This is a genomic window from Ruegeria sp. CDSA021 (genome assembly GCF_059612325.1).
Map to the genome: position 1 here is coordinate 56,848 of NZ_JBXWQJ010000017.1, position 42,055 is coordinate 98,902.

Below are 42,055 nucleotides of genomic sequence, written 5' to 3' on the forward strand. Positions count from 1 at the left end.
TGTTGGGCAACGTCCGAACAGGGGGCCTGTCCCTCCAGCATGGCAATGACCTTGGCCAGATGCCCATGGGCACGTTTCAGCCGGGCTGTGATTTGTGGATGTGACTCGTGGAGTTGATTTGACATAGCCTATCCTTATCCCCCCCATGGGGATACGGTCAAGTGCCCGGCGCTGATTTGCCCGCGACTTTCGGACAGCGTTGAGTTTAGGGACTAAACCACCTATCTCGGGGGCGATATCGCACAAAGGAATAGTCGCGTGGCGAACCATTTGTACAAAAACGACCTGCCGGACGGGCTGAATCTGGGCCCCGTCGTGGCCATTGACTGTGAAACCATGGGGCTGAACCCACATCGCGACCGTCTGTGCTTGATCCAGATGTCGGGCGGCGACGGCGACAGCCACATCGTTCAGGTGGAAAAGGGTCAGACCGAGGCACCCAACCTGTGTGCCATGCTGGAAAACCCTGACGTCCTTAAGTTGTTCCATTTTGGACGTTTTGACATCGCCGCGATGTACCACACGTTCGGTGCGCTGGCTGCGCCAGTCTATTGCACCAAAATCACCAGCCGGTTGGTGCGCACCTACACCGATCGTCATGGCTTGAAAAACCTGTGTCAGGAACTGATTGGCGTCGATATCTCGAAACAGCAGCAGATGAGCGATTGGGGTGCTGAAGCCCTGACGGAGGCTCAGCTGGACTATGCGGCTTCGGACGTTCTGTACCTGCACCGCCTGCGGGACGAACTGAACAAGCGGCTGGCCCGCGAGGATCGGACTGAGATGGCGCAGGCTTGTTTTGACTTCCTGCCGATGCGTGCGAAGCTGGACCTCGCCGGTTGGCCCGAAACGGATATCTTTGCGCACTCATGACCGATACCGAAGCCTTTCTGAGAACCGCCCGTCAGGTCATCACAGACGAAGCCCGTGCGCTGGACGTGCTGGCCGATAGCCTGGATGAACACTTTGCCGAGGCCGTGCAACTGATCCTGCAAGCAACGGGTCGCATCATCGTCAGCGGGATCGGCAAGTCCGGCCATATCGGTCACAAGATTGCGGCTACGCTGGCGAGTACTGGGACGCCTGCGTATTTCGTACATCCGGCCGAAGCCAGCCATGGCGACCTGGGTATGGTGTCCAAGGGCGACGTGGTCTTGGCGATCTCAAACTCGGGCGAGGCACCGGAACTGGCCAACCTGCTGGCTTTTACGCGCCGCTTTGGCATCCCGCTGATTGGCCTGTCCAGCAAGCCCGAGAGCACGCTAATGAAACAGGCGGATGTGCATCTGCTGATCCCGTCGATGGGTGAGGCATGTGGCTTTGGCATGGTACCGTCGATCTCGACCACGCTGACTCTGGCGATGGGCGATGCGCTGGCGATTGCGCTGATGAAATATCGCGACTTCCGCCCCGAGGACTTCCGCGCCTTCCATCCCGGTGGCAAACTGGGTGCGCTGTTGAGTACAGTGCAGGACCTCATGCATTCCGGCGCGGCATTACCTCTGGTGGCAGCCGATACGCCCATGGGGGATACGCTGATCGTCATCAGCCAGAAAGGCTTTGGTGTGGCCGGTGTTGCCGACGCCTCGGGCGCGTTGGCCGGGATCATCACTGACGGCGACCTGCGGCGGCATCTGGACGGTCTTATGGGCAAGTCAGCCGCACAGGTGATGACCTCGAACCCGACAACCATTGCCCCCGGTGCGTTGGCTCAAGAGGCCGTCGCCATCATGAATGATCGCAAGATCACGTCGTTGTTCGTGGTCGAGCCCGAAGGCACCGGGCGAGCGCTGGGCTTGCTGCACATTCACGACTGCCTGCGCGTCGGTCTGGGTTGAGGGAGGGCGACGTGGACAGATATTCCCGCATGGTGCAGTTCCTGAAGGTGCTGTTGCCGCTTGCGGCTATCGTGATGCTGTCCACTGTTTTCCTGCTGTCCCGCAGTATCGAAACAAACGTGTCCGTGCCATTTGCGGAAAAAGACATTGATGAACGGTTGGCGCAGCAGGTGGTAACGCAGCCCAATTATCAGGGGACGACCCGCAAGGGTGAAAATGTGCATATCGAGGCTATTCAAGCCGCCCAGGGCAGCGAGGACACGACCCCGACGGCGTCCGAATTCCGGGGCCGGTTCGGTCTGCTGAGCGGTGGAACGATCACGCTGGATTCAAACTCCGGTTTGATCCGTCCTGACGAAGGCACGGCAACTTTTGTCGGCGACGTGGTGATCACCACTGCTGACGGGCTTCAGGTTACAACGGATCTGCTCAACACGTCCCTGGACGAAATCCGGGGCGACACTCCGGGGCAGGTGAATGGAACCGGGCCTATCGGTGACTTTTCCGCCGGTCGCATGACGTTTGGGACTGAAAAAAAGGATGGTCCGGTCCATATTGTTTTTACAGACGGTGTGAAGCTGGTATACGAGCCTGAAAAAGCAGAAAGATAACGTGTGTTCGATTTTCGTTTTGTTCCCTTGTGCCTCGCTTTGATCGCGGGTGCCGCGACGGCTCAGGAGGCGCAGGTGGCCTTTGGCTCTGCGAATGCCGATCCCAGCCTTCCGGTCGAAGTGACTTCGGAAACGCTGAACGTCAATCAGGACGACGGGTCTGCCGAATTCCTCGGAAATGTCATTGTCGTGCAGGGCGAAATGCGACTGACGGCTGAACGGGTGCTGGTGATTTACAATCAGGAACGCTCGGCCATCGAACGGATGGAAGCGACCGAAAACGTGGTTCTGGTCAGCCCGCCGGATGCGGCTGAAGGTGATTGGGCGGAATACACAATCGATTCCGGCGAGATCGTGATGAAGGGCAATGTCCTTCTGACGCAGGGGCCCAGTATCATCAGCGGCGATCAGATGAACGCAAACCTGACGACGGGCACTGCGACGATGACCGGGCGTGTCAAAACGATCCTGCAGCAGGGCAACAACTGATGGCGCGCCCCAGCCTGACTTTGGCCGAAGGCAGTTCAGGTCTTCGCATCGAGAAGCTGCGTAAATCCTACCGGAAGAAAACGGTCATTCGCGACGTGTCGATGACATTGGACCGGTCCGAGGTCGTGGCGCTGTTGGGGCCGAACGGGTCAGGTAAAACCACAACTTTCTATTCCGTGGCCGGCCTTGTGTTCCCCGAGGCGGGCAAGGTGACAATCGACGGGCAAAACGTCACGACTTTGCCGATGTATCGGCGCGCTCGAATGGGGATTGGGTATCTGCCGCAGGAAATGTCGATTTTCCGCGGTATGAGCGTCGAAGACAACATCGCCGCTGTTCTGGATATCACGGTCGCACATGCCCATAGGCGCAAAGAGCGGTTGGAGGAACTCTTGTCGGATTTCTCCATCGAGCATCTGCGCCGTGCCCCGGCCTTGGCGCTTTCGGGCGGTGAACGCCGCCGTGTCGAGATCGCGCGCTGTTTGGCTGCAGATCCGAAATACCTGTTGCTGGACGAACCCTTTGCAGGCGTCGACCCGATCAGTGTCGGGGACATCCGGCATCTGGTGGCCGACCTCAAAAAACGAGGAATCGGTGTGCTGATCACGGATCACAACGTCCGGGAAACGCTGGAAATTGTGGATCGCGCTTATATCCTGCATGACGGTCAGGTTCTGATGTCCGGCACACCCGATGAGGTTGTCGAAAACGAGAACGTGCGTCGGGTATATTTGGGCGAAAACTTCCGTATTTCATAGGTTTGCGCCGGTTTGCGTCGGGTGCATGGCGGAAATCGCGTATATACACGCCTGTTTTGATTGACTCTTCCTTCGTCTCTTGCCTCAATTGGTCCATGGCATTTACTCGGTTCCAGTCTGGATCTCGATGTCCCTTCATTGAAGGGCAGGAATTGAGGCAACCGCAGAAAATGTCGCGACCCCCCACCCGATAAAAACAAGTTCGTCGCGGCCTGCGACGTCAGAATGGGTGTGAATTGTGAAGGAGATCACATGCGTTACCAAATCAGCGGAAAACAGATCGACATCGGCGCGGCCCTGCAGACACATGTGCAGACCGAGCTGGGCGAGGTTGTGGGCAAGTATGCTCAGCGGCCAACAGATGCCAACGTCGTCTTTTCCCGTTCAGCGCATGAATATGTATGCGAAACAACTGTGCACCTGTCCACGGGCCTTACGGCACAGGCCAAGGCGCACGCGACCGAGATCTACGCAGCGTTTGAGGCATGCTGCGATAAGATGGAAACCCAACTGCGCCGCTATAAGCGCCGCCTGAAGGACCACCACAAGGACCGGGCAGAGCCGGTTGAACTCTTTGGTGCGTCCTCTTATATCCTCGCTTCTGACGAATCGGATACGGCGGATGAGCCCGAATCGCTGCAGCCCATGATTGTGGCTGAGATGGAGACGAAGATTCCATCGCTGAGCGTTGGGGAAGCCGTGATGCAAATGGAACTTGCCGGTGCTCCGGTACTGGTGTTCCGGAACGAGAACAAGGATGGATTGAACGTTGTTTACCGTCGTGATGACGGTAACATCGGCTGGATTGATCCATAACAGGCAAGAAAACGGGACCGCACCCGCATAGGCGGGTGCCGTACCATGGAGCGTGATCATGGAGCTTTCGAGCATACTGAAGCCCGAGGCAGTGCGCGTACTTTCTGCTGCTTCCAGCAAGAAGCGGTTGTTTCAGGAAATCGGCGACGTGGCCGCCGCAACCCGGGGCCTTGATGCCCAGGCCGTGGTCGATTCCCTGCTGGAGCGCGAAAGCCTAGGACCAACAGGCGTTGGGCATGGTGTGGCGCTGCCGCACGCGCGCCTGTCCGAACTCGAGTCGGTTTCGGGTGTATTCGTCATGCTGGAAAAACCTATCGATTTCGGATCGGTTGATCGCCAGCCCGTGGACATTGCCTTTGCGTTGTTTGCGCCGGAAGAGGCGGGTGTGGATCACCTAAAAGCGCTGGCTCTGGTGTCGCGTACGTTGCGGGATACCTCGGTCTGTACCAAGCTTCGGGCAAATCCCGACCCGGTCAAACTTTATGCGATCCTGACCGAAGCCCAATCCGTGCAAGCTGCATGATGGAATAAAAAAAGCCCCCGAAATCCGGGGGCTTTTTTGTGTAAACCGTGATCGGGATCAGCCGCCTGTTCCCATTTCCAGCGTCCACCAGATTTTCCCGCCGCCTTCCTGATGCCAGGCGAATCCCATCTGAGTTGCCTTTGGATCCAAGATGACCGCCCGCGGTCCGGGTTCTTGCATCCAGGCGGCCAGGGTTTCGGTCTCGGTCTCGTAGGTTTCAGAAATGGTCTCGCCCAGGAATGTGCCGAAGTAACCCACCCGTGCGGCCCGATCGATCGGGGATGACCCATCTGATCCAAAGTGCCAGGGACGGTTCTGCCGGGCCATATCTTTAGAATGAGTAGCCGCGGCAGCGTTCAGCTGAGAGTTCAGTTGCACAGACTGGAGGCCCTGAGCCTGACGCAGCGCATTGACCGAATCAAGCATTCGGAATTGCAGCTTTTCCGGGTTGCCCCGGATTTTGTAGACCGACGGCAGGGGGCGGCCATCTGCGCCAAGGGCTGTCGTGCGGGTGTCAGTACATGCCGCAAGCGCGACAAAGCAAATCAACAGTAAAGAAACGATACGCGTCATGATCGACCTGATAATTGTGTTGTCACCCGGCATAGCGTGCCTGACGGCGCTGAGCAAACGTACAATCGTCTATACTTGCGTGATTCTGCCGGTTTGGTTTGCGACTGAAGCATTCTCGCAATAGAATAGGTCAGATTTCAAAGCTCTCTAGAACACAGGACCCATTGTCATGGTCAAAAAGCGTTTTCTGTCGCCCACACGCCGGGGGTTCCTGGCCGGGGCCACCGCATCGATGGCGTCACCGGCGTTGGCGCAATACACTCCCGGTGATCCGCTGCGCCCCGCGCCCGAACCCGAGCCGTCTGTGCGTCGCAACGTGTCCGGGTTCCGGGCTTTGGACTGGCAGCCGTATTTTTCAAACACCAGAAACGGCGCCATTCTGGTCGACACCGTGTCACGCGCGCTGCATTATTGGTCAGATGATCAAGCAATATACAAACTCTACCCATCCTCGGTGCCTTTGACCGAAGAAATGACCCGCCGCGGACGCACAAGCGTGATCCGCAAAGTTGAAGGTCCCAGCTGGTCGCCGACACCGTCGATGAAGAAAAGAAACCCGGAATGGCCCGACCATATTCCACCGGGTCCGGATAACCCGCTGGGAACACATGCTTTATATCTGGGTTGGAAGTATTATCGCATTCACGGCACACACGATACACGCAAAATCGGGCGACGCTCATCAAATGGCTGTATCGGGCTCTTCAATGACGATATCGCCGAGCTCTTTTCTATGACGAAGGTCGGCACGCAAGTGTTGCTAATATGACGACATTTTCCTGCGCGAACCCGCTTAACGCTCAAGTTGCAATTGCATTCCCGCGCCAATGCTGATTAGAAAAAACCACGAGGTAAGTCTTAGATGTGCGGTTCCGGGCATTGGAACTGTGCAAATTCTGGAGGTTAATATGAAGAAACTCGTTCTCGCTGCTGCACTGACTGCTGCTGCTTCGACCGCTTATGCTGGTAACCTGGAAGAGCCGGTTGTTGAAGCACCTGTTGTTGTAGAAGAAACTCAGGGTTCGTCGCAGGGCATCATCCTGCCGCTGATCCTGTTGGTCGTAGTTGCTGCTGCTGTTGCTGCAAGCTAAGCCGACACGGAATTCGTGAAAAAGGCGGTGGAGCAATCCACCGCCTTTTTTTTGTTTTGAGTATCTGTTCCGACGCCCGGCGTTTCTTTGCTGAACGAATCACCTGTGCAAAGTGTTGCGGCGATTTCCCGAACTGAACTATTCCAGCCAGCCGCGCAGGTTATCCTCAACGACCTTCCCAAGGGCCGCAATATGTGCGTCGTCGTCGTTCAGGCAAGGAATATAGGTGAAGGTCTCACCACCGGCCTCTTCGAAACTTTCCTTGATTTCTTCGTTGATCTCTTCCAGCGTTTCGATGCAATCGGCCGAGAATGCAGGAGCAATGACGGCAATGTTTTTCTTGCCCTGTTTTGCCAAGTCCGCCACGTGATCAACGGTGTAAGGCTTCAACCATTCTTCGGGGCCGAATCGAGATTGGAAGGTCGACACCAGTTGATCATCCGACCAGCCCAACCGCTCTTTCAGCAGACGTGATGTCTTGGCGCACTGGCAGTGATAGGGATCCCCTTGCTGTAAATAGCGTTCGGGCATTCCGTGGTAGGAACAGACCAGAATGTCCGGTTTGACCTCCAGTGCCGCATAGGCGTGTTCAACCGATTGCGCCAACGCGTCGATATAGCTGGGCTCGTCGAAATAGGCGGGCACGGTGCGGGTTGCCGGTTGCCAGGTTTCCTCCATCAAGGCGCGGAAGAACTGGTCATTGGCGGTGGCCGTCGTTGCGCCTGCGTATTGCGGATAGAGCGGGAAAAATAGAATGCGGTCGCACCCTGCGGCCACCATCTCGCGCACCTTGGATTTGGTTGAAGGGTTGCCATAACGCATACAGAAATCGACCATTACCTGGTCACCATATCGATCATGCATCGCCGCCTGCAGCTTGGCGGTCTGATTCTTGGTGATCGTCATCAACGGGCTTTCGCCTTGGTCGTGATTCCAGATCGATTTATAAGCTTCTCCCGAGCTGAAAGGTCGTTTGCTCAGGATTATGGCCTGCAGAATCGGCTGCCATTTCCATTTCGGATAGTCGATGACGCGCTGGTCCGACAGAAACTCGTTCAGATAACGGCGCATCGGCCAATAGGTGTAGTCGTCCGGTGTACCCAGATTAGCCAGCAGAATGCCGACGCGACCCATCCTGATCTTGGGATGATCCGTAGGAGCGTGTGCGGGGCGGGTAGCGTCGAACATATGGGACTTCCTGAATTTCTTGTGGTCCGGCCTGAGATAAGGGGATTTATCCGCACGTCAATCAGGCAGTTTGCCCTCGGAGGTGCGCAAGGCGTCTGCCAGACGGGCTTGGGCCGATCCCGGGCGCAGCGGTTTGGGTTGGCTATCGTGCGGCGACCATCCGGTCAGGCAGATTAGCTCGAACGTCGTGGTCAGGCGGCCTGAATCGGTTAAAAAGTGATCCGCATAGATACGCTGTGCGGCCTCGAACACAGCCCGCCCGGTCGGGCGCTTCAGCCGGGCAGACAACGCGTTGGTTTCGCCCATATGGCGCAGATCGCGCATCAGATGCCAAATGTCGCGATATTCTGCGGTGAGTGGTACGGAGTCCGCCACGGGCAAGGACAGACCTGCCCGCTGTAGCAATCCGCCCAGATCGCGTAGCTCAGCCATTGGTGCGATGCGTGGGCTCAGCCCGCCGGTGATTTCGACTTCGGCCTGACCCAAAGCCGCACGCAGTTCATGCAGCGTTTCTCCGCCCAAACACACGACCAGCAATAGCCCGTCGGGCTGTAACGCCCTGTGGCATTGGATCAGCTGCCCAACAGGGTCATTGGCGCTATGCAAGGCCATTGCGTGGATGATCAGATCATGGGCGCCGGGCTGAAGTGCCAGCACGTCATCATCCTGGGCCAGGGCCGCACCTGGCAAAATTCCGTCCCAAAACTTTGGAAACGGGCTCACGATCGCAGGTGCCGTAAAGGCTTTGTTAACCATAGAGAGCCGATCCTGCACTTCGTCCATTGCGGCCCGATGCAGGAACAGGGCGTCATCCTGCACACGGGCGCGGTGGCGCAGGATGGTTTTGCGATCAAACAGAGAGGGTGCGTTGGGCTCGGGCAGTTTCATAGCTCGCAAGTATCGCATAGCGCAGCGGATTCAAACCGCACTTGCACTGATTTACCCGCCCCGCTGCATGGGATGCGGCGCGCTTACCGAGTCCGACTTTGGCCTGTGCGGGGCCTGCTGGTGTGAAACGCCCTTTATCGGTGGCACCGTATGCGAAAGCTGCGGGGTGCCGCTGATGGGCGCACAGGATGGATTCCGGATCGAGTGTGATGACTGTCTGAAAGCCCCGCCGCCCTGGAAGTCGGGCCGATCGGCGCTGTTGTATGATGGCAAGGCGCGTGCCTTGATCCTGGCGTTGAAACATGGCGACCGGCCCGAACTGGCCCGCCTGGCAGCCCGTTGGATGGCGCAGTCGGGGCGTGAGCTGATGCAGCCGGAGGTGATGATTGCCCCGGTACCATTGCATTGGTCTCGCCTGCTCAAACGGCGTTACAATCAGTCGGCACTGCTGGCACAGCATCTGGCGCAGGACACTGGGCTGGACTGTGTGCCCGACCTGTTGGTGCGTAAAAGGCGGACACCGGTTCTGGATGGCAAAACCGCGCAAGAACGGGCCAAGATCCTGAATGATGCGATTCGCGTCCACCCGCGCAGAGTACATCATGTGAAAGGCCGGGACGTATTGCTGGTGGATGATGTGATGACCTCTGGCGCGACATTGGCAGCCTGTACCCGTGTATGCCAGGCCGCAGGAGCAAATCATATTTTCGTGTTGGCACTGGCGCGCGTTGCCAAGGATGCCTAATTCGCCCAAGATTGCGTGAATTCCAAAGGGAACGGAAAATGAAGCCGGTAGAAATCTACACCTCGCCGCTATGCGGTTTTTGCCATGCGGCCAAACGTCTGCTGAAGCAAAAAGGCGTTGAATTCAAAGAAGTCGACGTGCTGATGCACCCCAAACGCAAACCCGAGATGATCCAGCGGGCAGGTGGCAAGCGCACCGTGCCGCAGATCTTCATCGGCACGCAGCATGTGGGTGGCTGTGACGATCTGTACGAACTGGAACGTCAGGGCAAGCTCGACCGGCTACTGGCGGCCTGATGAAGACTGCGCTGCTGCAGATCACCTCGTCGGATGATCCGGCAGAGAATCTGGATATGGTGCGCGTCATGATGGCCGAGGCGGCCGCACAAGGCGCGCGGTTCATCCTGACCCCCGAGGTCACGAACTGCGTTTCGACCAGCACCACACGGCAGCACGAAGTTCTGCAGCATGAAGAAGACGACATCACTCTGGCGGGCTTGCGCGAAGAGGCCGCCAAACTGGGTGTGTGGCTTCTGATCGGTTCGCTGGGGATCAAAACCCATGATGCGGATGGCCGTTTTGCAAATCGGTGCTTCATGATCGACCCGCAGGGACAAGTCGTGGCACGATACGACAAGATTCATATGTTCGACGTTGCGGTTTCCGAATCCGAGACCTTCCGCGAATCGAAGAACTACCGCCCGGGCGAGAAAGCCGTGATTGCCGAGACCGATTTCGGCAAGGTCGGCCTGACCATCTGCTATGACATCCGGTTCCCCCATCTGCACGCTGCGTTGGCGCAGTCCGGGGCGCGCATCCTGACGGTTCCCGCGGCGTTTTCGCCCGTGACCGGTGCCGCGCATTGGGAATCGCTGCTGCGCGCCCGCGCCATCGAAACCGGGTGTTGGGTGCTGGCTCCGACCCAGACCGGAGAACACCCGAAGACGCGCGGAAAAACACGATATACTCATGGTCACAGCATGGTTATCGCCCCGTGGGGAGAGGTGCTGATCGACGCAGGTACCGATCCGGGCATTCACATTTTCGATTTGGATGATAGTTCTGTGACAGAGGCACGCCGTCGCGTGCCCTCATTGACGCATGTGCGGCCCTTTGACGGGCCCTGATCCAGAACCGGACTTATGACGGACGAAAAGAATGCCTTGGCGGTCACGCTGTTCAGCGAGATTCTGACTGCAGACCAGTTATTGCGCAACCGGCTGAGCCGGGTGCTGCCCAAGGGCATGGAAATCTCGCATTTCTCGGTGCTGAACCATTTGGTGTTCGTTGGCGACGAGCGCAGCCCGGCGCAGCTGGCCAACACGTTTCACGTGACCCGAGGTGCGATGACCAACACTTTGGCCAAGCTGGAATGGGCCGGATACATCCACATCCGCCCTGATTGGGATGATGCCCGCCGCAAGATGGTCGCGATCAGCCCCGCCGGTCGCCGTGCACGCGATCAGGCGATTGCGTCGATTGCGCCCTTGATCAACCGCGTGGTGGGAGAGCTGGGGCTGGAGCGGGTGCGTAGCACGCTGCCCGTGTTGCGGGATTTGCGGTTGCAATTAGAGGGGGAGTAGGGGTTGAAAGCGCTGCTGCGCTTCGAATTTCAAGATTGGCTTAAAGTTCAAGCAATGGGAGTCGAATCATTGTAGTTCCAGATTGCCAGCCGCTTAGTATTGCTCTGCCTCAATCATTTTGACGACCTCATATATGGGCGTTGAATATGTTATTCCAGTGTTCGCTTTGTACACGGCCCTAAGCTCGCGCTGCCATTCAATGTCAGGCATTTCCACTTCTCTGAGTTCTTCTTTATACCCAGTTACGATGCCACAAACTTGATGTTGTCCTTCCCGATGGAAAACCACTGGCCCACCTGAAAATCCAATATCGTTCATTCCGTCCAAGATAAGTTTGGATCCAAAGATTGACGACGTTATGGCGCCCCTAACAAACGGAATAGGTCTTCTATGAAACGGGCCGTAGTGCACATACTCTTCTAACATCAACGGGAATCCCAAGAAGTGAACGTGTTGTCCCAAAAGCAGCCCATCTGTGCTCATCGAAAGTGGTCGGTTGTTGTATTGGTCTTCGCCAGCAAATGGAAAACCTAGCACTGCAATATCCATCCTGTCTGATCGAGCTATGAGTGGAACCCCAGCTATCTCAATCCAAGAACGATCATGTTTAAAAGAAACCTTCCCTTCGAAATTCTCAGGAAGAAGGTGACTCGCAGTAACCAGAAAGTTCTTTCCAGAATGATGAACAACAACCGCACTACCTATTTGAGCCGACTTAATGAAGAACACCTTTTCGACAACACCCATCGTAGGCGGAACAATCTGAAATGCTGAACTTCCGGACAAAGTTTCAGGATTTTCACTGCTACCAATACTTTCAGTCAAGTGAGATACCTTGCTACGAAAATTACGTTGATATTTTGGAGGCCCCGGGTGGAGTCATTGAACCCGTGAGCCGAGCAAATTAATGATCAATTCTATTTCACACTCGCCGTCACATAGTTCACGCTCAGATCCTGGTCCGAGATCGACCAGCTCCAGAGGATCGGGTTGAACACGAACCCCTTGCGGTCCACCGGATCCATCCCAGCCTGACGCAGCAGGTCGAACAATTCATCCGGAGTGATGAACTTGTTCCATTCATGCGTACCGCGCGGCAGCCAGCGCATGACGACCTCGGCCCCGAAAATCGCCATCGCATAGGATTTCGGGTTGCGGTTGATAGTCGAGCAGAGCAACAACCCGCCGGGTTTCAACAGCTGCTGCGACGCGGTCAGGAAACCTAAAGGATCGGCTACATGCTCGACCACCTCCATGTTCAGCACCACGTCGAATTGCTCGCCTGCAGCAGCCATGTCCTCGGCCGTGGTGTGGCGATAGTCGATCTCAAGCCCGGATTGCTCCGCATGGATACGCGCCACAGGTAGATTGCCCTCAGCAGCGTCGGCACCCACGACCTCGGCCCCTAAACGGGCCATCGGTTCGCTCAGCAAGCCGCCGCCGCAGCCGATATCCAGCAGGCGCAGGCCCTCGAACGGGTTCGGCGCCTTCAGATCGCGGTCAAACTCACCCGCAATCTGCTGTGTGATATAATCCAGACGGCACGGATTCAGCATGTGCAGGGGTTTGAATTTCCCATGGGGATCCCACCACTCAGCCGCCATCGCCTCGAATTTTGCGATCTCGGATGGGTCCACCGTGTTCGGATGCGCTTGCATTCCTGTCTCCGTGTGCTCTTTTACGCTTAAGGACTATATAGGGCCATAATGGACAAGTACCCGGACCAAAAGCGCGCAGTTCAATATCTGTACCCGCCGATCGACCCGTTCGATCAGCGCGTGGTCGATATGGGCGACGGGCACCGTATCTATGTGGAACAATGTGGCAATCCCGATGGGATACCGGTTGTCATCCTGCATGGGGGCCCGGGTGGCGGCTGCAGCCCTGCGATGCGGCGTTATTTCGATCCGCGCACTTTCAGGGTGATTCTGTTTGATCAGCGCGGATGTGGTCGGTCTAGACCCACGGCGTCGGTCGAAAACAATACGACGTGGCATCTTGTCGCCGATATCGAGCGTCTGCGCGACTTGTTCGAAATTGATGAGTGGATCGTGTTTGGCGGCAGTTGGGGGGCGACACTGGCGCTGATCTATGCACAGACGCATCCTGACCGGGTCAGTCGTTTGGTGCTGCGCGGTGTGTTTCTGGCCACACAGGCCGAGCTGGATTGGTTTTATGGCGGCGGGGCTGGCCGGTTCTGGCCCGAGCACTGGCAGAAATTCACCGCTCTGCTGCCCGATGGTGAGCTGGACGATACCATCGCCGCATACAACAAGCGTCTGTTTTCGGGCGATCGGGCGACCGAGATTCTGTATGCGCGCGCATGGTCGCATTGGGAAAATGCGCTGGCCTCGATCCATACCAACGGGGCGGTTGGCGAAAGCCCGGGCGAATACGCCCGAACTTTTGCACGGCTCGAGAATCACTATTTCATCAACAGAGCCTTTCTGGAAACGGATGGGCAAATTCTGGAACAGATGGACCGGATCGCGCACATTCCCGGCAACATCGTACAGGGGCGGTATGACATGATCTGCCCGCCTCAGGCCGCCTGGAACCTGGCCGAACGCTGGCCAAATGCCGAGTTGAAGATGGTCCGGCAGGCGGGCCATGCGTTGTCTGAACCCGGCATCAGCGCCGAGCTTGTGCGCATCATGGATCGCGTGGCGGAGGGTGTGGCATGACCCGGATTGACCGCCGTGCTCTGTTTGCCTCGGGTGCTGCTGCTGCGCTGTTGGCGGCGACGGGCGCGTCCTTGGCGGATACGCCCAAAAAGGGCGGGACTTTGCGTCTGGCCGTTCCCCGCGACGACAGTCTGGAACAGGTGGCGCGCGGAGCTGTCTTCGATAACTTGACCGAGATCGCGGCCGACGGAACGCTGCGGGGCGAGCTTGCAACGGGGTGGCAGACCGATGCCGAAGCACGGGTCTGGACATTTGATCTGCGCGATGATGCGGTGTTCCATGACGGAGAACCGTTGGAGGTTACGGACATTCTGGCCGTTTTGGCGGACGTTGGTCACGTCGAGGTTCTGGCCCCCAATCGCTTGCGACTGGAGCTGGCTCAGGCCAATCCGGGCCTGCCTTTCATGTTGGCAGACAGTCGGTTTGTCATCACGCGCATAGGTCAAACTGTTTCGCCGTTGCACGCCGCCAATGGCACCGGGTGTTACCGCGTCGAACGGGCCGAGGACGGGCGACACTTCCTCGGACGTCGAATGGCAGGACATTACAAGGATGGTCAGGCCGGGTGGGTCGATGCGATTGAAGTTATCGTGATTCCGGATGCCAGGGTGCGGGCCGAAGCACTGCGCGACGGCTATGTCGACGTTGCGGCGTTGCCGGACAGGGCCGAAATGCAGGACGTGCGCGGTCTGCGGTTCCATCCGTCTGAGGCGGACATGGCCCTTGCCGTGGCTGGCGCTGTCGGGATGCCACGTCAGATCGCAGGGCCCTCGGCTTTGGACGATGGCCGTATCGCCGAACGGTGGTGGATGGCGTAAATCCGATTGTGAACCCGCCAGGGGTTGCAGACTCGGACCATCCTGCGTATATGCAGTTTCAACAGCGGCGCGTTGGACTTCTGGTTCAAGGCTCCACCGGAAAATTCGACGGGCCGCGCGCCCGTTTTTTTGTGCCCGATTGAAGGGTAGAGCACCAGATGACAAACGACCTGATAGCCAAGGCTGCCATTGACCGGCGACTGGCCGAGATCATAACCCCCGTGATCGAGGATCTGGGGTACGAGCTCGTCCGTATCCGCCTGATGAGCGGCAAGCAGACCACCATGCAGATCATGGCTGACAAGCCCGACGGCGGTATCGAAGTTGATGACTGCGCGGAAATCTCGAACGCGGTCAGCGCCACGCTGGACGTCGAGGACCCGATCCTCGACGCCTATACGCTTGAGGTGTCCAGCCCTGGTATCGACCGTCCTTTGACTCGTCTGAAGGACTTCGAGGCGTTCGAAGGCTATGAGGCCAAGGTCGAGACCGCCGAAATGATCGACGGCCGCCGCCGGTTCAAGGGTCAATTGGCTGGGACCGACGGGGATGAGGTTCTGATCAACATCCCCGAGGGAGATGAAACGATTACCATCGGTCTGCAATTTGACTGGCTCAGCGATGCCAAGCTGGTCCTGACCGATGATCTGATCAAGGAAATGCTGCGCCAGCGCAAAGACGCGGGCGCCCTGAACGAAAACGCTTTCGACGAGATTGAGACCGAAGGGTCCGAAGAGGAGACGAACTGATGGCAATCACCTCAGCCAACCAGCTGGAGCTGCTGCAGACCGCCGAGGCCGTGGCCCGCGAAAAGATGATCGACCCCGGTCTGGTCGTCGAAGCGATGGAGGAATCGCTCGCCCGTGCCGCCAAGAGCCGTTACGGCGCGGAAATGGACATCCGTGTCAGCATCGACCGCAAAACCGGCAAGGCGACCTTCACCCGCGTCCGCACCGTGGTTGAGGATGAAGAGCTGGAAAACTATCAGGCCGAGATGACTGTCGAGCAGGCGCGTCAGTACATGGAAGCGCCCGAAGTCGGAAACGTCTATGTCGAAGAAGTTCCCCCGGTCGAAATGGGCCGAATCGCCGCTCAGTCCGCCAAGCAGGTTATCCTGCAGAAGGTCCGCGAAGCCGAGCGGGATCGCCAATACGAAGAATTCAAGGATCGCGCAGGTACCATTATCAACGGTGCCGTCAAGCGCGAGGAATTTGGCAACGTCATAGTCGATCTGGGCGGGGCCGAAGCCGTTCTGCGCCGCAACGACAAGATCGGTCGCGAAAGCTATCGCCCGAATGACCGTGTGCGTGCGTATATCAAGGAAGTCCGCCGCGAGGTTCGTGGCCACCAGATCTTCCTGTCGCGCACCGCGCCCGAATTTATGGCCGAGCTGTTCAAGATGGAAGTGCCGGAAATCTATGATGGCATCATCGAGGTCAAAGCAGTGGCCCGTGACCCCGGTTCACGCGCCAAAATCGCTGTGATTTCCTATGACGGATCGATCGACCCTGTCGGGGCCTGTGTTGGTATGCGCGGTAGCCGCGTGCAGGCCGTTGTGAACGAGCTGCAGGGCGAGAAAATCGATATCATCCCGTGGAACGAAGATCAGCCGACCTTCCTGGTGAACGCGCTACAGCCCGCTGAGGTCTCCAAGGTGGTTCTGGACGAAGAAGCCGGCAAAATCGAAGTTGTTGTCCCCGAAGAGCAGCTGTCGCTGGCAATTGGTCGCCGCGGTCAGAACGTGCGTCTGGCCAGCCAGCTGACCAATCTGGACATCGATATCATGACCGAAGCCGAAGAATCGGCGCGTCGTCAGAAGGAATTCGAGGCCCGCACCAAGCTGTTCATGGACAGCCTGGACCTGGACGAATTCTTTGCACAGCTGCTGGTTTCCGAAGGGTTCACCAACCTCGAAGAAGTTGCCTATGTCGAAATCGATGAACTGTTGGTCATCGACGGTGTTGACGAAGGTACCGCGCAGGAGCTTCAGACACGCGCGCGTGAATTCCTGGAAGCACAGGCCAAGGCAGCTTTGGATGCTGCACGTGCATTGGGTGCCGAGGACAGTCTTATTGAATTTGAAGGTCTGACGCCCCAGATGGTAGAGGCGTTGGCCAAGGACGATGTGAAGACCTTGGAAGACTTCGCAACCTGCGCGGACTGGGAACTGGCTGGTGGCTGGACGACAGTCGATGGCGAACGCATCAAGGATGACGGTGTGCTGGAGCCTTTTGGCATGACGCTGGAAGAGGCACAGGATCTGGTCATGACCGCGCGCATCATGTTGGGCTGGGTTGATCCGGCCGAGCTGGAGCAGGCGGAAGAGGATGTTGACGGCGACGTAGAAGACGAGGAGGTCGGGGCCTGATTTCGGGCCTCGGGTGGCGCGTATGGGTCGCGGTGGCGTCCATAAGGATCGGTCTGACGGACCTGAACGCAAGTGCATCGCCACGGGCGAGGTCCAGCCCAAATATGGGTTGATCCGCTTTGTGATGGGGCCGGATGGTCAGGTCTTTCCCGATGTCGCGGCGAAATTGCCGGGACGCGGGGTCTATGTGGCGGCAGATCGCGCCGCGTTGGACAAGGCCATTGGCAAGAAGTTGTTCGCGCGCGGGTTCAAGGCGCAGGTGAGTGTGCCACAGGACCTGACCGAAGAGGTCGAAAAGCAGATCGCGCGCCGTGTGGTTGAGTTGCTCAGCCTGGCGCGCAAGTCCGGCGATGCAGTTGCCGGGTATGAAAAGGTCAAGACGTGGCTGGACCGGGAAGAGGCGCAAGTGCTGCTTCAGGCCATTGATGGATCGGGGCGCGGCAAGTCCAAACTCAGCACGCCGCACTTCGGAAAATACATCGGTTGGCTGACGGCAGACGAATTAGGGCAGGCATTTGGGCGCCAAACGGTGATTCATGCGGCCTTGGCCTCTGGCGGACTCGCCAAACGTGTTGTAGAGGAAGCGCAGCGCCTGCGTGGCTTGCGCGAAACGGATGACGGCGGCAAGGGCCGCACGGAAGGGTAAGAAGCTTTATGAGCGATAGTGACGGCAAAAAGACATTGGGTCTTCGTGGCGGGGCGCGCCCCGGAAATGTGAAACAGAGTTTCAGCCACGGACGCACCAAGAATGTCGTGGTGGAAACCAAACGCAAGCGCGTGGTGGTCCCCAAGCCGGGCGCGGCAAAGCCGGGTGGCGGTGCTGCACCTTCGGGTGATCCGTCGCGTCGCCCTGCGGGTATTTCCGACGCGGAAATGGCGCGCCGCATGAAAGCGCTGCAAGCAGCCAAGGCGCGCGAGGCTGAAGAGGCCGCCGCCCGCGAAGCCGCTGAAAAAGCGCGCGAAGAAGAGCGCGCCCGCCGCCGTGCGGAACAGGAAGCCAAGGAACGCGAACAGCGTGAAGCCGAAGAACGTGCCCGCGCCAAGGCCGAAGAAGAAGAACGCAAGCGCAAAGAGGCTGAAATTGCTGCCCAACGCGCTGCTGCGCCTGCTGCCCCGGCAGAGCCCAAGGCCGCTGCACCCCGCAGCCCGGCCAACAAGCCTGCACCGGCTGCAACGCCTCGGAAAAACGATCGCGAGCGTGAGCAACGCGGCAATCGTGGTAAAGGCCGTGATGACAACCGTCGGTCCGGCAAGCTGACACTGGGTCAGGCCACCGGTGGCGAAGGCAACCGCCAACGCTCAATGGCTGCGATGAAGCGCAAGCAAGAGCGTGCGCGCCAGAAAGCCATGGGCGGCGCGGTTGAGCGGGAAAAGGTTATTCGTGACGTTCAGTTACCCGAGGCCATTACGGTCTCCGAGTTGGCGAACCGTATGGCCGAGCGCGTGGCCGATGTTGTCAAATCGCTGATGAACATGGGCATGATGGTAACGCAGAACCAAACCATCGATGCCGACACGGCTGAGTTGATCATCGAAGAATTTGGCCACAAGGTGACCCGTGTCTCTGATTCGGATGTCGAGGACGTCATCAAAGAAGTCGAAGACGACGATGCTGATCTGAAGCCGCGTCCTCCGGTCATCACCATCATGGGTCACGTCGACCACGGTAAGACCTCGCTGCTGGATGCAATCCGCGACGCACGCGTTGTGGCGGGCGAAGCTGGCGGCATTACTCAGCATATCGGCGCCTATCAGGTGAAAACCGATGGCGGCACAACGCTGACCTTCCTGGATACACCGGGCCACGCGGCCTTTACCTCGATGCGTTCGCGCGGGGCTCAGGTGACGGATATCGTGGTTCTGGTCGTCGCCGCCGATGACGCGGTGATGCCGCAAACCATTGAGGCGATCAACCACGCCAAGGCGGCCGAAGTGCCGATGATCGTGGCGATCAACAAGGTCGACAAGCCTGGTGCCAACCCGGACAAGGTGCGCACCGATCTGCTGCAACACGAAGTGATAGTTGAGAAAATGTCGGGTGAGGTTCAGGACGTCGAAGTGTCCGCCATCACCGGTCAGGGTCTGGACGAACTGCTGGAAGCCATCGCGCTGCAATCAGAGATTCTGGAGCTGAAAGCCAACCCGAATCGCGCCGCCCAAGGGGCCGTGATCGAGGCGCAGCTGGATGTGGGCCGTGGCCCCGTGGCCACCGTTCTGGTTCAGAACGGCACGCTGCGCCAGGGCGATATCTTCGTCGTGGGTGAGCAATACGGTAAGGTCCGCGCGCTGATCAATGACAAGGGTGACCGCGTCAAAGAAGCTGGCCCGTCGGTCCCGGTCGAGGTTCTGGGTCTGAACGGCACGCCAGAGGCTGGTGACGTTCTGAACGTGACCGAGACCGAAGCACAAGCCCGTGAGATCGCCGAGTACCGCGAGCAAGCCGCCAAGGACAAACGCGCCGCCGCTGGTGCCGCGACCACCCTTGAGCAGCTGATGCAGAAGGCCAAGGAAGACGAGAATGTCGACGAACTGCCAATTCTGATGAAAGCAGACGTTCAGGGCTCGGCTGAGGCCATCGTTCAGGCGATGGAGAAGATCGGCAACGACGAAGTGCGCGTGCGCGTTCTGCACTCGGGTGTAGGTGCAATTACCGAAACCGATGTCGGCCTGGCCGAAGCATCCGGTGCGCCGATCCTTGGCTTCAACGTGCGTGCCAATGCGTCGGCGCGGAACACCGCGAACCAGAAGGGTGTCGAGATTCGTTATTACTCGGTGATCTATGACCTTGTGGATGACGTGAAAGCCGCCGCATCGGGTCTGCTGAGCGCCGAAATCCGCGAGAAGTTCATCGGGTACGCCGAAATCCGCGAAGTCTTCAAGGTTACTGGCGTCGGCAAGGTTGCCGGCTGTCTGGTCACCGAAGGCGTTGCCCGCCGTTCCGCAGGCGTCCGCCTGCTGCGCGACAACGTGGTGATCCACGAAGGCACGCTGAAGACACTCAAGCGCTTCAAGGACGAAGTGGCCGAGGTTCAGTCGGGTCAGGAATGCGGTATGGCGTTCGAGAACTACGACGATATCCGCCAGGGCGACGTGATCGAAATCTTCGAACGCGAAGAGGTCACCCGGACGCTGGACTGATGTGGTTCGGGATTAGTGATTGAAAACAGCGGCTCGATTGGGTCGCTGTTTTTTATTTTGAAGGTTGCGAAAACTCGATCGTAAGTCTGCGTATTTCTGGGCTTCGTCAGTACCAAGCACCTTACAATCCTGGCCTAAACGTTAAGTTGTCTAACCTAGTGTCCGCTCTGCGGGACACAGCGGCCATCGTAAAGGGTCGATCCGTTTTTCGAATCCCCGCCAATCCCTCTCTTTCGGTACAGACTGCCGACTCTATTGCCAAAAACCTCGGTGACCCTTGGCGACTTCGTCCTCAATTTCGCTGTAAGGACCACGGGTTTCGACGGTACGTTGGCCTGCGCTGAAGACGGTCTCGCAGGACAGATTCAGCGTTAAGTTTTCCGGATTGTCGCCCGTCAATACCGCCAGGCGCTTTTCGGTCATGCCGTAGACGACCGTGCCGATTCCGGCCCAGTAACAGGCTCCCGCGCACATGCAGCAAGGCTCTACAGAGGTGTATAGCGTGCATTTTTCCAGGAATTCAGGATCATAGAGACGACTCGCCTGCCGGGCGACATTCAATTCAGCATGGCCGACACCCTTGTCCTTTCGATAGCTATTGCCGGTACGGATAAGAATCTCTCCGTTTGGACCGACCAGCGTCGAACCAAAGGGATGATTGCCAGCCTCACGGCTTTCCCGCGCTATCCTGATATTTTCGCGTAAATGCTTGAGGTCTCTTTCTTTCATGTCAGATTCCTGTGTGTTGAGGAGCACCAGCGTAGATTTCCGCTCGTGTTGGCAACATTGAACCCAACGCGATTGCGAGTGGGTCTATATGATCAGCCCGATGGAGTGTTCATCGACTGAAAACCTCTTCACCTGAATGATAGCACGGTCTGAAGAGAGCGTCTGCTACGGGCTCGAACCGGACCATCTTGTTTCAACCACAATTTTCCGGTTCGTGGTGGTTGCTTCCGATTTAGAAGCAAAGGTCAGTTTTGACAGACGTCCAACACGTGTGACTAGCGAGATGTGGGCAGAAACGTTTCTGAATGCATGATGATATCAAAATGCTGCATCCCTTTTTTCAGATCGAAGCTGACGGAATGCCCGGCCTTGCGCAGCCGTTCCGCATAATCCCGGCTTTGGCGGATGAACTCGGGTGTGTCCCGTTCGGCCACTGTCACGTAATAGCGTGGCCCGGGTCGGGGCAGGTTTCGAATGGGCGAGAGGTCGTTCACTTCAACCGGTGTCAATTGCAGCGGGTCGTTTACAGACATCAGGCTTATAGGCTCCAGATCGTAAATACCGCTGATCAGAATTACATCCCGAATCCGCAGCCCTGCTTTGGCCAGCGCGTCAGACGAGGTCGCCATGATCATCGCCGCCAGGTGCGCTCCGGCACTGTGCCCTGACAAGGTGATCCGTGAGGAATCGAACCCAAGCGTTCCGGCCTGAGACGTCAGCCACAACAGCGCGTCGCGGCATTCCTCGATCATTTCGCCGATTCGCGCATCCGGGGCGAGTGTGTAGTTCAGGGTTGCAAAGGAGTGTTCTGCCTCAATCAGCGCCGGGGCCATCATCGCCGACTCGCGTTGGCTGAGCGCCTGCCAATAGCCGCCGTGAACGAAGACATGCAGCGGCGCGCCTGCCCCTTTTGCGGGAAAGTAATCCAGAACCTGGTTCGGGCTGTTGCCATAAGCCAGCTTTTCCTGCACGGGAAACTCTGACCGCGCCTGCGCGCTCAGCGCCTGATAGCTTGCAAGATAAGGTGACAGGTCGCCGCCGATCATCGTGCTTGGGGAATATTCCCGTTCCAGCTCGGTTTGCGAAAAACCACGATACAGCATGTTTCAGCCCTGCTCGCTATACATAAGTTCGGTGCGCATATCATAGAGGTCGTGGAAAAATCGCAGTTCAAGTGCTTTGCGCAAAAAGGCGACGCCGCTGGATCCCCCGGTACCCGGTTGCATCCCGATCACGCGTTCAACGGCTGTGGCGTGGTCAAAGCGCCAACGCTGAAACAGGCTTTCCACGTCCATCAGTTTTTCAGCCAGCGCATACAGATCCCAGTACTTGTCCGTATTGCGGAACACTTCGACCCAGATCTGCACCACGCGTGGATCACCAGAGTAAGGCTGGGCATAGTCGCGTTCGATCAGTTCCGCGGGCATATCGAATCCCTGACGGGCCAGCATATGCAGCACTTCGTCATAAAGCGACGGTTTGGTTAGGGCGGCATTCAGCATCTCCATCACCTCGGGGTCATGCTGGTGCACTTTCAGGGTCGAAGAATCCTTGTTGCCCAGAATGAACTCGATTTGCCGATACCCATAGCTCTGAAATCCCGAAGAGTTGCCCAAAGCTTGCCGGAACGTCATGTAATCGGCGGGCGTCATGGTCAGCAGGGTTTCCCAGGCCGCGATCAACTGTCTCTGGATCGCCTTGATCCGATCCAGGTTCTTCATGGCTGGGCCGAACTCATCCTGCTGCAGAAACCGGCGCACTTCGACCAGTTGGTGATGCATCAGTTTCAGCCACAGCTCACTGACCTGATGGATGATGATGAACAGCATCTCATCGGGTTGCGCGGGATCCTGAAAGGTCTTTTGCAGGTTCAGCAGCGTTTTGAGCTGAAGGAAATCACCATAGCTTTTGCGATGGGTCTGCGCGAAGTCCGTGACCAGCGAGTCCTCGATCCCGCGTTCCAGAAACCTGTCATCCTTGTCGCCCATATGCTCCTCCAACGCGGGTTTACCTCTGTTTAGGGTCAAATCCCGCGCAGTTCCAGAGCCTTAGGTCCAATCCAAAACAACCTTGCCGGACTGCCCGGATTTCATGGCTGCAAAGCCTTGAGCGAACTCATCGACCTTGACTCGGTGCGTGATCACACGGGATACATCCAGCCCGTTTTGCAACATGGCGATCATCTTGTACCAGGTCTCGAACATTTCACGCCCGTAGACACCCTTGATGGTGATGGCCTTGAACACGATGCGCGACCAATCGACCGGAGATTTACCCGGCGGAATCCCCAGCAAAGCGATTTTCCCACCCATCACCAATGCCTCAACCATCTGATCCAGCGCCGCTTGAGAACCAGACATTTCCAGACCAACGTCAAAGCCTTCCTTCATGCCCAATTCTGTGACGACATCCTGCAAATCTTCCTTGGACACGTCGACAGTGCGGACGGTTGGCACCACATGTTCGGCCAGTTTCAGACGGTCGGGGTTGATGTCGGTGATCACCACGTGACGCGCGCCTGCATGACGGGCGACGGCTGCGGCCATGATACCAATCGGTCCAGCGCCGGTGATCAGAACATCTTCGCCAAGCAGATCGAAACTCAGCGCCGTATGAACAGCATTGCCCAAAGGGTCGAGGATGGCACCGATTTCATCCGGCACGTCATCCGGCAGAGGCACGACGTTGAAGGCGGGAAGTTTCAGATATTGTGCAAAAGCCCCCTGTTCGTTCACGCCTATCCCGCGCGTGCCGGGGTCGAGGTGGAACTTTCCTGCGCGGCTCTGTCTACTGTCAGTCGTGATCAGATGACCCTCTCCGGAACATCGTTGGCCGATCTCAAGCCCGGTATCGTTGCGCCCTATTTCCACGATCTCTCCGGCGAATTCGTGGCCCGTGATCATCGGGACCGGCACAGTGGCGGCAGCCCAATCATCCCAGTTCCAGATATGGATATCGGTGCCGCATATACCAGTCTTGTTGATCTTGATCAGCACCTCTTCTGCGCCAATTTCGGGAACCGGGGCCTGAACCATCCACAGCCCTTCCCGGGGCTTGGATTTCTCCAGTGCTTTCATCGTGTTGGGTCGCATTTTGTTACTCCCACAAATCGGTCGAAAGGTATTTCAAGCCGCTGTCGCACATGACGGTTGCGATGCAGCCGCCCTCTTCAGGGCCGCGAAGCAGCTCAATTGCGGCAGAAAGGTTCGCACCTGCCGAGTAGCCGGCGAATATTCCTTCGGTACGGGCCAGAAGTCGCGCACATTCCCGCGCAGCCTCTCCGGACACAGCGAGATGTCCGGCAAGTGCGGTGCCATTCATATGCACCAGTTCACTCATGGCATATCCGCCACCCTGTATGGGGTGGTCGGGGGTCGAAATCCTTTCACCGGCGAGGGCCCGTGCGCCTTCGGGTTCAACGGCATAGCAGCGCACGCCATGTCGGTTTAGGAACTTTGCGGCACCCGCCAGCGTGCCGCCGGATCCGGCAAAATCGCAAAACGCGGTGACGGCACCTTCGGACTGCGCCCAAATCTCGGGTCCGGTTCCTGTTTCATGGGCTTTGGGGTTTCCTGCATGCCCGAATTGATCGGCGCGAAACGCATTGCGTTCGGTTGTGATACGCTTCGCCTCGGCATCGACCAGTTCAAGATCAGCCCCCGAGACTTCACCTGGCTTGCTGCCGGGGGCTTGGGGCACAATGATCACTTGTGCCCCAAGGGCTCGCATCATGCGCGCGCGCTCGACTGAGTTACCGGCACTCATGACCGCGATGAAAGGGTGTCCGAGGATACCACACACAATCGCGAGCCCTGTGCCCATGTTGCCGGATGTCAGCTCGACCACAGTTTGTCCCTGCGCAAGCGTACCATCCGCACGGGCCATTTCGATGATGGACCTTGCAGCCCGATCTTTCTTCGAGAAACCGGGCAGCAAGTAATCCAGCTTGGCGACGATACGCCCGTTCAGATTTAGCCGGGCACACAGACGCGACAACTCGACCATTGGGGTGTTGCCGATTGCGTCTATGACCGACGGCAGGATCATTCGATGACCCCGAGTTCCGTGCCAACCTTGCCAAAGGCCGCCAAGGCGCGATCCAGTTCATCCTTTGTGAGCGCCGCATTCATCTGCGTTCTGATCCGTGCTTGCCCGCGTGGGACGACCGGAAAGAAGAAGCCTGAAACGTAAACGCCCTCGTCGAACAATCGTGATGCCATTTCCTGTGCCAGCGCAGCCTCACCCAGCATCACCGGGATGATCGGGTGCTCACCGGGCAGCAGGTCAAAGCCCAGCTTTTCCAACCCGGCGCGCCAGTATTTGGCGTTTCCGAACAACTGGGCGCGCAGCATGGCACCTTCTTCGACCAGGCGGATCGCTTCCAGCCCGGCGGCGACGATGGAGGGCGGCAGCGAATTCGAGAACAGATAGGGCCGCGCCCGCTGCCGCAGCAGGTCGATCACTGGCTGCGGCCCGGCGATGTAACCGCCGATTGCCCCCCCAAGTGCCTTGCCCAAAGTGCCCGTCAGAATGTCCACGTCGACGCCGAAGTGATCCGGCGTGCCTGCTCCGTTTGGCCCCATAAAGCCGGTGGCATGGCAGTCATCGACCATGACAATTGCATCATACTGGTCAGCCAACTCGCGGACTTTCGGCAGATTGGCCAGATAGCCATCCATCGAAAATACGCCGTCGGTCGCAATCATGATATGCCGTGCGCCATCCTCGCGCGCCTGTTTCAACCAGGCTTCGAGGTCGTTCATGTCATTGTTCAGATAGCGATAGCGCTTGGCCTTGCACAGGCGTACCCCGTCGATGATCGAGGCATGGTTCAGACTGTCCGAGATAATGGCATCTTCGGGCCCGAGCAGCGGTTCAAAAAGACCACCATTGGCATCGAAACAGGCAGCAAAAAGGATGGTGTCGTCCTTGTTCAGGAATGCCGCCAGTTTCTGTTCCAAGTCGCGGTGAATATCCTGCGTGCCGCAGATGAACCGAACCGAGGCCATGCCAAAGCCTTTTGGACCCATAGCCTTCGTCGCGGCATCGATCAGCGCGGGGTGATCGGCCAGACCCAGATAGTTATTGGCGCACAGGTTGATGACCTGTTTTTCGCCTACCGTAATCTCACCGCCCTGAGGCGAGGTGATCATTCGTTCGCGCTTGTACAACCCTTCGGATTTGATCTGCGCGAGTGTGCCCGTGATGTGGGACAGGAATGCATCTGCCATGGCGACCTCCGTTCAACTGAGTCGCACATCTAACATAGCGGATGAATTTCCCAAATAGGGGAATTACAATATGGAGGAAAAATTTCCGTGAAGGCGGAAACTTGCCAGTTTCAGGCGTTTTTCACAATCAGGAAAACTCGTGCGGGTCCTTTGGCGGAAATGGAATGTGCAATGTCTGCGGCATAGCGGGCGGTGTCTCCTTGGCTGAGGTCCGAGACGGCGCTGCCGGACGTGACTCTGACTGCGCCTTCCAGCACCGTCAGTTGTTCACGTGCGCCACGGGCGTGAGGCTGGCTGTTCAAAGCTCCGCCTTCTTCAAACTCAATATCGTAGACCTCGTGCCCTCCGGCCTCTTCCGGCGGGGATAGGATGCGAATTCGGCAATTTTGTCCCATATTATCGATGCTGGGGACCTCAGACGTTCGCAGAACCTCGATCTGGTCACTGGCTTTTGCGCCTTCCAACAGACCTGCAAAATCCACCTGCAAGGCGCGGGTCAGGTTCCACAGGGTCGAGATCGTAGGGCTGCTTTCTCCGCGCTCAATCTGGCTGACCATGGACCGGGAAACGCCGCTGAGGTTCGCAACTGCCTCGAGGGATAGCCCTTTGGCCCGACGCGCTTCTTTCAGGCGTGCAGGTAAAAGGTTCAGGATATCGTCTGTATTTTCCGTCATGACGGAATCCATGCGTGTTGCGCAACGTAATGTCAATTCCGGGCGTGACAGTGAGTCAAATTTGAAGATCATGCTGCACGTGCATAATGCGCGCGGGTTTTGGAGGAGAAAACATGACTGACGTAGTGATTCTGGATGGTGCGCGTACCGCCATCGGCACATTTGGCGGCACTTTGGCCTCAACGGCTCCGATTGATCTGGCCACTGTTGCAACGGAAGCGGCCCTTGAACGCTCGGGAGTCGAAGGTGGGCAGATCGGCAGTGTTGTCTTTGGTCATGTCATCAACACCGAACCACGTGACATGTATTTGTCGCGTGTGGCCGCGATGCAGGCGGGCATTCCCAACGGTACACCGGCGATGAACGTAAACCGTCTGTGTGGTTCCGGGGCTCAGGCTATCGTATCCGCAGTGCAGTCCTTGATGCTGGGCGACGCAGAATTTGCCGTGGCGGGCGGTGCTGAGAGCATGTCGCGTAGCCCTTACATTGTTCCTCAGGCGCGCTGGGGCGCGAAGATGGGCGACGTTTCTTCGCTGGATATGATGCTGGGCGCGCTGAATTGCCCGTTTGGCACAGGGCATATGGGTATCACGGCCGAAAATGTGGCGGATGAACACCAGATCAGCCGTGAACAGATGGATGAGTTTGCCATGACCAGCCAGGCCCGTGCGGCAGCTGCGATTGAGGGGGGATTTTTCGAAAACCAAATCGCGTCGGTGCAGGTCAAGGTCAAGCGAGACATGGTCGATTTCAAGGTCGATGAACACCCCAAAGCAACGACGGTAGAGGCGCTGGCTGGCTTGAGGCCGGTATTCAAGAAAGACGGGCGCGTGACGGCAGGGAACGCGTCGGGCATCAATGACGGCGCTGCGGCGATGGTTCTGGCAACGGCGAGCGCGGCAGAGAAAGCTGGTCTGAAACCAAAAGCACGAGTGATCGGCTATGCTCATGCCGGCGTGCGGCCCGAAGTTATGGGTATTGGCCCGGTTCCGGCTGTTCAAAACCTGTTCAAGAAGACAGGTTTGTCGGCTGGCGATTTCGATGTGATCGAAAGCAACGAAGCCTTTGCCGCACAAGCACTGGCTGTGAATCAGGAACTCGGTCTGGACGCCGCCAAGGTGAACCCAAATGGGGGCGCCATTGCTTTGGGCCATCCAGTTGGCGCAACCGGCGCGATCATCACCTTGAAAGCGCTGTATGAGTTGGAGCGTACGGGTGGATCAAAAGCTTTGATCACCATGTGCATTGGCGGTGGTCAGGGAATCGCGCTTGCCATAGAGCGGCTCTGAACCGGACTGGCGGAGGGGGGCTGCTTGCCCCCCAATGCGCCGTGGCGCAATTCCCCCCGAGGATATTTATGGCCAGATGAAGCGGGCGGGTTTGCCTTAGCTGAGTGCTATAGCAATCAGCGTAGCGGCTATGCCGAACCCGACGCCGAGAACCGCGGGTAAGACATACGTGCCAAGGCCATTGTTCTTCTGATCGTCTTTTTGGGTTTGCGCAATCAGCGCGTTTTCGACGAGTGCCGGCAGGCGCGGGCCGAAACGGGCAAGAACCATTGCGGTTTTTCCAAAATCCCGTAGAGCGGCGCGTGGACCGATAGAGCGTTTGATATAGTCTTCGACCACCGGGCGGGCGACCTCCCAGATGTTCATGTGATCGTCGAGTGAGCGCGCCACGCCTTCAACCACCACCATCGTGCGTTGCAGCAGGATCAGTTCGGTTCTAGTTTCCATGCCGAACCGTTCTGTCACCTCGAAGAGGTAGTTCAGTAGGCGGCCCATCGAGATATGAGAGGCATCCATCCCGAAAATGGGTTCACCGACCGCGCGCAGGGCGCGGGCGAATTCATCCACGTCCCGGTTGGCGGGGACATAGCCCGCTTCGAAATGCACCTCGGCCACGCGCTTGTAATCGCGGCGGATGAAGCCAAAAAGAATCTCGGCATAGACCCGGCGGGTATATTCGTCGATATGACCCATGATGCCGTAATCATAGGCGATGATGTCACCGTTTGCGGCGACCTTCAGGTTGCCCTGGTGCATGTCGGCGTGGAAATAGCCGTCACGCAGGGCGTGCAGCAAGAACAGGCGCAGCACACGTTCGGCCAGATCGCGGCGGTTATGACCTGCCGCATCAAGTGCGGCGTTATCGCCCAGCGGAATACCGTCGGCCCAGCTGAGCGTCATGACACGACGGGCTGAAAGGGACCATACCACAGGTGGCAGCCAGAACCCGGCATCATCCTTGGTATTCGCGGCGTATTCCGATGCAGCGGAGCTTTCCAGCCGCAGATCAAGTTCACCTCGGACAACGCCATCGAAATGTTCGATCACTTCCATCGGGCGCAAGCGACGCGCGCCGGGGGCAAAAAGCTGTACGATGCGGGCCGCGAAATAGAACGCGTCCACATCCTTACGAAAGGCGCGTTCGATATTGGGGCGAAGGACCTTGACGGCTACATCCTCACCGTTGCTGACCAGTTTGGCTTTATGGACTTGCGCGATGGATGCGGCGGCAATGGGTTCACTGAATTCACTGAAGATCTCGGCGACAGGCTGACCCAGTTCCTTTTCCACTTCGGCCATGGCTTCAGACTTGGAGAAAGGGGGCAATTTGTCCTGAAGCACGCGCAACTGCTCGGCCAGTTCGTTGCCGACAACATCGGGGCGGGTAGACAGCACCTGACCGAACTTGATGTAGGCTGGACCCAGCGCCGTCAGGGCACGGGTGGCCGGTGGCATATCAGGATCGCCTTTGTAGCCCAGCCATTGGAACGGTTTGCCCAACGCATGGGCAACAAACCGCAGCGACCGGGGGGCCTCAAAGGCGTCCAGCACCACGTTCATGGCTCCGGTGCGCTCCAAAGTGGCGCCTGTGCGGATCAGGCGGATGATGTTGTGAGGACCACGCATCAGATTTTCCAGCCGGAATGCAGCGCGGCGATGCCCATGCTCAGGTTTCGGTATTTGGCGTTCTCGAAGCCCGCGGTGCGAACCATGCCCAGAAATGTCTCTTGATCGGGGAATTTGCGGATCGATTCCACCAGGTACTGGTAGCTGTCATAATCGTTGGCGATCAGCTTGCCCATGCGGGGGATGATGTTGAAGCTGTAGAGATCATAGAGCTTTTGCAGCCCGTCATTGGGCAGCTGACTGAACTCCAGAACCATCAGACGGCCACCGGGTTTCAGTACGCGGTAAGCTTCGTTCAGGGCGTCTTGCGGGCGAGTCACGTTCCGGATGCCAAAAGAGATCGTGTAGACATCAAACGTGTTGTTTTCGAACGGCAGGGCCATGGCATCGCCGACCACCCAGTTCAGGCTGTCCGACATCTGGTCGGCCTCGGCGCGTTGCCGGCCTTCGACCAGCATCGGTTCGGTCAGGTCCAGAACGGTGGCGTGGCCATGGCCTGCGCGTTTGAGGAAGCGGAAGGAGATGTCGCCCGTGCCGCCCGCCACGTCCAGAAGACGTTGGCCGGGACGCGGTGCCAGCCAGTCCATCATCGCGTCTTTCCAGACCCGGTGGATGCCCATCGACATGACATCGTTCATAACGTCATATTTCGAGGCAACCGAGTTGAACACGCCCTGCACGCGCCCGGCCTTGTCGGCCTCGCGCACGGTTTCGAACCCGAAATGAGTGGTCTTGTCGCTGTTGTCGGACATTTGCCTTGCCGTTTGTCGAATTTAGTCTCTGTTATAGGGCCAAGAGAGACGGGCACAATGCGGCCCTTTGAATTAGGAGCCGTGTAATGCCGGAATTGCCCGAGGTCGAGACAGTAAGACGCGGCCTGAGTCCTGCGATGGAAGGGGTGGTCATCGAAAAGACCGATGTGAATCGCCCTGATCTGCGCTGGCCGTTCCCCGAGCGCATGGCCGAGCGGTTAACCGGGCAGCGGGTGGATCGTTTGCGACGGCGGTCGAAATACATTCTGGCAGATCTCACCAGTGGCGAGACGCTGCTGATCCATCTGGGCATGTCGGGCCGCATGACGGTGTCGGGCGATCCGTTGGGGCAGTTTGTGCATGAGCATCCGATGCCTGAGAAACATGACCACGTCGTTTTTCACATGGCTAACGGTGCCCGCGTGACATTCAATGACCCGCGTCGGTTCGGTGCTATGGACCTGCTGCCGACAGCAACGGCCGAAGACCACAAGCTGCTGTCGGTTCTGGGGCCAGAACCTTTGGGCAATGATTTCCACGAACAACACCTGATCGACGCATTCAATGGAAAGAACACTCCGGTTAAATCGGCGCTGTTGGATCAGGGAATCGTTGCCGGATTGGGGAATATCTATGTCTGTGAGGCGCTTTATCGCGGCAAGGTGTCGCCACGTCGCAAAGCCGGACAAATTTCGGCATCGCGTGTCGCTGCTTTGGTTCCGATCATCCGGCAGGTATTGCAGAGCGCCATCGAAGCGGGTGGCTCATCCCTGCGGGATTTTCGCCAAGCCGATGGAGAACTTGGATATTTTCAGCACAGCTTTGACGTCTATGGGCGCGAGGGAGAGCCCTGCCGGACAGAGGGCTGTGGCGCCGCAATCAAGAGAATCACCCAGTCCGGTCGCTCATCCTTCTATTGTGCGCAATGCCAAAGATAACTTGATCCAAGTTTTTCGCGTGGTAAGGAATCGTACTTGAACGGAACAACCGGAAGCTTACACCTCATGGCTTTTGAGACGATCATCGTCGAAATCGAAGACCACGTCGCCCTTATCAAGCTCAATCGACCGGACGCGATGAACGCGCTGAACACCCAGTTGCTGGGTGAGCTGTGCGAGGCGCTGGAAGATGCAGACCGCAACGACAAGGTGCGGTGCATCGTGATCACCGGATCGGACAAGGCTTTTGCCGCAGGCGCGGACATCAAGGAAATGTCCGAGATGAGTTTTGTGGACGTCTACAATGTGAATCTGTTTGCCGATGCCAATGATCGGGTTTCGGCGATTCGCAAGCCGGTCATTGCGGCTGTTGCAGGTTATGCGCTGGGCGGCGGATGCGAATTGGCGATGCTGTGCGATTTCATCATCGCGGCGGACACGGCCAAATTCGGGCAACCCGAAATCAATCTGGGCGTTATTGCCGGCCTGGGCGGCAGCCAGCGTCTGACGCGGTTCGTGGGCAAGTCCAAGTCGATGGACATGAATCTGACCGGTCGTTTCATGGACGCCGAAGAGGCCGAGCGCGCCGGGCTGGTCAGCCGTGTGGTTCCGGCCAAGAAGCTGATCGAAGAGGCCGTTGGCGCGGCCCAGAAGATTGCCGAGAAATCGCAACTGACCGCGATGGCGGCCAAAGAGGCGGTGAATCGCAGCTATGAACTTCCGCTGAGCGAAGGCATGTTGTTCGAACGCCGCGTGTTCCATTCGATGTTCGCGACAGAAGATCAAAAGGAAGGCATGGCAGCTTTCCTTGAAAAGCGCGCGGCGCAGTTCCGCGACAAGTAAGCCAAACTTAGCGGATACAAAGCAGGCGGGCCCAGCCCGCCATTTTTGTGGCCAAAGCCCCGACGGGAAGAATCGGCTTGGCAAACACTGAAAACTTGGGTAGAGACCCCCGCTATACATGCGCGTGCGGCCCGCTTGGCCCGACTCACACTCGTGATTTCTGATCCGGTGCGGATATGTCCGTGGCGCGCAACCCAAGATAACCGTACCGAACGAAGGTCAGAAACACATGGCAAATTCGCCCCAGGCAAAGAAACGCGCACGTCAAAACGAAAAGCGTTTCGCAATCAACAAAGCGCGTCGTTCGCGCATCCGTACCTATCTGCGTAAAGTCGAAGAAGCGATTGCTTCTGGTGACAAGGGCGCGGCAACCGCTGCTCTGCGTGCGGCTCAGCCTGAACTGATGCGCGGCGTCACCAAAGGTGTGTTCCACAAGAACACCGCAGCCCGCAAGATGTCGCGCCTGTCGGCACGCGTCAAAGCACTGGGCTAATGCCTCAGATTGACCAAGGGTCATGTCAGCAGGGCTGATCTAATATTCAGGGCGTCGCGTAGAGCGGCGCCTTTTTTCGTGTTGCCGGAAAACCGCGCCTTCACAAATCTGAGAGATTCTTTCGGTCAAAGAACCGAGTCAATATCAGAGTTTCGTTGCCGGGCCCTATCCCATCTTGCTACCACTGAAGTCAGCGATTCACTCGCTTGGGGGGACAGGCTGTTTCTCTGGTCGGACTGACGGGCATCAGGGCGATTGGAAGAAGTTGTCGACGACTGGCTGTTGTCAGGCTGCCGATCTGCCGTGAACTCCGGGATAAACCCGGTACTCTCGGCCCTGTCTAATAAAATGAGAGTACGAAATGCAGCCCGGTTTCCGGACGCTTGCTATTGCCGAGCGTCTGCTTCCGGACATGCGCGTATTCGTGAAGATATCCCGCCAAACCGGTCAGGTTTGGCGACGGGATAGCTTTGAGCGTGTGAATTCTTAACCGGGCAACCGGGTTGTATGAATAAGGCCGACAGGCCAATAAGAATGGGATGCGTGAGGCGCTGAATGACACAAGAGAAATGGGGACTATTGCGAAACAAGTTGCTGAAGGCTGTTGGTCGGAACAATTACACTACCTGGATCGAGCCTTTGGAATTCAAGGAGCTGCAGAATGGCGTAGCGGTCTTTTCCGTGCCGACCAATTTTATGGGCAACTACGTCAGTCAGAATTTTGCAGACCTTATCTTGTATGAGCTGAACACAGCGGGTGAAACTGTACAGCGACTGGATTTCCATGTTGCTGCAAATTCCCCGGCACGTCCGAAGCCGACGGTTCCGGCGACCCGTGCAGCAGATCCGGAACGCGTTACCGCACCAGTGACGGAAGTTGCGCAGGATGCACTGGAGTCGCTGCAGGCCGCGCCGCTGGATTCCCGCTTTACCTTTGACAGTTTTGTTGTGGGCAAACCCAACGAACTGGCCCATGCCGCCGCGCGCCGAGTGTCGGAAGGTGGTCCCGTGACGTTCAACCCGCTGGTTCTGTATGGCGGCGTTGGTTTGGGTAAAACCCACCTGATGCACGCCATCGCATGGGAACTGAAAACCAAGCATCCTGAGTTGAACGTGCTCTACCTGTCGGCCGAGCAATTCATGTATCGCTTTGTTCAGGCCCTGCGCGAACGCCGGATGATGGATTTCAAACACCTGTTCCGGTCGGTCGATGTGTTGATGGTGGATGACGTGCAATTCATCGCGGGCAAGGATTCGACCCAGGAAGAGTTCTTTCACACCTTCAATGCGCTGGTGGATCAGAACAAGCAGATCATCATTTCGGCCGACCGCGCTCCGGGTGAGATCAAGGATCTGGAAGACCGTGTGAAGTCGCGCCTGCAATGTGGCTTGGTGGTTGACCTGCACCCGACCGATTATGAACTGCGGCTGGGCATCTTGCAGAACAAGGTTCAGCAATACAGCAGTTCGTATCCCGATCTGTCGATTGCCGACGGTGTTCTGGAATTCCTGGCCCATCGTATCTCGACCAATGTCCGCGTGCTGGAAGGCGCTCTTACTCGCCTATTCGCCTTCGCTTCGCTGGTTGGTCGCGAGATCGATATGGAGTTGACGCAGGATTGTCTGGCAGATGTGCTGCGGGCCTCGGAACGCAAAATCACCGTTGAAGAGATCCAGCGGAAAGTGTCCGAGTACTACAACATTCGCCTTTCTGATATCATCGGCCCCAAGCGCCTGCGCTCTTACGCGCGTCCGCGTCAGGTGGCGATGTATCTATGCAAACAGCTCACCAGTCGCTCTCTGCCAGAGATTGGCCGCCGTTTTGGCGGGCGGGACCATACAACGGTCATGCATGGTGTGAAACGCATCGAAGAGCTGAAGTTGACCGATGGTCAGATCGCTGAAGATGTGGAAATGCTGCGCCGGGCGCTCGAAGCCTGATCCGCGCCTGCATTGTAAGAAAATGCCCCGGACATACATTCCGGGGCGTTTTCTTGTGCGCATTTATCCACGGTTGGACCGGAACTGATGCCTGCCGGGCACGCTGCCCTTGACGCTTGGGGTATTCCAACCCAGAAATCCGTAAAAAATCCTTGTGCCTCAGGGTGGAACCGCTAACGTGCCAGTCCCGCCCATGTCGGTACGCAAGTCAGAGGAACTGAGGGTATGAAGATCAGCATCGAACGCGGCACCCTTCTCAAGGCCGTTTCGCAGGCCCAATCCGTAGTGGAACGCCGCAATACCATTCCCATACTTGCCAACGTGCTGATTGAGGCTGAAGGCGATGTGGCGCAGTTCCGCGCCACCGATCTGGACATTGAAGTGGTCGACAAGGCTTCGGCGCAGGTCGAGAAAGCCGGGGCGACCACAGTTGCGGCGACCACCTTGCATGAAATCGTGCGCAAACTGCCCGACGGTGCGTTGGTCACGCTGACCGCTGACAGCGCTGCAGGCCGTCTGACGGTTGAGGCGGGGCGGTCGAATTTCTCGCTGGCGACGCTGCCAAAAGAGGATTTCCCGGTAATGGCGTCCTCGGAATATCAATCGAATTTCACCGCGTCGGCGGCATTGCTACGCCGGTTGTTCGACAAATCGAAATTCGCCATCTCTACGGAAGAGACCCGGTATTATCTGAATGGTGTCTACATGCACGTCGCTGACGGCTCGGACAGCGGTAAGGTTCTGCGCTGTGTGGCCACCGATGGCCACCGTCTGGCGCGTATCGATGCGGATCTGCCGGACGGGGCGGCAGACATGCCCGGCGTGATTGTTCCGCGCAAAACCGTGGGTGAGTTGCGCAAGCTGCTGGATGACGATGAAATGGATATCGCCGTTTCGGTCAGCGAAACCAAGGTGCGCTTTGCCACGCCGGATATTACGCTGACCTCGAAAGTCATCGATGGCACCTTCCCCGATTACACACGCGTCATACCGCAAGGGAACACCCGCAAGCTTGAGGTCGATGCTGCCGAGTTCGCGCAGGCCGTCGACCGAGTGGCCACTGTGTCGTCGGAACGGTCTCGGGCGGTGAAGCTGCAACTGGACGGTGACAAGCTGATCCTGTCCGTCAACGCGCCAGATAGCGGCGCGGCTGAAGAAGAGCTGGCCGTTGCATACGGCGACGAACGGCTGGAGATCGGGTTCAACGCTAAATACCTGCTGGAGATTGCGTCTCAGGTCGATCGTGAGAACGCGGTTTTTCTGTTCAATTCGGCTGGAGACCCAACGCTGATGCGTGAAGGCAATGATCTCAGCGCGGTTTATGTGGTCATGCCGATGCGCGTCTGATCGCGCTGACGCGCCAAGCCTCCGGCGGGAGTATTTTTGAAAAGATGAAGGGAGGGGTCATGGGATTGGCCCTGACCGAGCTTACGGTCTCGCATTTTCGATCTCATAAACTGGCGCGGTTGTCGTTGGATGGACGGCCCGTTGCCATTCATGGACCCAACGGCGCGGGCAAGACCAACATATTGGAAGCGGTGTCCCTGTTTTCACCCGGGCGCGGGATGCGACGGGCGAGCGCGGCTGAGATGGCGCGACGGCCCGAGGCGCTGGGCTGGAAGTTGTCTGGGGTATTGGACGCGCAGGGGCAGCGTTATGAGATCGAAACCTGGTCCGAGGGCGGCGCGGCGCGGCAGGTTCGGATTGACGAAAAAACCTCGAACCAGATCGAGTTGGGGAAACTGGCGCGGGTTGTGTGGCTGGTCCCTTCGATGGACCGGCTATGGATCGAAGGGGCCGAGGGGCGACGGCGGTTCTTGGACCGTATCGCGCTGAGCTTTGACCCGGCCCATGCCGAAGCGTCTTTAACCTATGAAAAAGCCATGCGGGAACGGAACCGTCTGCTGAAAGAGCAGGTGCGTGATGCGCATTGGTATGCCGCGCTTGAGGGGCAGTTGGCCGAGACGGGACATCGCATTCATATGGCGCGTCTGGCGGCGCTGGAGCATCTGCGCGCGGCGCAGGAACTTGCGGAAACGGCTTTTCCGTCTGCTGAACTGGAGCTGGTACAAACAGAAGGCGCGATGCCCGGGTCAGCAGAGGATCTGCGTGAGGCTTTGAGCGAAAGTCGGTTTCGTGATCTGGCGGCAGGCCGGACTTTGGTGGGGCCTCATCGTTCGGACTTGTACGGTGTGTTTGCAGCAAAGGGCGTTCCGGCCAAAGACTGTTCAACCGGAGAACAGAAGGCGCTTTTGGTTTCGTTGATCTTGTCGAATGCGCGGGCGCTGGCCGGGATGGTGGGGGCGCCGCCAATTGTTCTGTTAGATGAGGTGGCCGCCCATCTTGACGCGGATCGGCGCGCGGCGCTTTATGACGAGATTTGCGCGCTGGGGGCTCAGGCCTGGATGACGGGCACCGGGCCTGAACTGTTTGCGGAACTGGGGGACCAAGCTCAATCGCTGGTGGTTACCGAAGGCGATGAGGGCTCGGTCGTGGCTGGTTAGGCCGGTTCGCTGACTTTACGTTCCCACAGGAAGCCGCGCATAACTTCGTCGACCGGGGTTTTGGCCATGTGGTTGATGTAGTTCGACATGGTTTTCTGCGCCAGACCCAACACCACATCCAGAACCGCACGGTGCGAATAGCCCGCGTCAAAGAACGCCTGCAGCTGTTCCTCGGTCGGGTTGCCGCGTGTTTCCATCACCTGCAGGGTGAAGGTGCGCAGCGCCTCAAGCTTGGCTGAGGGCAGCGGAGTTTCGTTGCGCAGGGCCTCGGAAATCTCGTCCGAGACCTTCATCATCTTGGCGATGCCGGTGTGCGCGGGCACGCAGTAGTGGCATTCGTTTTCCACGTTGATGGTCTGCCAGACGACGGTTTTTTCTTCATTGTCGAAATCGGTCTGCAGGAACAGGCCATGCAGGACCTGATAACCTTCCAGGTGTTGAGGGCTTTCGGCCATCACCTTGTGCAGGCCAGGCAAGCGACCAAATGCGGCCTGAGATTTTTCAAGAAGTGGTTTTGACCCTTCAGGGGCGGTTTCGAGGTCGTGAGACGGGAAAGTGGCCATGTCGGAACTCCTGTTTCTGGCGTGATGGGTCGTATTTAGGGTTTCTTGAGCGATCACTCAAGTATATATTTGAGCGAACGTTCAAGAATTGGTGATGCTGATGCCCCGCAAACCCGCATATGACCGTGACGCATTGATCGCAAAGGCGAGAGATATCTTCTGGCGTCAGGGCTGGGCTGGGACATCGCTGAAGGATCTAGAGCGGGAATTGAAGCTGAAGCCCGGCAGCTTTTATGCGGCTTTCGGGTCGAAGGATGCGCTCTATGCTCTGACGCTGGAGAGCTATGCGAATGAGGGTGTCGCACGCATAAAGGCCCTGGCGGAGAAGCTGGGCCCGAAGGAAGCGCTGAAAGCGCAACCTCGTTTGGTAATTGAGGCCGTCGAGAACCCGACGAAGGCTTGCATGCTGGCAAAGACATATGCCGAGTTGCAGGCGAAGGATCACGATCTTGCGGATCAGGCTGCGCGCCACATGACTGAGATGAAGGCATGTTTTGCTGAGTTGTTTCGAAGTGCTCAGGACACAGGCGAAATCAGGGCTGATCATGATCCGGATAGACTTGCGGCGCGATATCAGTCAGACATTCTCGGGCTGCGATTGTCGGCGGAACGCAAGGATGTCGATGCGCTGGAAATTGCTGCGGATATCGCGTCTGATATCGACCGGCTATGAGCCGGGCCCGGGCGGGTAAAAAACAACTCAAACAAACACAAAATATTGGGGGATCGCGTGACAATCCCCACAAGAAAACGTATAAGTTACCAAAATAATATAGGTACTGACTGAATGTCCGAAGACGCACAGGCTCCTCAAGAATACGGCGCAGATTCCATCAAAGTTCTCAAAGGCTTGGAAGCCGTTCGTAAGCGCCCCGGCATGTATATCGGGGACACGGATGATGGTTCGGGTCTGCACCATATGGTGTATGAGGTTGTCGATAACGGGATCGATGAAGCCTTGGCTGATCACGCAGACCATGTGACTGTGAAAATCCACGCGGATTCGAGCGTCTCGGTCAGCGACAACGGACGCGGAATTCCTGTCGATATTCACCCTGAAGAAGGCGTCTCGGCCGCTGAAGTCATCATGACTCAGCTGCACGCTGGTGGTAAATTCGACAGCAACTCGTACAAGGTGTCGGGCGGTCTGCACGGTGTGGGTGTTTCGGTGGTGAACGCATTGTCGGATTGGCTGGAGCTGCGTATCTGGCGCTCTGGCAAGGAGCATGTCGCGCGCTTTGAAGGCGGAGAGACGGCAGAGCATCTGAAAGTGGTCGGTGAGTGCGGCGACCGGACAGGAACCGAGGTGCGGTTTCTGGCCTCGACCAACACGTTCTCGAACCTTGAATACTCGTTTGAGACGCTGGAAAAGCGTCTGCGCGAGTTGGCCTTCCTGAACTCGGGTGTACGGATCATACTGATCGACGAACGCCCCGCCGAGAGGCTGGAAACCGAGCTTTTCTATGAGGGTGGCGTCAAGGAATTCGTTAAGTACCTGGACCGCTCGAAAACCCCGGCCATGTCTGAGCCGATCTACATCAAGGGTGAGCGCGACGATATCGGCGTCGAGATCGCAATGTGGTGGAATGACAGCTACCACGAGACGGTGCTGCCCTTTACCAACAACATCCCGCAGCGAGACGGTGGTGCCCACGTGGCTGGGTTCCGCGGCGCGTTGACCCGGACGATCAACAACTATGCCCAGTCCAGCGGGATTGCGAAGAAGGAAAAGGTCAGCTTCACCGGTGACGATGCGCGCGAAGGTCTGACCTGCGTGCTGTCAGTCAAAGTACCCGACCCGAAATTCTCGTCTCAAACTAAGGACAAACTGGTCTCGTCCGAGGTGCGGCCGGCGGTCGAAGGCTTGATGAACGAAAAACTGGCCGAGTGGTTTGAGGAAAACCCCAATGAAGCCAAGGGCATCGTCGGCAAGATCATCGAGGCCGCCTTGGCCCGTGAGGCTGCGCGAAAAGCCCGTGAACTGACCCGCCGAAAGACGGCGATGGATGTGAACTATCTGGCGGGCAAGCTGAAGGATTGTTCTGAAAAAGATCCGTCCAAGACCGAAGTCTTCCTGGTCGAGGGCGACTCGGCCGGGGGGTCTGCGCAGACAGGTCGGGACCGGTTGACTCAGGCTGTTCTACCTTTGCGCGGGAAAATCCTGAATGTGGAACGGGCCCGGTTTGACCGGATGCTTTCGTCTCAGGAAATTGGCAACCTTGTGATGGCGCTGGGCACGGGCATCGGCCGCGATGAGTTCAACGTCGAAAAACTGCGCTACCACAAGATCGTCATCATGACTGATGCCGACGTGGATGGCGCGCATATCCGGACGTTGCTGCTGACCTTCTTCTACCGGCAGATGCCTGAACTGATTGAGGGCGGATACCTCTACATCGCTCAGCCACCGCTTTATAAGGTTTCCCGTGGTAAATCAGAAGTTTACCTGAAAGATCAGGCCGCACTGGATGACTACCTGATCAATCAGGGCGTCGATGGGGCCGTGTTGAAACTCGGCTCGGGTGAAGAGATTGTCGGCCAGGACCTCGCCCGCGTGGTGGACGAAGCGCGCCAGTTGAAGCGTGTGTTGGACGCCTTCCCGACTCATTATCCGCGCCACATTCTGGAACAGGCCGCCGTTGCCGGGGCCTTTGTGCCCGGCGCGGTCGATGCAGACTTGCAAGGTGTGGCCGACAAAGTCGCGGCTCGTCTGGACCTGATCGCACTGGAATACGAGCGCGGCTGGCAGGGTCGCATCACGCAGGACCACGGCATCCGTCTGGCCCGCATCTTGCGCGGCGTGGAAGAGGTGCGCACGCTGGACGGTCCCATGCTGCGCTCAGGCGAAGCGCGTAAGACCGGCAGCTTCACGCAAAGCCTGCAAGAGGTTTACAACACTTCGGCGACACTGGTCCGCCGTGACCGGTCTCAGCTCATTCACGGCCCGCTGGATCTGCTTCGCGCGATTCTGGAAGAGGGAGAAAAGGGCCTGTCGTTGCAACGCTACAAAGGTCTGGGTGAAATGAACCCGGATCAGCTATGGGAAACCACGTTGGATCCGGATGCACGTACACTTTTGCAGGTGCGCGTAGATGACATTGTTGAGGCAGATGATCTGTTCACCAAACTGATGGGCGATGTTGTCGAGCCCCGCCGCGAATTCATTCAGAAAAACGCACTGAGCGTGGAGAATCTGGATTTCTAACTGTGTGTAGGAATTCCCATAGCGCTGCGGATACCCCATAGTTTTGCGGAATCCGCCCATAGTGCTGCGGGGCGCCTATCGTCCAGCAAAAGGACCAAATGTTGGGAAGCCACCTGGCATAAATCTGAAAAGCTCTGAATTCTGTTGATTCCCGCCATGTAGTAGTGAAGTGTGGTGCGCGAATGAAAAACAACCTTGAATTGTTGGAGCGTATGGCTGCTCTGATACGCTTTTTGGATGACGTAATAAGTTGAAGACAGAAGATATCGCCAAATCTGCACAGGCCTGCTTCCAGGGTTCTCCTACGATCGTTCTTGGAAGCGGTGCATCAATGCCCCATGATCTGCCGAGCATGGGAGCTCTGAGCGAATTCCTCCAGGGTGAATTGCAGGCTGACGGGACGGCCGAAGAAGACGCTTGGATATTGGTTAGGACAGCGCTTGCAAACGGTGATCACCTCGAAGCCGCATTGGAAGGCAAGACATTGCCAGAAACGCTCCTTGCGAAAATTGTCCGGCTGACCTGGCAATGTGTAAATGGGAAGGACAGGGTTCTCTTGGATGCTGCGGCGTCCGATGGTGCTGAGTTTGCACTTGGTAACTTGCTTGTTGGGATGTTCAAAAGCACTCAAACCGAGGCTCACATCGTTACGACGAACTATGATCGAGTCGCAGAATATGCCTGCAACGCCAAGGGCATTTTGTTTCAGACCGGCTTTGCGCCGGGGTATGTACAGAAGTGGGAGAGCAGCGGGCGAGTTAAGTTCTTGCACGGAGCGAAGGCGTCCAGGGTCGTGAAAATCTGGAAAGTCCATGGGTCTCTCGACTGGTTTCGGACCGCGGATGATCGAACTGTTGGGCTACCGCTCTTTGACCTTCCATCAAGTGGCTACACTCCGCTGATCGTGACTCCTGGCCTGAACAAGTATGAAAAAACGCACGAAGATCCATTTCGAACCACGATCAATGGTGCAGACAGAGCCCTAACAAGTGCTTCCGCCTTCCTTTGCGTAGGGTTCGGGTTTCGAGATCAGCATATCCACCCGAAGATTATCGAGAGATGCCGTGAGAAAAACGTTCCCTGTCCGTCGTCAGGGATTTTGGGACAGATGGCCGCCTGATCTAAGAGAGGGTCTGGCTCAACTGGTTGTTGTGATT

Annotated in this window: 45 protein-coding genes (1 of these 45 cut by a window edge); 29 read left to right on the forward strand and 16 right to left on the reverse strand. The window is 57.6% G+C overall.

Annotation, left to right across the window (positions count from 1 at the left end; genetic code table 11):
- Positions 1-125, reverse strand: the 5' portion of a protein-coding gene (locus tag AC2FLD_RS18950) for a metal-sensing transcriptional repressor (protein ID WP_496672402.1). It extends 133 nt beyond the left edge of the window; the window shows 125 of its 258 coding nt (coding positions 1-125); its start codon is at positions 123-125; the stop codon falls past the left edge of the window.
- A gap of 133 nt (positions 126-258) precedes the next feature.
- Between AC2FLD_RS18950 and AC2FLD_RS18955 the strand changes: the two genes are divergently transcribed.
- The 7 genes from AC2FLD_RS18955 (at position 259) to AC2FLD_RS18985 (ending at position 5,035) form a co-directional block, all read left to right on the forward strand.
- The gene (locus AC2FLD_RS18955) at positions 259-873 is read left to right on the forward strand and encodes a ribonuclease D (RefSeq protein WP_050605582.1); all 615 of its coding nucleotides are present in this window, start codon (positions 259-261) and stop codon (positions 871-873) included.
- Positions 870-1,838 (forward strand): KpsF/GutQ family sugar-phosphate isomerase, encoded by a 969-nt coding sequence (locus AC2FLD_RS18960; protein WP_496672404.1) that lies wholly within the window; start codon positions 870-872, stop codon positions 1,836-1,838. Before AC2FLD_RS18955 ends, AC2FLD_RS18960 begins: the two co-directional genes overlap by 4 nt.
- 11 nt (positions 1,839-1,849) lie before the next feature.
- Positions 1,850-2,449 carry an LPS export ABC transporter periplasmic protein LptC gene (gene lptC / locus AC2FLD_RS18965; protein ID WP_050605580.1) on the forward strand — a complete coding sequence of 200 codons (600 nt, stop codon included), beginning with the start codon at positions 1,850-1,852 and terminating at the stop codon, positions 2,447-2,449.
- 3 nt (positions 2,450-2,452) lie between these two features.
- Entirely contained in the window at positions 2,453-2,938 is a 486-nt protein-coding gene (locus AC2FLD_RS18970; RefSeq protein ID WP_496672407.1) for an LptA/OstA family protein, read from the forward strand.
- Entirely contained in the window at positions 2,938-3,696 is a 759-nt protein-coding gene (gene lptB / locus AC2FLD_RS18975) for an LPS export ABC transporter ATP-binding protein (RefSeq protein ID WP_496672410.1), read from the forward strand. Before AC2FLD_RS18970 ends, lptB begins: the two co-directional genes overlap by 1 nt.
- A 252-nt stretch (positions 3,697-3,948) precedes the next feature.
- On the forward strand, positions 3,949-4,512 hold the full coding sequence (hpf, locus tag AC2FLD_RS18980; RefSeq protein WP_050605577.1) for a ribosome hibernation-promoting factor, HPF/YfiA family: 564 nt from the start codon (positions 3,949-3,951) through the stop codon (positions 4,510-4,512).
- A 58-nt stretch (positions 4,513-4,570) separates the two neighbouring features.
- On the forward strand, positions 4,571-5,035 hold the full coding sequence (locus AC2FLD_RS18985) for a PTS sugar transporter subunit IIA (RefSeq protein ID WP_050605576.1): 465 nt from the start codon (positions 4,571-4,573) through the stop codon (positions 5,033-5,035).
- Between the two features lie 57 nt (positions 5,036-5,092).
- Here the strand turns inward: AC2FLD_RS18985 and dalA are convergent, their stop codons facing one another.
- A complete protein-coding gene (gene dalA / locus AC2FLD_RS18990; protein ID WP_496672413.1) occupies positions 5,093-5,608 on the reverse strand; it encodes a divisome-associated lipoprotein DalA in 516 nt (171 codons plus the stop codon).
- Between the two features lie 169 nt (positions 5,609-5,777).
- On the opposite strand from dalA, the gene AC2FLD_RS18995 reads away from it, so the two are divergent.
- Both AC2FLD_RS18995 and AC2FLD_RS19000 read left to right on the forward strand, forming a co-directional pair.
- Positions 5,778-6,377, forward strand: a complete 600-nt coding sequence (locus AC2FLD_RS18995) for a L,D-transpeptidase (RefSeq protein WP_050605575.1) — start codon at positions 5,778-5,780, stop codon at positions 6,375-6,377.
- A 139-nt stretch (positions 6,378-6,516) separates the two neighbouring features.
- Positions 6,517-6,699 carry a hypothetical protein gene (locus tag AC2FLD_RS19000; protein WP_010442520.1) on the forward strand — a complete coding sequence of 61 codons (183 nt, stop codon included), beginning with the start codon at positions 6,517-6,519 and terminating at the stop codon, positions 6,697-6,699.
- Between the two features lie 138 nt (positions 6,700-6,837).
- Here AC2FLD_RS19000 and hemH read toward each other — a convergent pair whose 3' ends face one another.
- Together hemH and AC2FLD_RS19010 are read right to left on the reverse strand one after the other, a co-directional pair.
- On the reverse strand, positions 6,838-7,887 hold the full coding sequence (gene hemH / locus AC2FLD_RS19005) for a ferrochelatase (RefSeq protein WP_496672415.1): 1,050 nt from the start codon (positions 7,885-7,887) through the stop codon (positions 6,838-6,840).
- A gap of 57 nt (positions 7,888-7,944) precedes the next feature.
- A complete protein-coding gene (locus AC2FLD_RS19010; RefSeq protein WP_496672417.1) occupies positions 7,945-8,775 on the reverse strand; it encodes a class I SAM-dependent methyltransferase in 831 nt (276 codons plus the stop codon).
- Between AC2FLD_RS19010 and AC2FLD_RS19015 the strand changes: the two genes are divergently transcribed.
- The 4 genes from AC2FLD_RS19015 to AC2FLD_RS19030 are packed head-to-tail and all read left to right on the forward strand — an operon-like array spanning position 8,726 to position 11,102.
- The gene (locus AC2FLD_RS19015; RefSeq protein WP_496672420.1) at positions 8,726-9,520 is read left to right on the forward strand and encodes a double zinc ribbon domain-containing protein; all 795 of its coding nucleotides are present in this window, start codon (positions 8,726-8,728) and stop codon (positions 9,518-9,520) included. The genes AC2FLD_RS19010 and AC2FLD_RS19015 overlap by 50 nt on opposite strands.
- Before the next feature lie 38 nt (positions 9,521-9,558).
- Positions 9,559-9,816, forward strand: a complete 258-nt coding sequence (gene grxC / locus AC2FLD_RS19020; RefSeq protein WP_050605571.1) for a glutaredoxin 3 — start codon at positions 9,559-9,561, stop codon at positions 9,814-9,816.
- The gene (locus AC2FLD_RS19025) at positions 9,816-10,646 is read left to right on the forward strand and encodes a carbon-nitrogen hydrolase family protein (protein ID WP_496672423.1); all 831 of its coding nucleotides are present in this window, start codon (positions 9,816-9,818) and stop codon (positions 10,644-10,646) included. Before grxC ends, AC2FLD_RS19025 begins: the two co-directional genes overlap by 1 nt.
- A 15-nt stretch (positions 10,647-10,661) precedes the next feature.
- A complete protein-coding gene (locus AC2FLD_RS19030) occupies positions 10,662-11,102 on the forward strand; it encodes a MarR family winged helix-turn-helix transcriptional regulator (protein ID WP_480783159.1) in 441 nt (146 codons plus the stop codon).
- 93 nt (positions 11,103-11,195) lie between these two features.
- Here the strand turns inward: AC2FLD_RS19030 and AC2FLD_RS19035 are convergent, their stop codons facing one another.
- Both AC2FLD_RS19035 and ubiG read right to left on the reverse strand, forming a co-directional pair.
- The gene (locus AC2FLD_RS19035; protein WP_496672426.1) at positions 11,196-11,927 is read right to left on the reverse strand and encodes a trypsin-like peptidase domain-containing protein; all 732 of its coding nucleotides are present in this window, start codon (positions 11,925-11,927) and stop codon (positions 11,196-11,198) included.
- 92 nt (positions 11,928-12,019) lie between these two features.
- Positions 12,020-12,760 (reverse strand): bifunctional 2-polyprenyl-6-hydroxyphenol methylase/3-demethylubiquinol 3-O-methyltransferase UbiG, encoded by a 741-nt coding sequence (gene ubiG, locus AC2FLD_RS19040; protein WP_496672427.1) that lies wholly within the window; start codon positions 12,758-12,760, stop codon positions 12,020-12,022.
- Positions 12,761-12,808: 48 nt separating this feature from the next.
- Between ubiG and pip the strand changes: the two genes are divergently transcribed.
- From pip to infB, 6 genes are all read left to right on the forward strand, one after another.
- Positions 12,809-13,786: a prolyl aminopeptidase gene (pip, locus tag AC2FLD_RS19045; protein ID WP_496672428.1), complete on the forward strand. Its 978-nt coding sequence runs from the start codon at positions 12,809-12,811 to the stop codon at positions 13,784-13,786.
- Positions 13,783-14,604, forward strand: coding sequence for an ABC transporter substrate-binding protein (locus AC2FLD_RS19050; RefSeq protein ID WP_496672430.1), 822 nt, complete (start codon positions 13,783-13,785; stop codon positions 14,602-14,604). The genes pip and AC2FLD_RS19050 overlap by 4 nt, the downstream gene beginning before the upstream one ends.
- Positions 14,605-14,762: 158 nt before the next feature.
- Positions 14,763-15,353: a ribosome maturation factor RimP gene (rimP, locus tag AC2FLD_RS19055; RefSeq protein WP_496672431.1), complete on the forward strand. Its 591-nt coding sequence runs from the start codon at positions 14,763-14,765 to the stop codon at positions 15,351-15,353.
- On the forward strand, positions 15,353-16,972 hold the full coding sequence (gene nusA / locus AC2FLD_RS19060) for a transcription termination factor NusA (RefSeq protein ID WP_050605564.1): 1,620 nt from the start codon (positions 15,353-15,355) through the stop codon (positions 16,970-16,972). Before rimP ends, nusA begins: the two co-directional genes overlap by 1 nt.
- Before the next feature lie 22 nt (positions 16,973-16,994).
- Complete coding sequence (locus AC2FLD_RS19065) at positions 16,995-17,618, forward strand: RNA-binding protein (protein WP_496672432.1); 624 nt, start codon at positions 16,995-16,997, stop codon at positions 17,616-17,618.
- An 8-nt stretch (positions 17,619-17,626) separates the two neighbouring features.
- Positions 17,627-20,110, forward strand: coding sequence for a translation initiation factor IF-2 (gene infB / locus AC2FLD_RS19070; RefSeq protein WP_050605562.1), 2,484 nt, complete (start codon positions 17,627-17,629; stop codon positions 20,108-20,110).
- Positions 20,111-20,362: 252 nt separating this feature from the next.
- Here infB and AC2FLD_RS19075 read toward each other — a convergent pair whose 3' ends face one another.
- The 7 genes from AC2FLD_RS19075 to AC2FLD_RS19105 form a co-directional block, all read right to left on the reverse strand.
- Positions 20,363-20,839 (reverse strand): nucleoside deaminase, encoded by a 477-nt coding sequence (locus AC2FLD_RS19075; protein ID WP_496672434.1) that lies wholly within the window; start codon positions 20,837-20,839, stop codon positions 20,363-20,365.
- 275 nt (positions 20,840-21,114) lie between these two features.
- Positions 21,115-21,942: an alpha/beta hydrolase gene (locus AC2FLD_RS19080; RefSeq protein WP_496672437.1), complete on the reverse strand. Its 828-nt coding sequence runs from the start codon at positions 21,940-21,942 to the stop codon at positions 21,115-21,117.
- A gap of 3 nt (positions 21,943-21,945) precedes the next feature.
- On the reverse strand, positions 21,946-22,827 hold the full coding sequence (locus AC2FLD_RS19085) for a tryptophan 2,3-dioxygenase (protein ID WP_496672439.1): 882 nt from the start codon (positions 22,825-22,827) through the stop codon (positions 21,946-21,948).
- 60 nt (positions 22,828-22,887) lie between these two features.
- Positions 22,888-23,916, reverse strand: coding sequence for an L-threonine 3-dehydrogenase (gene tdh / locus AC2FLD_RS19090; RefSeq protein WP_496672480.1), 1,029 nt, complete (start codon positions 23,914-23,916; stop codon positions 22,888-22,890).
- 19 nt (positions 23,917-23,935) lie between these two features.
- Positions 23,936-24,886 (reverse strand): PLP-dependent cysteine synthase family protein, encoded by a 951-nt coding sequence (locus AC2FLD_RS19095; protein ID WP_496672441.1) that lies wholly within the window; start codon positions 24,884-24,886, stop codon positions 23,936-23,938.
- Positions 24,883-26,070 carry a glycine C-acetyltransferase gene (locus AC2FLD_RS19100; RefSeq protein ID WP_496672442.1) on the reverse strand — a complete coding sequence of 396 codons (1,188 nt, stop codon included), beginning with the start codon at positions 26,068-26,070 and terminating at the stop codon, positions 24,883-24,885. Before AC2FLD_RS19100 ends, AC2FLD_RS19095 begins: the two co-directional genes overlap by 4 nt.
- Before the next feature lie 110 nt (positions 26,071-26,180).
- The gene (locus AC2FLD_RS19105; protein ID WP_050605631.1) at positions 26,181-26,744 is read right to left on the reverse strand and encodes a helix-turn-helix domain-containing protein; all 564 of its coding nucleotides are present in this window, start codon (positions 26,742-26,744) and stop codon (positions 26,181-26,183) included.
- Between the two features lie 113 nt (positions 26,745-26,857).
- Between AC2FLD_RS19105 and AC2FLD_RS19110 the strand changes: the two genes are divergently transcribed.
- On the forward strand, positions 26,858-28,033 hold the full coding sequence (locus AC2FLD_RS19110) for an acetyl-CoA C-acyltransferase family protein (RefSeq protein ID WP_496672445.1): 1,176 nt from the start codon (positions 26,858-26,860) through the stop codon (positions 28,031-28,033).
- Positions 28,034-28,129: 96 nt separating this feature from the next.
- Here the strand turns inward: AC2FLD_RS19110 and ubiB are convergent, their stop codons facing one another.
- Positions 28,130-29,659, reverse strand: coding sequence for a 2-polyprenylphenol 6-hydroxylase (gene ubiB / locus AC2FLD_RS19115; protein ID WP_496672447.1), 1,530 nt, complete (start codon positions 29,657-29,659; stop codon positions 28,130-28,132).
- Positions 29,659-30,411 (reverse strand): bifunctional demethylmenaquinone methyltransferase/2-methoxy-6-polyprenyl-1,4-benzoquinol methylase UbiE, encoded by a 753-nt coding sequence (gene ubiE, locus AC2FLD_RS19120; protein ID WP_496672450.1) that lies wholly within the window; start codon positions 30,409-30,411, stop codon positions 29,659-29,661. The genes ubiB and ubiE overlap by 1 nt, the downstream gene beginning before the upstream one ends.
- Before the next feature lie 86 nt (positions 30,412-30,497).
- On the opposite strand from ubiE, the gene mutM reads away from it, so the two are divergent.
- From mutM to recF, 6 genes are all read left to right on the forward strand, one after another.
- A complete protein-coding gene (gene mutM, locus AC2FLD_RS19125; RefSeq protein WP_496672452.1) occupies positions 30,498-31,349 on the forward strand; it encodes a bifunctional DNA-formamidopyrimidine glycosylase/DNA-(apurinic or apyrimidinic site) lyase in 852 nt (283 codons plus the stop codon).
- Between the two features lie 66 nt (positions 31,350-31,415).
- Positions 31,416-32,192 carry an acryloyl-CoA hydratase gene (gene acuK / locus AC2FLD_RS19130; protein WP_050605553.1) on the forward strand — a complete coding sequence of 259 codons (777 nt, stop codon included), beginning with the start codon at positions 31,416-31,418 and terminating at the stop codon, positions 32,190-32,192.
- Between the two features lie 229 nt (positions 32,193-32,421).
- Positions 32,422-32,685: a 30S ribosomal protein S20 gene (gene rpsT / locus AC2FLD_RS19135; RefSeq protein WP_496672455.1), complete on the forward strand. Its 264-nt coding sequence runs from the start codon at positions 32,422-32,424 to the stop codon at positions 32,683-32,685.
- Between the two features lie 555 nt (positions 32,686-33,240).
- Positions 33,241-34,626, forward strand: a complete 1,386-nt coding sequence (gene dnaA / locus AC2FLD_RS19140; RefSeq protein ID WP_496672457.1) for a chromosomal replication initiator protein DnaA — start codon at positions 33,241-33,243, stop codon at positions 34,624-34,626.
- A 225-nt stretch (positions 34,627-34,851) separates the two neighbouring features.
- Positions 34,852-35,973, forward strand: coding sequence for a DNA polymerase III subunit beta (gene dnaN / locus AC2FLD_RS19145; RefSeq protein WP_496672460.1), 1,122 nt, complete (start codon positions 34,852-34,854; stop codon positions 35,971-35,973).
- 59 nt (positions 35,974-36,032) lie between these two features.
- Positions 36,033-37,130 carry a DNA replication/repair protein RecF gene (gene recF, locus AC2FLD_RS19150; RefSeq protein WP_496672463.1) on the forward strand — a complete coding sequence of 366 codons (1,098 nt, stop codon included), beginning with the start codon at positions 36,033-36,035 and terminating at the stop codon, positions 37,128-37,130.
- On the opposite strand, the gene AC2FLD_RS19155 is transcribed toward recF, so the two are convergent.
- Positions 37,127-37,693 (reverse strand): carboxymuconolactone decarboxylase family protein, encoded by a 567-nt coding sequence (locus tag AC2FLD_RS19155; protein ID WP_496672465.1) that lies wholly within the window; start codon positions 37,691-37,693, stop codon positions 37,127-37,129. The genes recF and AC2FLD_RS19155 overlap by 4 nt on opposite strands.
- 100 nt (positions 37,694-37,793) lie before the next feature.
- Here AC2FLD_RS19155 and AC2FLD_RS19160 point away from each other — a divergent pair, with 100 nt between their 5' ends.
- The 3 genes from AC2FLD_RS19160 to AC2FLD_RS19170 all read left to right on the forward strand — a co-directional run bounded on the left by AC2FLD_RS19160 (position 37,794) and on the right by AC2FLD_RS19170 (position 42,018).
- A complete protein-coding gene (locus AC2FLD_RS19160) occupies positions 37,794-38,366 on the forward strand; it encodes a TetR/AcrR family transcriptional regulator (RefSeq protein ID WP_496672468.1) in 573 nt (190 codons plus the stop codon).
- Between the two features lie 114 nt (positions 38,367-38,480).
- The gene (gyrB, locus tag AC2FLD_RS19165) at positions 38,481-40,898 is read left to right on the forward strand and encodes a DNA topoisomerase (ATP-hydrolyzing) subunit B (RefSeq protein WP_496672471.1); all 2,418 of its coding nucleotides are present in this window, start codon (positions 38,481-38,483) and stop codon (positions 40,896-40,898) included.
- 250 nt (positions 40,899-41,148) lie between these two features.
- A complete protein-coding gene (locus AC2FLD_RS19170) occupies positions 41,149-42,018 on the forward strand; it encodes an SIR2 family protein (protein ID WP_496672474.1) in 870 nt (289 codons plus the stop codon).
- Positions 42,019-42,055: the final 37 nt, after the last annotated feature.

What these genes read in the sequence shown, in the direction of transcription:
- AC2FLD_RS18960 (WP_496672404.1), top strand. Translation starts at nt 870, where the DNA reads ATGACCGATACCGAAGCCTTTCTGAGAACCGCCCGTCAGGTCATCACA.
- lptB (WP_496672410.1), top strand. Translation starts at nt 2,938, where the DNA reads ATGGCGCGCCCCAGCCTGACTTTGGCCGAAGGCAGTTCAGGTCTTCGC.
- hpf (WP_050605577.1), top strand. Translation starts at nt 3,949, where the DNA reads ATGCGTTACCAAATCAGCGGAAAACAGATCGACATCGGCGCGGCCCTG.
- AC2FLD_RS18985 (WP_050605576.1), top strand. Translation starts at nt 4,571, where the DNA reads ATGGAGCTTTCGAGCATACTGAAGCCCGAGGCAGTGCGCGTACTTTCT.
- dalA (WP_496672413.1), bottom strand. Translation starts at nt 5,608, where the DNA reads ATGACGCGTATCGTTTCTTTACTGTTGATTTGCTTTGTCGCGCTTGCG.
- AC2FLD_RS18995 (WP_050605575.1), top strand. Translation starts at nt 5,778, where the DNA reads ATGGTCAAAAAGCGTTTTCTGTCGCCCACACGCCGGGGGTTCCTGGCC.
- AC2FLD_RS19000 (WP_010442520.1), top strand. Translation starts at nt 6,517, where the DNA reads ATGAAGAAACTCGTTCTCGCTGCTGCACTGACTGCTGCTGCTTCGACC.
- hemH (WP_496672415.1), bottom strand. Translation starts at nt 7,887, where the DNA reads ATGTTCGACGCTACCCGCCCCGCACACGCTCCTACGGATCATCCCAAG.
- AC2FLD_RS19015 (WP_496672420.1), top strand. Translation starts at nt 8,726, where the DNA reads ATGGTTTTGCGATCAAACAGAGAGGGTGCGTTGGGCTCGGGCAGTTTC.
- AC2FLD_RS19010 (WP_496672417.1), bottom strand. Translation starts at nt 8,775, where the DNA reads ATGAAACTGCCCGAGCCCAACGCACCCTCTCTGTTTGATCGCAAAACC.
- grxC (WP_050605571.1), top strand. Translation starts at nt 9,559, where the DNA reads ATGAAGCCGGTAGAAATCTACACCTCGCCGCTATGCGGTTTTTGCCAT.
- AC2FLD_RS19025 (WP_496672423.1), top strand. Translation starts at nt 9,816, where the DNA reads ATGAAGACTGCGCTGCTGCAGATCACCTCGTCGGATGATCCGGCAGAG.
- AC2FLD_RS19030 (WP_480783159.1), top strand. Translation starts at nt 10,662, where the DNA reads ATGACGGACGAAAAGAATGCCTTGGCGGTCACGCTGTTCAGCGAGATT.
- ubiG (WP_496672427.1), bottom strand. Translation starts at nt 12,760, where the DNA reads ATGCAAGCGCATCCGAACACGGTGGACCCATCCGAGATCGCAAAATTC.
- pip (WP_496672428.1), top strand. Translation starts at nt 12,809, where the DNA reads ATGGACAAGTACCCGGACCAAAAGCGCGCAGTTCAATATCTGTACCCG.
- AC2FLD_RS19050 (WP_496672430.1), top strand. Translation starts at nt 13,783, where the DNA reads ATGACCCGGATTGACCGCCGTGCTCTGTTTGCCTCGGGTGCTGCTGCT.
- rimP (WP_496672431.1), top strand. Translation starts at nt 14,763, where the DNA reads ATGACAAACGACCTGATAGCCAAGGCTGCCATTGACCGGCGACTGGCC.
- nusA (WP_050605564.1), top strand. Translation starts at nt 15,353, where the DNA reads ATGGCAATCACCTCAGCCAACCAGCTGGAGCTGCTGCAGACCGCCGAG.
- AC2FLD_RS19065 (WP_496672432.1), top strand. Translation starts at nt 16,995, where the DNA reads ATGGGTCGCGGTGGCGTCCATAAGGATCGGTCTGACGGACCTGAACGC.
- infB (WP_050605562.1), top strand. Translation starts at nt 17,627, where the DNA reads ATGAGCGATAGTGACGGCAAAAAGACATTGGGTCTTCGTGGCGGGGCG.
- AC2FLD_RS19075 (WP_496672434.1), bottom strand. Translation starts at nt 20,839, where the DNA reads ATGAAAGAAAGAGACCTCAAGCATTTACGCGAAAATATCAGGATAGCG.
- AC2FLD_RS19080 (WP_496672437.1), bottom strand. Translation starts at nt 21,942, where the DNA reads ATGCTGTATCGTGGTTTTTCGCAAACCGAGCTGGAACGGGAATATTCC.
- AC2FLD_RS19085 (WP_496672439.1), bottom strand. Translation starts at nt 22,827, where the DNA reads ATGGGCGACAAGGATGACAGGTTTCTGGAACGCGGGATCGAGGACTCG.
- tdh (WP_496672480.1), bottom strand. Translation starts at nt 23,916, where the DNA reads ATGAAAGCACTGGAGAAATCCAAGCCCCGGGAAGGGCTGTGGATGGTT.
- AC2FLD_RS19095 (WP_496672441.1), bottom strand. Translation starts at nt 24,886, where the DNA reads ATGATCCTGCCGTCGGTCATAGACGCAATCGGCAACACCCCAATGGTC.
- AC2FLD_RS19100 (WP_496672442.1), bottom strand. Translation starts at nt 26,070, where the DNA reads ATGGCAGATGCATTCCTGTCCCACATCACGGGCACACTCGCGCAGATC.
- AC2FLD_RS19105 (WP_050605631.1), bottom strand. Translation starts at nt 26,744, where the DNA reads ATGACGGAAAATACAGACGATATCCTGAACCTTTTACCTGCACGCCTG.
- AC2FLD_RS19110 (WP_496672445.1), top strand. Translation starts at nt 26,858, where the DNA reads ATGACTGACGTAGTGATTCTGGATGGTGCGCGTACCGCCATCGGCACA.
- ubiB (WP_496672447.1), bottom strand. Translation starts at nt 29,659, where the DNA reads ATGCGTGGTCCTCACAACATCATCCGCCTGATCCGCACAGGCGCCACT.
- ubiE (WP_496672450.1), bottom strand. Translation starts at nt 30,411, where the DNA reads ATGTCCGACAACAGCGACAAGACCACTCATTTCGGGTTCGAAACCGTG.
- mutM (WP_496672452.1), top strand. Translation starts at nt 30,498, where the DNA reads ATGCCGGAATTGCCCGAGGTCGAGACAGTAAGACGCGGCCTGAGTCCT.
- acuK (WP_050605553.1), top strand. Translation starts at nt 31,416, where the DNA reads ATGGCTTTTGAGACGATCATCGTCGAAATCGAAGACCACGTCGCCCTT.
- rpsT (WP_496672455.1), top strand. Translation starts at nt 32,422, where the DNA reads ATGGCAAATTCGCCCCAGGCAAAGAAACGCGCACGTCAAAACGAAAAG.
- dnaA (WP_496672457.1), top strand. Translation starts at nt 33,241, where the DNA reads ATGACACAAGAGAAATGGGGACTATTGCGAAACAAGTTGCTGAAGGCT.
- dnaN (WP_496672460.1), top strand. Translation starts at nt 34,852, where the DNA reads ATGAAGATCAGCATCGAACGCGGCACCCTTCTCAAGGCCGTTTCGCAG.
- recF (WP_496672463.1), top strand. Translation starts at nt 36,033, where the DNA reads ATGGGATTGGCCCTGACCGAGCTTACGGTCTCGCATTTTCGATCTCAT.
- AC2FLD_RS19155 (WP_496672465.1), bottom strand. Translation starts at nt 37,693, where the DNA reads ATGGCCACTTTCCCGTCTCACGACCTCGAAACCGCCCCTGAAGGGTCA.
- AC2FLD_RS19160 (WP_496672468.1), top strand. Translation starts at nt 37,794, where the DNA reads ATGCCCCGCAAACCCGCATATGACCGTGACGCATTGATCGCAAAGGCG.
- gyrB (WP_496672471.1), top strand. Translation starts at nt 38,481, where the DNA reads ATGTCCGAAGACGCACAGGCTCCTCAAGAATACGGCGCAGATTCCATC.